Genomic DNA, 57,671 nt, shown 5'->3' on the forward strand with positions numbered 1-57,671 from the left:
GGGTGGCAGCGCCAGCGCGAAGGTAATAGCTGCGTGACTTGGTCAACTCCATGATGTCTTCCGGCGTCACCCTGTCCTCCCACATGGTCAGATGGCTTTCGAGACCAGCAAATTGCGGCCCGATCACGGGCCGAAATCCGGGTTTGTGAACGTCTCCGGCGTGCATGATCCGGGAAAGCCGGTGGACCCAAGGGACAGACGTGTCCAACTGGTTCCAGACCAACCCCAAGACCCCCTGCGGCCGCAAAATCCTGGCGATCTCCGCACTGGCCGCAATAGGGTCACACCAGTGCCAGGCTTGGGCAACGCTGACGACGTCGAATGTTGAGTCCGCCAGCCCTGTCGCCTCGGCGGTTCCTTCCACTGCTGTGACCGAGGGATGCGATTTCCGGAGTTGGTGGAGCATGTCAGCCGAGGGATCCACCGCGACGACGTCCAGCCCGCGTTCCAAGAGGAGCGCAGTGAACTTCCCCGTACCGGCGCCGATATCTGCCGCCGTTCCTGCCCCTTCGGGAAGCAACCACTGGAGCGCGTCCTGCGGATAGCCGGGACGAACACGATCATAATGTTCGCCGCCGTCCTGGAAGCTCAAGCCCATCTCCTGCCGGCGGGCGGCGGCGAGCTTCGGGCCGCCCGGCCCGGCAGGACCAACTGAGCCGCCGGTAGCGCCGGTGTGAAGCACGGCCACGCCTATCTCCTTCACAGGATGTAAAAGTACCCTACGAATTTACCCTAGGACGGTCCGTGCCCCGGAACCGGCTCAGTCAACGGAACCGGCTCAGTCACGGAACCGGCTCAGTCAACGCTGCAGGGTGCAGCGCCCGCGGTTCCCGGAGTGTTGGGTGCCCATTCGGGGTAGGTCCGGTGGTCGTTCGCGGGAATCCACCGGCCTTCGTCAACCACGTAGTCCCAGCCAAGGCCGTTGCGTTTGAGTTCCCTGATCCCGGCAAGGAGCCGCGCGGCATCCTCGAGCCGGGAGCCGACGCCGAAGCTTGCGCGAAGGGACCCGGAGGGCAGGCCGAGGCGCTTGAGCAGCGGGTGCGCGCAGAACCTGCCGTCGCGTAGGCCGACGCCGTGCTCGGCGGCCAAGAATGCTGCCACAAGTCCGGCGTCGAACCCTTCCACGGAGAAATTGACGACGCCGATGGTGTCCTCGGAATCACTGAAGATCCGATGCACGGTGACGCCATCGATGCCTTCCAGCCCCTCTATGAGGTATGAGCGGATTGCTGCCTCATGGGCGTGCCATGCGTCTTGGTCCAGGTCCGCTAACACCTGCGTTGCACGGGCGAGCGTGGCAGCGCCCAAGACATTGGGGGAGCCGCCTTCGTGGCGTGCCGGACCGGTGGCCCAACTGACCGAATCCAACCGGGCTTCGCGTACCGCCCCGCCACCTGCGAGGTGAGGTGTTCCGGCGTCGAGCCAATCAGGACGGCCCACCACAACGCCTGCCCCAAAAGGCGCATAAAGCTTGTGACCGGAGAACACAAGGTAGTCCACATCCGCTTGGGTGATGTTTATGCGCCGGTGCGGAGCCAGTTGGGCAGCATCAACCACAATCCTGGCGCCGTGTTCATGGGCAAGATCCGCAAGTTTCGCGACGGGAAGGATCTCGCCGGTCACGTTCGATGCGCCCGTCACGGCAAGCAGCGATACCCCTCCCTGGCTGAGCTCGTTCCGGAGCTTGTCCACGGTGGCCGCAAGCGTTGCCTCGGCAACGACACTGCGGTGCGGAACACCTTGCCATGGGAGCAAATTGGCGTGGTGTTCTATGTCGAGGTAGAGGACTTCCCCAACGAATTCACCATCCACTTGTGGAAGGCAGCCTGCCAGCAGGTTTAAGGAATCTGTGGTGTTGCGCGTGAAGATGACGGAATCGTCCGGGCGTCCGCCAACGAATTCTCGGACCACGTTCCGGGAGTTCTCGTAGACCGAAGTGCTGATCTGGGAGGCGTAGCCGGCGCCCCGGTGGACGCTGGCATAGTACGGCAGAATCTCATTGAGATAGGCCGAGACAACCGTCAAGGCCGGCGCAGAGGCGCCGTAGTCCAGGTTTGCATACCGTGCGTGGCCGCCCTGAATCAGCGGCGCCTGCAATTCTGCCCCTGTGACTGCGGCGAGGGGGCGGGCTGCGAGGACGTTGCCAGCTGGGGTGTTGGATGGGGCTGCGGGATTTAACGTGACAGTACTCATGGGACCTCACTCAAGAGGGACCCCGGTTGGGGTCGCGCTTGCCGAATCCGTTCCGGACCGGCCAGGTCGTCACCCGGGGCACCCCACCGCGAATGGAGGGTTGCCGGCCAGCAAACCGGGGTTTTGCGCTGGCACTCGTGACCTCTCTCTAGGCTAGGGCACCCCGCGCAGGGCTGACAAAGCCACCGCAATTGTTAAGCGCTTTGTTACGTTTAGGACGAAAAATGGGACGAACGGCGAATATTACGACGGCGGACGCCCGCTAAGTGGGGCGCCCGCCGTCGAATATTTGGTCAAAGCCGTGTGCTACCGCCGGAACGTACTCCGGTAATGAGCGCTCGCTAGAGGAGATCGTCCAGAGCCGGGTTCAGCGTTTTGAGGACCTCCGAATGCAGGATCGAGTTGGTGGCTAACGCGTTGCCGCCAAAGGGCCCGTCCTCACCTTCCAAGGAGGTGAAGCGACCTCCGGCCTCGGTAACGATCGGAACGAGCGCTGCCATATCGTAAAGGTTCAATTCCGGTTCGCAGGCGATATCAACGGCGCCCTCCGCTACCAGACAATAGGACCAAAAGTCGCCGTAAGCGCGGGTGCGCCAAACCTCCTCGGTCAACCCAAGGAACTCATCAAGGTTGCCTCGCTCTTTCCATCCGGACAGACTCGAGTACGACATGGAGGCGTCGGCCAGTCGTGAAACGTTGGAAACCTTCAGGCGCGTGGCAGCTGCCAGGGAGCGCCCCATGTAAGCACCCATATCTTTTGCGGCCCACCAACGCTTGCCGAGTGCCGGTGCGCTGACGACGCCAACTACCGGTTCCCCCTCATCCACCAGGGCGATCAACGTTGCCCAGACCGGCACGCCGCGGACAAAATTCTTGGTCCCGTCGATTGGATCGATGATCCAACGGCGCGATCCATGGCCGCTGCTGCCGAATTCTTCGCCCAAAACCGCATCACGCGGGCGGGAGCGCGACAGTTGGCCGCGGATAGCTTCCTCAGCGGCCTTATCGGCGTCCGTGACGGGCGTGAGATCGGGCTTGGTTTCGACTTTCAGGTCCAGGGCCTTGAAGCGGGACATTGTCTGGGAGTCGACGGAATCCGCGAGGACGTGCGCAAGGCGCAGGTCGTCGTTGTAGGTGGAGACGGGTTGGGTCATGCCACCAAACTATCCTGAAACGGGTCCTCTCGCCGGGATGCCGTGACGGACTCGGGCGGGATTAGTTGACGGTACCGAGTTCCTTGGCTTCTTTCGCTTCCAACCGGGGGTCTGCGCCCAACAGGCGGCGAAGGGAGGACAAACGGGCCGGACCCGAAGGTCCGGCATTGCCTTCGCTAACCCATGGGTCGAGGCCGCAGTTGATGGCTGTCGCATCATGCTTGCAGCCCCGCTCACAGGCCTCAGTACCCGGTTCCAGGTCCGGGAAGGAGTGCAGTATCCGGTTCGGGTCCACGTGGGCCAGCCCGAAAGAGCGGATGCCGGGGGTGTCGATGATCCAACTGCCGGAAGGAGCGTCGCTGAGCCGCAGCGCCAGGGCTGACGACGACGTGTGCCTGCCCCGGCCCGTGACTGCATTCACCCCGCCGGTGGCACGCTCAGCGCCCGTCAACGCGTTGACCATGGTGGATTTGCCTACGCCCGAGTGACCCAGCATCACCGTCACCTTGCCGTGGAGGTGGGTCCTCAGCTCGGACACGGCGTTCCTGTCCAAGCGGGCAGACAATCCGTCGTCAGACCGTGCGTCGATGCCTCCGGCAGCCGAGTCCGCCGTCTTGCTGATGATGACCGGAAAGCCAAGGCTCACGTAGTTGGCCAGAAGTTCAGTCGGGTCCTTGACGTCTGCCTTGGTGATCAGCAGCAGCGGCTCGATCCCGGCGTCGTACGCAGCTACCAGGGCGCGGTCGATAAACCCGGTACGGGGCTCTGGGTTGGCCGCGGCGACCACCACCACCAACTGGTCGGCGTTGGCCACCACTACCCGTTCGATGGGGTCGGTGTCGTCGGCGCTGCGGCGCAGTAGGGTTTTGCGCTCCTCGACGCGAACCAGCCTGGCCAGGGTGTCCGGCAGCCCGGACACGTCGCCCACCAAGGCGACAAAATCCCCTGGCACTACCGGGTTGCGGCGGAGCTCCCGCGCGCGGGCGGCGATGACGATGCGTTCCTCAGGGGTGTCTTCACCAACGATCGAGGTATACCGTCCCCGGTCCACCGTGATGATCCTGCCGATGACCGCGTCATCGTGGCTGGGACGGTCTTTCGTCCGGGGCCTTGAACCTTTTTTGTTGGGACGGATCCGGACATCGGACTCGTCCCAAGAGCGTGCATCGCGGCCCATAGTCAGTTGCTGGCCCCGTTCGAACCAGCAGACTCAAGCATCGCGGCCCACATCGTGGGGAATTCGGGCATCGTCTTGGATGTTGTGGCGATGTCCTCCACCTGGATGTCCTCGACGGCGAGCCCGAGGATGGCACCGGCGGTGGCCATACGGTGGTCCGCGTAGCTGTGGACAATTCCGCCGTGCAAAGGGGCGGGCCGGATGATGAGCCCGTCCGATGTTTCCTCTGCGTCACCGCCCACGCGGTTGATTTCAGCCACAAGGGCAGCCAACCGATCTGTTTCGTGCCCACGGAGGTGCGCGATACCCGTCAAGCGGGAGGGGGTGCTTGCAAGGGCGCAGAGCGCGGCCACCGTGGGGGCGAGCTCGCTGGTTTCGTGCAGGTCCACGCCGAGGATCCGGGGGCCGCCGGTGACGGTCAAAGTTCCGTCGTGGAGGGATACGGTCGCACCCATGGATGCGAGGATGGAACGCCATTGGTCGCCGACTTGGGTGGTACCCGCGGGCCAATTGGGAACCCGGACGGTTCCCCCTGTGGCCAACGCCGCTGCCAGGAAGGGGCCGGCATTGGAGAGGTCTTGTTCGATCCGCCGGTCAAACGCCTGGATGCTGCCCGGCGAGACGCGCCAGTGGTTGGGCACGGAATCATCCACGGTCACTCCCACACTCCGCAGGACCTCGACGGTCATCGCGACGTGGTCAAGGCTGGGCACGGGCTTTCCGACGTGCTCAAGGTGCAGGCCCTCCGTGAATCGCGCACCTACCAACAGCAATGCCGAGACGAATTGTGATGAGGCGCTGGCATCGATGACCAAGTGACCGCCGCGGACCTCACCAGTGCCTTCCACCGTAAACGGCAGTGCCGACGGCGTCCGGCCCTCCACAGGGGCTACCTGCACGCCAAGGGCAGCAAGTGCTTCGATGATGGTTTCCATGGGCCGCTTGCGGGCATGGGGATCGCCGTCGAATACGGTCTGGCCCGCGCGAAGTGCGGCCAGGGGTGGCACAAACCGCATCACGGTTCCGGCCAAACCGCAGTCGACGGCGCGTGAGGCGGCAGCCGTTGCGGGATCCATCGGCGTGACCTCGAGGTCAGGGCCGTAGTCGCCGTCGCCCGGTACTTCGGTGACTACGGCACCCAACTGCCGGAGGGCCTGGATCATGAGGGCGGAGTCCCGGGAATGCAGGGGAGAGCGTAACCTCGACGGACCATCCGCCAATGCCGCCAACACCAAGAACCGGTTGGTGAGGGACTTCGAACCCGGCACGGTCACCGTCGCATCCACAGGCCGTTTTGCAAAAGGAGCCGGCCAGAGCGGAAGTTCTGCGGAAGCTTTCGAGGTTCCGGCGTCAGCCACGCCGACGCCGGTTGCGTCCGGGTTCGTTGTATCGGATTTAGCGGATGTGGTGCCGGTCATGCTTCCTTATGCTCCAACTGCGTTGTCAACGACTCGACGGACAGCCTTGTCTGTGCGCTTGAACTGCTTGCCGGTGGCTTTCCGGGCATCGGCTGCCGCGTGCCCTGCACGCCAAGCCAAGCCTGGACGTCCCGCTGTGTCTACGGACGCCAGGAGGGCCCCGCCGGTCAAGGACACGTTGCGCAAAAGCTGTGACTTGCGGGCGCTGCGTCCTTCTTTGGTGCTGATGTCCGCCGAACGCCATTCGACGTAGGAGTTAAGCGCCGACGTCACAGCCAAAAGGGTCGCGGCAAAGCGGGAGACCTTGCCAAGTCCCAGCAGCGCTCCGGCGCCGAGCTGGGCGCCCCCGAGAACCCGTGCGAGGGTCTTCTCGTTGGCTTTGAAGGGCAGGGACTCTGATGCCCGGCGAAGAATGGGCGAGAGTTGCTTGGCGGTGTCGTCCGCGTTCTTGAGCTTGTCCAGGCCGGCGATGACGAAGCTGGACGCGAGCATAGGCCGAGCGAGAAAACGGATAACAGACATATCTTGCCTCCTGGGTGGCGTGCCACACGGTTCGATGAGTGGTGTGTTCATGGGGTGCAGTCCGCTCTAGTCTTGCACCTTTGAGGAATATTTACCCAGCCCACGCGGTTGTGATCATCAGGTGCGGTGAAGACCGGACTGCGGCGTGGTGTTGCCGCCTTGGTGAATGGAGTTGGTTTTTTGACTTTGGTTAAGGACCGCGTGGTGCTTCCGGAGCAGGTGTACATGCGTCAGCCGGTTTCTCCGCAGCTGACAGTAGACTTGGCATCGATGAGCACCATTGAACCGGCCGCAGCGGCCACCTATGAAGCAGCCGACTCGTCGTCGGAAGACAACTCTGCAGTCGAGCCTTCCCAAGAGGGCTCCGCGGCGGTCGACGTCGCCATGGAAAGCCCCGAACAACGCCGGGCGCGCTTCGAACGTGACGCCATGCAGTACGTGGATCAGTTGTATTCGGCAGCGATGAGGATGGCCCGCAACCCGTCGGACGCCGAGGACCTGGTCCAGGAGGCTTACACCAAGGCATTTTCCGCTTTCCACCAGTACAAGCCAGGGACCAACCTCAAGGCCTGGTTGTACCGCATCCTCACCAACACCTATATCAATCTTTACAGGAAGCGGCAGCGCGAGCCGCTGCAGTCCAATTCGGACACGATCGAAGATTGGCAACTGGCCAAGGCTGAATCGCACACCTCGGCAGGCTTGCGGTCAGCCGAAGTCGAAGCCTTGGATCATTTGCCGGATTCAGACGTGAAAAACGCCCTTCGGTCGATTCCGGAGGAATTCCGCCTCGCCGTCTATTTCGCCGACGTCGAAGGATATGCGTACAAGCAGATTTCAGAGATCATGAATACCCCGATCGGCACGGTGATGTCGCGCTTGCACCGCGGCAGGAAGATGCTGCGGGACATGCTGGCGGACTACGCCGCCGAACGGGGCTTCAGGGCCCAAACCGAAGATCAGGCCGCGACCGGAAGCAACAATCAGGAGAAAGAGCAATGAGCGACTGCCAGGGATTGGGCGATTGCGATGATACCCGCATGCAGCGGATCTACGAGTACCTCGACGGTGCATTGACCCGCGAGGATCTCGGGGAGATCAAGCAGCATCTGGACACATGCGCCGAGTGCGCCGAGCAGTACGACCTCGAGTGCCTCATTCGCACCATGGTCAAGCGTTCGTGCACGGAGTCGGCGCCGGAGAACTTGAAAAACTCCATTCTGGATAGGATCCACTCCATCAAATCAGTGGATGCTTAGCCCGCACTTCCCGCCTAAACGTCAAGAGCCCCGGAAACCGTATGGTTCCGGGGCTCTTGCTTTAAGCCTGAGACGCTAAGCCGTTGGCTTAGGTGTTGGGACGCTTGCCGTGGTTCGCGCCGCCGCGCTTACGGTCACGACGCTTACGTGCACGCTTGCTCATAGCTGGCCTCCTTCAAGGATTGATACTCAATAAAGCTGCCCTCCAGTTTCGCACACCCGGGTGCTGCGCCGCGAACCGGCGGTGGTTGGCCTGCCGCGCTTAGGCACTTACCGCAGGTCGAAAGACGCCAGCGTGCTATTCCGGTTGGGCGATATTGAGCCACTGGAACCAGCCTCGGTGCAGCACGAGCCAGGCAATCAAGCCATAGCCGGCCTGGCCTGGCGTTCCGCCGTTGGCAGCCAGATCCGTCCGCCATTGCTCATGGTTGAGTAATGGCGAGAACGTATCCACGTAATGGTGGTTGCGCCTGGTGGTGACATCGGCGAAGGCGGTGTTAAGTTCCGCGAGCCGCTTGTTCCGTGCAGGATCCAACGTGGGCGGGGGACCCACCACGAAGACTTCCACACTGCTGTGCGACGCGCCGTCGAGGATGTTTGCCAAGTTCAACCGGCTCCGGGCAGTGGACAAACCGAACTCGACATCGCGGCCGGAGAGGCCGATCACCAATCGGTTCTCGTGTCTGTCGCTGAACCGCCGTCCGGCTTCATCCTGCCATCGCGCGGCGAGGCCTTCGGTTCCTTCCATGGGGCAGGGGAGGGAAAAGCTCTCCACGACAACAGAATCCTGGGGTGTACGGGCCAGTACTCGCCCGAGCCAACCCAAGGCACGGGGATCGCCCAAGCCCGCCAGCAGTTCATCTCCTACAGCTGCGATGCGCAGCTTCCTGTCTTCCACGGTTACCTCTTCACCCTCGTTACGGTCCTTGCGCGATCCCGGGATCACCACCCAAGCCTGAGCCGGGTACCTGTCCCATTAAACAGAACTGCCCGGCCTGAGGCGCGCTCATCGCTCCTCCGGCCGGGCAGTCTCGTTTTTACTTGTGGTCGAATGCCTGCTTGATCAGGGCATCCTGTTCAGCGGCGTGCCGCTTCATGGACCCCGCAGCAGTGGACGCCGACGCCGGACGCGACACCAAGCGAAGCTTGCGATCGAGCTCGGGAGCCAAGTTCAAGCCCATGAACGGCCAAGGGCCCTGGTTGGCAGGCTCGTCCTGTGCCCACACGATGTCCGCGTTCGGGTACTTGGCCAGCTCGGCGTCGATCTCGGCCTTTGGCAGCGGGTACAGCTGCTCCACCCGGATGATCGCGGTGGACGTGTCGCCGGACTTCTGTCGGTTGGACAAGAGGTCGTAGTACAAGCGGCCCGATACCAGGATGACCCGCTCCACGTTCGCGGGCTGCACCTCGGGATCGGCAATGACCGGCCTGAATCCACCGTTGGTGAAATCTTCGACGGCGGATGCGGCACCCTTGAGGCGGAGCAGCTGCTTTGGCGTGAAGATGATCAACGGCTTGCGCGGGCGGCTGTAAGCCTGGCGGCGCAACAGGTGGAAATGCGAAGCCGCGGTGGTGGGGTTGGCCACGATCATGTTGTCTTCGGCGCACATCTGGAGGAAGCGTTCGATGCGTGCCGAGGAGTGGTCCGGACCCTGTCCTTCGTAGCCGTGGGGCAGCATGAGCACCAGTGAGGAACGCTGGCCCCACTTCTGTTCAGCCGAAGAGATGAACTCATCGATGATGGTCTGGGCACCGTTGACGAAGTCACCGAACTGCGCTTCCCACAGGACCAATGCATCCGGACGCTCTACCGAGTAGCCGTATTCGAAGCCCATGGCAGCGTATTCGGACAGCAGGGAGTCGTAGATCCACAGTTTGGCTTGGTCATCTGAGAGGTTGCCCAGGGGCAGCCATTCATTGCCGTTGGCGCGGTCATGGAACACGGCATGGCGCTGAACGAAGGTGCCGCGGCGAGAGTCCTGCCCGGCAAGGCGTACCGGGACGCCTTCCATGATGAGGGAGCCAAAGGCAGCAATTTCGCCGAAGCCCCAGTCGATGCCACCCTCACGGGACATCTGCTCACGCTTCTCCAGGAGCTGCTTGAGCTTGGAGTGCACGGTGAAACCTTCCGGAATCTCCAAGTGGGCTTTGCCGATGCGCGCGAGCGTCTCGGCGGAAATGGCCGTGGAAGAAGGCGAGTTGGTGCCAAAATCGGCCTGCTGGGCGATGGGGCGCTCAATATCCGAGACAGCCGCCGAGTCTCCCGTGATGATCGGAATCGGCGAGGTCTGGGCTGCGTGTGTCTCGGCAAAGACCCGCTCCAAGCGTTCCTGGTAATCGCGGAGCAGCTGCTCGGCTTCTTCTTCCGTGATGTCTCCACGGCCGATCAGTGACTCTGTGTACAGCTTGCGGACCGAACGCTTCGCTTCGATCAGGTTGTACATCAGCGGCTGGGTCATCGAGGGGTCGTCGCCCTCGTTGTGGCCACGACGACGGTAGCAAACCATGTCGATAACGACGTCCTTGTGGAAACGCTGACGGAACTCGTAGGCGAGCTGTGCAACGCGGACTACCGCCTCGGGGTCATCGCCATTCACGTGGAAGACCGGTGCCTGGATCATCTTGGCGACGTCCGTGGAGTAGGTGGATGAACGGGAGGACGACGGCGCCGTGGTGAAGCCAACCTGGTTGTTGACGATGACGTGGATGGTGCCGCCGGTGCGGTAGCCACGAAGCTGTGAGAGGTTCAGGGTCTCAGCGACAACGCCCTGACCGGCGAACGCAGCGTCTCCGTGAACCATGATGGGAAGCACCGGGAAGGACTCGCCCTGGTCCAGGCGGTCCTGCTTGGCACGGACGATGCCTTCAAGGACGGAGTCCACTGCTTCAAGGTGGGAGGGGTTCGCGGCCAGGTAGACCTTGGTCTGGTTTCCGTTGTCCGAGGTGAAGGTGCCCTCGGTGCCCAAGTGGTACTTGACGTCGCCCGAGCCCTGAACCGAACGCGGGTCCTGGGTGCCTTCGAATTCACGGAACACCTGTGCATACGTCTTGCCGGCGATGTTGGTCAGCACGTTAAGGCGGCCACGGTGTGCCATGCCGATGGCAACTTCATCCAGCCCGTCGTCCGCGGCGTCAGAGATGACGGCGTCGAGCAGCGGGATCAGGGATTCGCCGCCCTCGAGCGAGAAGCGCTTCTGGCCCACGAACTTGGTCTGCAGGAAGGTCTCGAAGGCCTCCGCTGCGTTGAGCTTGGAGACGATGCGGAGTTGCTCTTCGCGGCTTGGCTTGGAGTACGGGTGTTCGAGCTGGTCCTGGAACCACTTGCGTTCTGCAGGCTCCTGGATGTGCATGTACTCAATGCCCGTGGTCCTGCAGTAGGCATCACGCAGTACGCCGAGGATGTCACGGAACTTCAGCATCGGCTTGCCGCCGAAGCCACCGGTGGGCCATTCGCGGTCGAGGTCCCACAGGGTCAGGCCGTAGGTCAGGACGTCGAGGTCGGGGTGCTTGCGCTGGACGTACTCCAAGGGGTCGGTGTCAGCCATCAAGTGGCCGCGTACCCGGTAGGAGTGGATCAGCTGCTGGATCCGGGCTACCTTGTTGATCTCGTCAGCGGGGTCCACCTGCAGATCGGGGCTCCAGCGGACGGGCTCGTAAGGAATGCGGAGGGCTTCGAAGATCTCGTCGTAGAAGTTCTGCGCACCCAGCAACAACTGGTGGACGAGCTTGAGGAACTCGCCACTGCCTGCCCCCTGAATCACGCGGTGATCATAAGTGGAGGTCAGTGTGAGGATCTTGCTGATGGCGTTCTGGGCGATGATTTTCTCACTGGCACCCTGGAACTCTGCCGGGTAGTCAAGGGCGCCGACGCCGATGATGGCCGCCTGCCCCTTGGACAGGCGGGGCACTGAGTGAACCGTGCCGATCCCGCCGGGGTTGGTCAGGGAGACGGTAGTGCCGGCGTGGTCGTCCGCGGTCAGCTTGCCATTGCGGGCGCGCTTGATGAGGTCCTCGTAGGTGTGCCAGAACTCGGCGAAGTCCATGGTCTCGGCCTTCTTGATGTTCGGAACCATCAGGAGGCGGGTGCCATCGGGCTTCGGCATGTCAATGGCGATACCGAAGTTGACGTGAGCCGGCTGGACAGCGCTGGGCTTGCCGTCGATTTCGTCGTAATAGACATTCATCGAGGGGAACTGGGAGAGCGCGCGAATGACGGCGTAGCCGATCAGGTGCGTGAAGGAAACCTTGCCGCCGCGGGCGCGGGCGAGGTTTGAGTTGATGACCACGCGGTTATCAATGAGCAGCTTCGCCGGAATTGCCCGGACGCTTGTGGCGGTGGGAACCTCGAGGCTGGTCACCATGTTGGTGGCGATGGCTTTCGCAGGACCCCGGAGGACGGAAACAACATCTTCCTCGGGCGCGGTGGGCGCTTTGGTGTTTTTGGGAAGCTGCGCCGGGATCGGGGCCGGAGCCGGGGCGTTGGCGCTTGCGGGTTGGCGTGCTCCGTCCTTGGCGGCGGTGGCGGGTGCCTTCTTCTCCGACGCCGGCGCGGCGGCTGGTTGGCTGGGAGCAGCGGCCGGTGTGGCAGCGGCAGCCGACGGTGCTGCGGCCGGTTGGCTGGGAGCGGCCGGGGGAGCTGCAGCCGGAGTTACCACGGGAAGCACTTGGGTGGTCGGGTTGGCAGCTGCTGGAGCTGCGGAGGTTCCGTTGGAGGAAGGGCCGTCTGCGGCAGCGAAGGATTCGAAGAGCGGCCACCATTTGCTATCGACCGATTTCTTGTCCTGCTGGTACCGCTCGTACAGTTCGTCAACGAGCCACTCGTTTCCGCCAAATTCCTCGGGTAGACGGTGGCTTGGCTGCTCTGGCACTTGAAATACGCCTCTTCCATGAGTGTTATTTTCCCGCTGGCCAAAATTGCTCTTCCACAACCGTGCGCCAGGGTCCGGGTCCCGCGAACTCAGACCCATGACAGTCTAGTTACGATCTTTGGTTATCTGCCAATAGTGGTGATCTAAATCATGCGTCTATCCAAATTTGGGGCTCGTATTGGTAGCGAGCCACCGGATGCTGGCCTACTTCGTGGGTGCCGGAGCGCCCGGACTGTAGACTGAAATCCTTATGGACAGTAAATCTAGGTGCCGGCCTGGGTACTGTCGGGGGAGCCTTCGGGGCACCTCCGCGCAGCGTGCCCCCCGTGCCGGCAACACCCGTTCACATGCCCATCACAACGCGCCGCCCTTCGCCGCGGCGCAGACAATATCCCTGCCGATGACCGCCCAAGAATCCGGTGGGGTGCGCTAAGTGGAGTGGTTCCTCCTTCTGGCCGGCTTTGCCTTGATTATTGGCACCGGATTCTTTGTGGCCGTCGAATTCTCCCTGGTCGCACTTGACCAAGCGAGCGTACAGCGTGCGGTAGACAACGGTGACGAGGCTGCGGCTCCCCTGCTCAGGTGCCTTAAATCCCTCTCCACCCAGCTTTCCAGCTGCCAGCTCGGCATTACCTTGACCACCCTGTTGACCGGTTTCGTCATGGAGCCTTCCGTGGGCCAACTGCTGACGGGCCCCCTTGCGCTGCTGGGCCTCACTCCCGAGGCGGCACGTTCCATTGCCCTCGTGGTCGCCATGGCCATTGCCACACTGCTGTCCATGCTCTTGGGTGAGTTGGTCCCCAAGAACATGGCGATTGCCCTTGCGTTCCCTTTGGGCAAGCGCTTGGCGCGTCCGCAGCTCGTGTTCACTGCCGTCTTCAAGCCTGCCATCGTGGTCCTGAACGGATTCTCGAACAGGGTTTTGAACCTCTTCGGCCTGGAGGCCAAGGAAGAGATTTCGGGTGCACGGACGCCTGCGGAGCTTGCCTCACTCGTGCGGCGTTCGGCAGAAATGGGAACGCTCGACGCCGGGACGGCAACGTTCGTCGCCCGCACCCTTAACTTCTCCGGGCGTTCAGCTGCTGACGTCATGACGCCCCGCATCCGGATGGAAACGATCGACGCCGACGAGCCGGTTGCGGAGATCCTGAACGCCGCACGACGTACCGGCTATTCCCGTTTCCCGGTCATCGGCGATTCCGCGGATGACATCCGTGGCGTGGTCCACATCAAAAAGGCCGTCGCAGTTCCGGCCGAACGTCGAGGAAAGCTCGAAGCCGGGGCCATCATGACCGAGGTACTCCGGGTTCCGGAGACGATTCACCTCGATGCGCTGTTGTCTGAACTTCGCGAAGGTAACTTGCAACTCGCCGTCGTGCTTGATGAATACGGCGGAACCGCAGGTATCGCCACGTTGGAGGACTTGGTGGAGGAGATCGTCGGCGAGGTGGCAGACGAGCACGACAAGGTCCGCCCGGGTGTGCTCCAGAGCGCGTCGGGGGACTGGTATTTTCCCGGGCTTCTGCGGCCGGATGAGGTGTCCGAACAGATACCCAATCTCACCGTTCCGGACGACTCCGCTTATGAGACCGTTGGCGGTTACGTCATGAGCCGGCTGGGGCGTATCGCCAAGGTCGGGGACGTCGTGGAGGTCGACGGCGGCACACTCGCGGTCACGCGGATGGACGGCCGGCGTATCGACCGTATTTGCTTCCACCACATCGAGCAGGAAGATCCGCCGCCTTCAGAAGGCCGCGACGCCGATCCACAAGAAGGTGCGGCATGAACGACTGGGCCGGAATTTTTTGGCTGGTAGTCCTGTTGCTCGGCAACGCCTTTTTCGTGAGTGCTGAATTTGCGGTGATGTCGGCACGCCGGAGCCAGATTGAGCCGTTGGCCTTGGCTGGTTCCAAGAGGGCGCAAACCACTCTTGTGGCCATGGAAAACGTTTCCTTGATGCTGGCCTGTGCCCAGTTGGGCATCACGGTTTGTTCCCTGCTCATCCTCCAAGTGGCTGAACCTGCTATCCACCATCTGCTGGCGGCACCGTTGGAGCTTGTGGGCGTCCCTGTCGAGCTGGCCGACGTCATTGCTTTTGCGATCGCGCTGCTCTTTGTCACGTTCATGCACGTGACGTTCGGCGAGATGGTGCCCAAGAACATCTCAGTGTCCTTGGCGGACAAGGCCGCGTTGATGTTGGCGCCCCCTCTGATGTGGATCGGCCGCTTCGTTAAACCCGTCATTTGGTCGTTGAACTGGCTGGCAAACCACATCCTGCGGTTGATGAAAATCGAACCCAAGGATGAGGTTGCGTCCTCGTTCACCCTGGAAGAAGTGCAGTCCATCGTCCAGGAGTCCACGCGCCACGGCTTGGTGGATGACGACGCAGGGCTGCTTAGCGGCGCCTTGGAGTTCTCCGAACACACGGCGGCCCACATCATGGTGCCGCTGCAGGACCTGGTGGTCCTGAGGACGGCCTCGACTCCCATCGATGTGGAGAAGGCCGTCAGCCGGACCGGCTTCTCGCGTTTCCCTATGGTGGACGACGACGGCGAACTCGCCGGTTACCTGCACGTCAAGGACATCCTGTCCATCCCTGAGGAGGGCAGGAGGCACCCCATTGCCGAGGGCCGCATCCGGTCCCTGGCCAATCTTTCTCCGGAGGATGAAATCGAGCGGGCGATGTCAGTCATGCAACGCACCGGCTCCCACCTGGCCCGCGTTGTGGGCCCGGGCGGGGCAACGCAAGGAGTGCTGTTCCTCGAAGATGTCATCGAGCAACTCGTCGGAGAGATCCGGGATGCCACCCAGGCGACCGGGATCAGGCGCTACGGCGTTCCCGAGGCTTAGCCCGTCTGGCCCTAAATAGGAATCATTCCCATTTAGGGCTAGACTCGGAACGTCAGTAAACGTGTTTGATTCTCATTGTGAGTAGATCCGAGGTTCTGTGCGACGCCCAGCCGCCCACCTGTCCATCGTTGCCGCTGCCGGCCTGGCAGCCCTCATGCTCAGTTCCTGTTCGGGGAATGCCAGTGGAGCGGCCCAGTCCAGCCCGGGAATGGTGGACGTCGTGACCTCCACCAACGTCTACGGCGACATCGTCCAGGCGATCGGAGGCGACAGGGTCAACGTGAAGGCCCTCATCACCAAGACCAGCCAGGATCCGCACTCTTATGAGGCCAGCGCGCAGGATAAGCTGGCCCTCTCCAAGGCTGGCCTCGTGGTGGAGAACGGCGGCGGATACGACGACTTCGTCCAGAAGATTGCGGACGAGACCAAGATCAGTTCCGATCACGTGGTCAAGGCCGTCGACGTCTCCGGCCTGGAGACGACGACGCCGTCCGCGGCCGCATCTGCAGACGATGGCCACGGGCACACCAACGGATTCAATGAGCACGTTTGGTACAACATCGGTTCCATGAGCAAGCTCGCCGATGCCGTAGCTGCCAAGCTGGGGAAGCTTGACCCAGCATCGGCATCGGCATTTACAGCCAACTCGGCTGCGTTCAAAGCCAAACTGGCAGGACTCTCGGGAAAACTCTCGGTCCTGGAAAAGCGCTACAACCACGCGCCCGTGGCGATCACCGAACCGGTTCCGCTGTATCTCTTGGAAGCCGCAGGTTTGGAGAACAAAACCCCCGCAGCATTCAGTGCCGCGGTGGAAGAGGGCACGGACGTCCCAGCCTCCGTGATGAAGGAAACCACTGGCCTCATGGCGAACAAAGGTGTCCGGTTGTTGGCTTACAACGACCAGACCGAGGGCCCGCAAACCCAAGCGGTCAAGCAGGCTGCGGAGGCTGCCGGGATACCTGTTGTGAACTTTTCCGAAACGCTTCCCGACGGCAAGGGCTATGTTCAGTGGATGACTGAGAACGTGGAATCCCTGACGGCCGCACTTGGAAAGTAGCCCTGCCATGACCGGACAACTTTCGACGCCGGCCGTGAGCCTGCGCGGAGCCTGCCTGCAGTTCGGAAAGAGGACCTTGTGGCGGGACCTTGACCTTGACATCAACCCCGGCGAGTTCCTGGCAGTTCTCGGCCCTAATGGGAGCGGCAAGACGAGCTTCCTGAAAGTCCTGCTGGGCCTTCAGGAACTCCATGCGGGCACGGTTTCACTGGCTGGCCATCCGGTGGAGCGGGGAAGCAGGAGCATCGGCTACATCCCGCAGCAGAAATCCTTCGCCCCGGACACTCCCTTGCGGGCCAGGGACTTGGTGGGCCTCGGCCTCGACGGGCACCGTTGGGGCCTGCGGGTGGCAGCCGGAAAGACCAATCGCCGCATCGATGAACTGCTTGAGCTCGTGGGAGCGAGCGACTACGCCAAGGTGCCGGTAGGGCAGCTCTCAGGTGGGGAGCAGCAAAGGCTGAGGGTGGCCCAGGCACTGGCGTCCGAGCCGCAAGTGCTGCTCTGTGACGAACCGCTCCTGTCTTTGGACTTGCACCACCAACAAGCCGTCAGTTCCTTGATCAACAGGGAATGTCACGAACGCAACAGTGCAGTAGTTTTCGTGACGCACGAGATCAACCCGATCATGGATTATGTGGACAGGGTCCTCTATTTGGCAGGCGGCCGGTTCAGGGTGGGGCCGCCCCATGAAGTCATGACCACCGAGGTTTTGTCCGATCTCTACGGCAGCCACGTGGAGGTCATCCACGCAAACGGAAGGATCGTCGTCGTCGGGCTTCCGGACGCCACCACGCACTTCCATGACGACGCGCACGCGGCGGAAGGGCTCTAGATGGATTTCAACAGCATCCTGCACACGGTGTTCAACTTCGAGGACTACGGGGAGCTGCTGGGCCTGGTCCAGAACTCCCTATGGGCCGGAGCGGTCCTGGGGCTTCTTGGGGGCCTGATGGGGACCTTCGTGATGAAACGCGACCTGGCTTTCGCCGTCCACGGCATTTCGGAACTTTCCTTCGCCGGTGCCGCCTTCGCCCTGTTGATCGGTGCTGACATCATCCTGGGTTCCCTGATCGGCTCCGTGGCCGCAGCAGTCCTCCTCGGATTCATGGGCGTGCGCGCGAGGGACAAAAACTCGATCATCGGCGTCATCATGCCCTTTGGGCTGGGCTTGGGCATCCTGTTCCTGGCCTTGTACGAGGGGCGGGCAGCTAACAAATTCGGCCTGCTGACCGGGCAGATCGTGTCCGTTGACACCGTTCAACTGCAAGCGCTCGTGGTCACCGCCCTGATCGTGATGATCGCGCTCACGGCCATTTGGCGGCCGTTGAACTTTGCCAGCGTGGACCCGGAGATGGCGGAGGCCCGGGGTGTCCCTGTGCGGGCCCTCGCCATCGGATTCATGGTCCTGCTGGGGATCAGCGTTGCGTTGTCCATCCAGATTGTGGGAGCCCTGCTGGTGTTGGCCTTGCTGATCACCCCTGCCGCAGCGGCACTGAGGGTGACCACCTCACCGAAACTGGTGGTACTGCTCAGCGTGGTCTTCGCCACGACGGCGACCGTGGGCGGCATCTTGCTGGCACTGGGCAGCAGGATACCCATCAGTCCTTACGTGACAACGTTGTCTTTCCTTACCTACGTGGTGTGCCGAGTGATCGGGAAGGCGCGGGCGAACCGGGGACTTAACGGCCGGGTTTCCCGGGACTTGCCCACAGCAGCGGCCTAAAGTTCCCCAGCCGCCTTTTTCGCCGAGCACTCCGGGCAGAGCCCAAAGATCTCAACCGTGTGCGCAACTTCAGTGAAGCCATGTTCGGCCGCCGTCCGGGCCGCCCACGTTTCGACGGCGGGCGCTTCTACTTCCACGGCCTTCCCACAGTTGCGACAGAGCAGGTGATGGTGGTGGCCGGTGACCGCGCAGCGCCGGTATACGGCTTCGCCTTCGCTGTTCCTGAGAACGTCGATGAGACCGTCGTCGGCCAATGATTGAAGGATGCGGTAGGACGTAGCCAGCGACACCGAAATGCCTTTGTTCTGCAGCAACCTGTAGAGCTCCTGGGTGCTGACGAAGTCATCCAGCTCGTCCAATGCGGCGCTGACGGCCAGGCGTTGCTTGGTGACGCGCTGCTCCTTGGCAGCTGCGGCCACCGGCACTGTGGGCCCGCCCGTGGCGGAATGGGTGCCGTGTGGCATTGGAGGACTCACTTCCCGAAAACCGGCAAACGCCGAACTGGCAAACGCCGAATACTGTGAACCCCGATTTTACCAGCAGGAGCGGTCTGGAAACTGTCAGGAAGCGTCCCTAGGCTGTGCACATGAAGCTCACCAAATACACCCACGCCTGTGTCCGCCTGGAGAAGGAAGGACATGTCCTGGTCATTGACCCAGGGACATTTTCCGAGTCGAAGGAGGCCCTGGCAGGGGCACACGCGGTACTGGTTACGCACGAGCACAACGACCATATAGACCGCCCCGCAGTGATTGCCGCCTTGCGCGAGAACACAACGCTGGAGGTCCATGCTCCCGCTGGCGTAGCGGCTTCATTGCGCGAAGACGCTGGTTCGGATGAGGCTGTCGCTGCCCGTGTCCACACCGCAGAGCCCGGTACGGAGTTTGATGCCGGCGGCTTCAACGTGCGCACCTACGGGGGCCAGCATGCCCTGATCCATGCCCAGATTCCTGTGGTGGCCAACGTTGGATACCTCGTGGACAGCAACGTGTTCCACCCCGGCGATTCTTTCGTGGTGCCCGATGGAATCCAGGTCAAGACGCTGCTGGTACCCATTCACGCGCCATGGTCCAAAGTGTCCGAGGTAGTGGACTTTGTGGTCTCCGTCAGGGCACCTCGAGCCTTCCCCGTCCATGATGGGCTGCTCAACGAGTTGGGTAGGGGAGCCGTCGAGGCACACGTGGCGCGCATCGGCTCCCGCTATGGCACGAGCTACGAGTCGATTGCTCCCGGCGGAAGCGTGGACGTCTAAACAGGCCACACACCGGTGTCGTGGAACTGGTCCAGGACTGCCTCGTAGGGCACGGGGTCCAGTCCATGCGCGGCGAGCCAACCGGCGTCGTTATAGCTTCCTGCGTAACGGACGCCGGCGTCGCAAATGAGCGAAACGATGCTGCCCCTCCGCCCCTCGGCCACCATTTGGGCCACCAGTTGCCAGACGCCCCAGAGGTTGGTGCCGGTGGAGGGGCCGGCGTGGATGCCGGTGAATTTCCGCAGGTGGCGCATTGCAGCTATCGACGCCGCGTCCGGTACCTGGATCATGTGGTCGATGACCGCCGGCACGAAGCTTGGTTCGGACCGCGGCCGTCCGATGCCTTCAATACGCGACGGTAAGCCGCTGACTGCGGCAGCATTGCCGTCACGCCATGCCGGATAGAAGGCTGAGTTTTCCGGATCCACAACAGCGAGCCTGGTGCTATGGCGGTTGTACCGCAGGTACCGGCCAATGGTCGCGCTGGTACCGCCGGTGCCGGCGCCCACGACGATCCACTCCGGGACAGGGTGTTCTTCCATGGCGAGTTGTTCGAAGATTGATTCGGCGATGTTGTTGTTCCCGCGCCAGTCCGTGGCGCGTTCGGCGTAGGTGAACTGGTCCATGTAGTGCCCGCCAGCCGTCCGGGCTGTTTCCTCAGCAACTGCGTACACCTCTGAGGCGTGGTCCACGAACAAGCAGGAACCGCCGAAGTCCTCGATCAGCGCGATCTTCTCCGGGCTGGTGGTCTTGGTCATGACGGCGATATACGGCAGACCAAGGAGCCGGGCAAAGTATGCCTCGGAGACCGCGGTACTTCCGCTGGAGGCCTCCACGATGGTGGTCCCTTCCGTGATCCAGCCGTTGACGATGCCGTACAGGAACAACGAACGCGCCAAGCGATGCTTGAGGCTACCGGAGCGGTGCGTCGACTCGTCCTTCAGGTACAGTTGCACGCCCCAATGCTCGGGCAACGGGACGGCGTAGAGGTGTGTGTCCGCAGAGCGGTTGTTTTCAGCTTCGATCTTGCCGATCGCCTTGTTGGCCCACGCTCTGTCCTGAATACACGATTTGCTCACCGGATAAGCCTAGGCTGGAAATCGGCGGCCCGAACACAGTTTCCTGACCGGGGACGCTGACTATTAACCGCCGAAGTGGAGGAGACCCATGACCACCCTGATGGACGCCGCTGAAGTCCACCGCCGCCTCGCAGCAGGGGAGCGGACCGTACTCTTGGACGTCCGCTGGGTCTTGGGCCGCGCCGACGGCCATGACGAATACCTCGCAGGCCACCTTCCAGGGGCCGTTTACGTTGACCTGCCCACCGAGCTGGCCGATCCCGCGCAGCCTGGCCTCGGACGGCACCCCTTGCCGTCGCAGGAACGCTTCCAAGCGTCCGCGCGCCGCTGGGGCATCAACGCCGGCGACACCGTGGTGGCGTACGACAACAGCGGCAGCATGGCTGCTGCCCGTGCTTGGTGGATGTTGCGGAATGCGGGTATGGAGTCGGTCTACCTGCTCGACGGCGGCCTTCCCGCCTGGCGCGCGGCGGGCTTCCGTGTTGAAACCGGTGACCGGGACGTGGTCCCAGGGAGCGTCAATCTCGCGGGCGCCGGAATGCCGGTCATCACCGAGGAAGAGGCATCGCGGTGGCACAGCAAGGGCGTGCTGCTCGATGCCCGTGCCGGTGAGCGCTACCGGGGCGAAGTGGAACCTATAGATCCCAAGGCCGGCCACATCCCCGGGGCAGTAAGCGCGCCCACCACCCTCAATCTCGACGCGGACGGCCGGTTCCTCCCTGCACCGGCGTTGCGGACGGCCTTCGCGGATTTGGGGATCGATGGTTCCTGCGACGTTGCCGTCTATTGCGGTTCCGGAGTAACGGCCGCCCACCAGATTGCCGCCCTTGAAATCGCCGGATTCCAAGCAGCGCTCTTTCCGGGGTCCTTCTCGCAGTGGTCCCAGCATGCTGCGAACCCTGTGGTTGTTGGAAGCTGGCCCTTTGGCGCACCCGGCGTAGTGGACGAGGTTCCGCTGAGCAGCGGTTCAACTGGCACTGGTGCATCAACCGGGAGTAGCGTCGAAGCATGACCCCCGGACGCCCTGTACCCCCGCCCCTTGCCAAACCCATCACTGTTGACACCAGCGAGTCCGCCCCCGGCACACAAGCGCTCGCTGCGGCCTACGGAGGAACGTCTCCAGATAGTGGACTCGTTCCGCTGACGGTGGCCCGGCGCGCCCCGAAAGAAGACGACGTCGAGATCGCCATCGAATTCTGCGGACTTTGCCACTCCGACGTGCACGCGGTCCGCGCCGAATGGCGTATGCCTACGTACCCCCTTGTTCCGGGGCACGAGATTGTCGGACGTGTGACGCGTGTCGGTGCCGCCGTCGAGGACTTCGCTCCCGGAGACCGCGTGGGCGTCGGTTGCATGGTGGACTCCTGCCGTGAATGTGAGAGCTGCCTGGACGGACTGGAACAGTATTGTGAACGCGGCAACACCGGTACGTACGGTGCTGCCGACCCCCGGAACGGAGGCGCCGTCACCCAAGGCGGCTATTCGACGTCGGTAGTAGTGGACCGTCGCTTTGTGCTTCGCATCCCCGAAGCGCTCGACCCCGCTGCCGCAGCGCCACTGCTGTGCGCCGGAATTACCACCTTTTCGCCGTTGCGGTATTTCGAAGTGGAAGAGGGTGACTCGGTAGGCGTTGTTGGGCTCGGCGGGTTGGGCCACATGGCCGTTAAGATCGCCAAGGCCATGGGCGCAGAGGTCACTGTCTTCACCACCTCGGAGTCAAAAATCGAGGCTGCCCGTGAGCTGGGAGCTGATCGGGTGGTCCTGTCCAAGGATGCCGACGCCATGGCTGCAGCGAACCGCAGCATCGACGTCATCATCGACACTGTGGCCGCGCCCCACGACCTCAATCCCTACTTCCTCACGCTTCGCTTGGACGGCGCGCTCTTCCAGCTCGGGCTGCCCGCCGGGGACATGCCCCCAGTAAGCCCGGGCCTGCTCATCAGGCGCAGGCTCGCCTATGCAGGTTCCCTCATAGGTGGCATCGCCGAAACCCAGGAGATGTTGGATTTCTGTGCCGATCATGGGGTGGCCAGCGAGACTGAAATCGTTGCTGCCGACCAGTTGAACGAGGCGTATGACCGGATGGTTGCCGGCGACGTCAAGTACCGTTTCGTGCTCGACGCCTCAACCCTGCACCAACCATCGGAGAAGGCGGACGTATGAGCACGCTGTTCACCAAGATCATCAATGGGGAGATCCCTGGCCGCTTTGTTTGGAAGGATAACGACGTAGTGGCCTTCCTGACCATCGCCCCGCTCACCCAAGGCCACACGCTGGTGGTGCCCCGGGAAGAAGTCGACTCCTGGACGCATGCGAGCCCGGAGCTTCTGGGGAAGGTCATGGATGTGGCCCAGAGCATTGGAAAAGTCCAGGAAGAGTTGTTTTCCGCAAAGCGTGTAGGCGTCCTGATGGAGGGCTTCGAGGTGGACCACCTGCACGTGCATGTGTGGCCGGCCTATTCCACAGCGGACTTCGAGGTGCATAACGCGGACCACAATCCGGACCCGGCGGTCATGGACGCCACGGCCGTCAAGCTGCGGGCTGCCCTGCGTGCGGCAGGCCACCACGAGGCTGTCCCGGCAGACTGAGCCGTGCATGTGAAATATCCCGGCTGAGATATCCCGGCGGTGCTGATCCAGCACCGCCGGGATTTTTCGTTGTCCCTCAGGCTCCGTTGTCCCTCAGGCTCCGTTGTCCCTCAGGCGGGGTTTCCCGTCAGGCGGGGGCCAGCGCGTGGTTCAGTGCGGTCCTGATGCGCTTCTCGGAGACGGAGTACGCCGTGCCGAGCTCCACTGCGAAGAGGCTCACACGCAGCTCTTCGATCATCCAGCGCACCCGGGTTAACTCGGGGTCTGTCCGGCGCCCGGGCAGCAGGGCCGACACCGCGTCGTCGTAGTCGTCCTCCAAAGCTTGGACGACGGCCATGTTGAGGCTGTCACGTTGGACGTTCCCCGGAAGCTTCTCCAGCCGCTTCTCGACGGCCTGCAGGTATCGCGGCAGCTGGCTCAACTGGGCGTAGCCCGTCTGTGCCACAAAACCAGGGAAGACCAATTGCTCCAGCTGGCTTTTCATGTCATTGAGGGCGCTGATGAGTGGCAGGCTTGAACTGGCCTTAAGCTGCTTCTGGATTCTTCGCGTACTGGCCAAAACACGCTCGACGACGGCGGTTACCGTGAACACGGTATCGATCAGTTCCGCACGGACAGCTTCGTACAGGTCATCGAACGCCTGTTTGTCCCAAGGGAGCGCCTGTGGGGTGAGCTTGTCGATGGCGGCCAGTGCGCAATCCGCGATCAACGCACTCACGGAGCCGTGCGGGTTCTGGCTGAAGGTGAGCTTTTCCATATTGCTCAGGTGCTCCAGCACGTACCGGTCCGGTGAAGGAATACGAAGGGCCAGGAGACGGATCACGCCGCCACGCATCGCAGCCTCCTGTTCCTGCCTGGTCTGGAAAACCCGGAGGGCCACGGACTTGCCTTCATCCACGATCGCGGGGAAACCGGTGACGTCGTGTCCTTTCACTGTCCGGGTGACCTGGCGGTCCACTGTGCCGAAGTCCCATGCGGTGATGCCTGTGCGCTCGGAGACCACACCGTCAGTGCTGGGCCCGGTGCTGGCCGTGGCAGTCGTCGGGGGTTGGGAGCTCGAAGCACCGCTTCCCCGGCTGGCCTTGGCCCGCGTCGTCGTCGCGGGGGTGGCGCCGAGGGATTCAGCAATGGCACGGCGCGTAGCGGGGGCCAGCCTTTCCTGCAGGGCTGATAGGTCTTTGCCCTCGTCCAGAACCTTGCCCTTGCTGTCCACCACCTTAAAGCTCACGCGCAGGTGTGGGGGCACGGCCTCCCAGTTCCAGGAGCCGGGTGGAATAACGTGGCCGCGGAGCCGCCGCAGGACAAGCTCCAAGGATGGTTCCAGCTCGTCTGTGGCCGGGTCGAAATCCGTCTCCAAGGCCGCCGTCGCCTGCCGTGCAACGTCCGGGGCCGGCACGAAGTTCTTACGGATCTGCTTGGGCAACGATTTGATGAGCGCCGTCACCAGTTCTGTTCGCTGCCCGGGGATCTGCCAGCGGAACGGCGCGTCGTCGAGTTGGTTCAAGAAAAGCACCGGAACTTCCGCCGTGACGCCGTCGGACGGATTGGGCGCCGAGCCCGGTGCCACGGGTCGGAATTCGTAACTGAGGGGGAGTTCAAAGCCCTTGTGCAACCAGGTCTTGGGATACGACGACTCGTCCAAGGACTCGGCGTCTTCGCTCATCAGGAACGATTGGTCGAAGTCCAACAACGCGGGATCTGCTTGGCGGGCGTCCTTCCACCATTTGTCGAAGTGCCTTTCTGACACAACGTCCTTGCCAACCCTGGCATCGTAGAACTCGAAGAGCGTTTGGTCGTCAACGAGGATATCGCGGCGCCGCATCCGGGTTTCGAGTTCCTCGATCTCCTGCAGCAGGGCCCTGTTCCGGTGGAAGAACTTGTGGTGGGTCTTCCACTCGCCCTCCACCAACGCATGGCGGATAAACAGTTCCCGGGAGAGCTCCGGGTCGATCCGCCCGTAGTTGATCCTGCGGCTGGGAATGACCGGAACGCCATACAAGGTGACTTTTTCGTGGGCCATGACCGCGCCCTGGCGGGAGGACCAGTGGGGCTCACTATACGAACGCTTCACCAAATCCGGAGCCACCTGCTCAACCCACAGCGGATCGAACTTCGCGGCAACCCTCGCCCACAGCCGGCTGGTTTCCACCAGTTCGGCGGCCATGACGAATGCGGGGGACTTCTTGAACAAGGCCGAGCCTGGGAAGATCGCGAACCGGGTGCCCCGTGCACCGGCATATTCGCGCTTTCGTTCATCCAAGAGACCGATGTGGCTCAGCAGCCCCGACAACAGGCTGATGTGGATGCTTTCGTGATGGCCCACTGGATCGGCTTCGCGCTTGGGGTCGAGCGTAATGCCCAACGGCTTGGCCAGTTGCCGAAGCTGGGTGAAAAGGTCCTGCCACTCACGGACACGCAAGTAATTGATGAACTCGTTGCGGCACAGTTTCCGGAATTGGGTGGAGGACAACTCACGTTGCTTCTCCTGGACGTAGTTCCACAGGTTAAGGAACCCCGTAAAGTCCGAGTTTTCGTCCCGGAAACGGGCGTGTTTCTCGGCGGCGAGCTGCTGCTTGTCCGTCGGCCTCTCACGCGGGTCCTGGATGGTGAGCGCGGCGGCGAGGATCATAACCTCGCGGACACAGCCCCGTTTGCCAGCCTCAACAATCATGCGGCCCAACCGCGGGTCCACTGGAAGCTGCGCGAGTTGATGTCCGACGGCGGTCAGGCCGCTGCCGCTGCCTGGCCGACCGTTAGGGCCTCGGCCGCTCTTGCCGTCCTCGGGTCGATCCAGGCTTGTGGGGGTGACGCCGGTGGTTTTCGGCGTGGTCAGTGCGCCCAATTCGCGCAGGAGCGTCACGCCGTCGTTGATGGCGCGGGAGTCCGGTGGCTCGACGAACGGGAAGTTCTCCACATCCTTCGGGCCTCGTGCTACGCCCATGGCGGTCATCTGGAGGATAACGGCGGCCAGGTTGGTCCGCAGGATTTCGGGGTCGGTGAATTGGGGGCGGGATTCGTAGTCCTCCTCCGAGTAGAGGCGGATGGCGATGCCCTCCGACACGCGCCCACAGCGGCCGGAACGCTGGTTTGCGGAGGCCTGGGACACGCGCTCGATGGGCAGGCGCTGGACTTTGGTCCGGTGCGAGTACCTGGAGATCCGGGCGGTGCCTGTGTCGATCACGTATTTGATCCCGGGCACGGTCAGCGACGTCTCGGCTACGTTCGTGGCAAGGATGATGCGGCGCTTGCCGTTGGGGTTGAAGACCCGGTGCTGTTCTTGGAGGCTGAGCCGGGCGAAGAGGGGGAAGACCTCGGTCCCCGCCAGCCGCCTGTTGCTTTGGATGCGGCCATTGATTGCTTCAGCCGCGTCCCTGATTTCGCGTTCGCCCGAGAAGAAAATAAGGATGTCCCCGGGGGCTTCCTTGGCGAGCTCGTCCACGGCGTCGCACACGGCATCCAGCGGGTCCCGGTCCTCTTCCAGCTCATCGTCCGAGCCGGCGTCGTCCGCTCCGGCTTCGTCCGTGCGTGCGGGCTGGGACAGCGGACGGTAGCGGATTTCCACCGGGTAGGTGCGGCCGGAGACCTCGATGATCGGAGCGGGCTGATCGTCGCTGCCGAAATGTTTGGCAAATCGTTCCGGGTCGATCGTGGCCGAAGTGATGATGACCTTGAGGTCGGGCCGCTGGGGCAGGACGCGCTTGAGGTAGCCCAGGATGAAGTCGATGTTAAGGCTGCGTTCGTGGGCCTCATCGATGATGATGGTGCTGTACTTGCGCAGTAGCTTGTCGCGCTGGATCTCGGCGAGGAGGATGCCATCGGTCATCAACTTGATCTTGGTTGCCGCGCTGACCTCGCCAGTGAACCGGACCTGGAATCCGACCTCCTGGCCCATTTCGACGCCGAGCTCCGAGGCTATGCGTTCGGCAACGGTGCGTGCCGCGAGCCGGCGGGGTTGGGTGTGCCCAATGAGGCCCTTCTCTCCCAGCCCAAGTTCCAAGCACATTTTAGGTATCTGCGTGGTCTTACCTGAACCGGTCTCCCCGGCGATGATAGTTACTTGGTTGGCGGCGATGGCCGCCATCAGATCCTCGCGGCGCTCTGATACGGGCAGCTCGGCAGGGTAGGAAATTTGAAGTGTCATGGCTGCTGTCAGTCTACTGCTGCGGCCGCATGGGTGCCCCACTCGGGGTCGCTACCCGGTGTCGCTACGTCAGCGCCTTCGCCAACGCCCTCGCCGGAATCACCCTGTACCCCAGCCTAAAGTCGGCCACCGATCTGGCCGCGCGACTCTGAGCCCTCGGCCTGGGCGCATTCAATGAGCTGCTGCCATGGCCCCGTGACTTCGTGCTCGGGAAGGGTGGCCCGGCGTTGCCCTGCCCGGATGGAGTAGGTGAAACGGTCCGGCTGTCCGGGTTCTCCCCGTGGTTGCCGCTGGCTCACAACTTCATCCCAAGGACACGCTTCGACAATCGGCAGCCAGCGCTGCTTGTCGTCAGGTGAAACGGCCTCCACACTCCAGAGAAGCGTCATGGCGGCGAAGCCCCCACTGCGTTGAACGGTGATCTTCATGACCCGACTACTTCTTGTTGATTACCTGGCGCCAGTTGGGCCGCGGGGTAGTGAAGCCTCGCAGCGCAGCGACGACTAAACCTTGACCTTCACAGTCTCCCACGCCTTCATGACGGCGTCATGCTCCTTGGAACCCTCGCCAAAGATTTCCGTAGCCGTCGCAGCAGTGACCTTGGCAAACTTGCCGAACGTGCTCGTTGCAGGCAAGGATCCGCCGGTCAGGGACTGGTACCAGATCTGCCCGGGCGACTCCCATGCGTTTCCGCCCAATTCCGAGGCCACCAGGTAAAAAGCCCTGTTGGGAATGCCCGAGTTAATGTGCACGCCGCCGTTATCGGCACTGGTTTTCACATACGCATCCATGGAGTCCGGCTGCGGATCCTTCCCGAGCACGTCGTCGTCGTAGGCAGTTCCTGGGGCTTTCATGGACCGCAAGGCTGCTCCTTGGACCTGATCGGTGAACAAACCCTCACCGATCAGCCAGCTTGCCTCTTGGGTTGATTGCTTTTTTGCGTACTGCTCCACGAGGACGCCAAAGACGTCGGACATGGACTCGTTGAGCGCCCCCGCTTGGTTACGGTAGGCGAGGTTTGCCGAGTATTGGGTAACGCCGTGGGTGAGCTCATGGCCGATAACGCTCACGGATTTGGTGAAGCGTTGGAAGATCTCTCCGTCACCATCGCCAAACACCATTTGGCTTCCATCCCAAAAGGCGTTGTCGTAAAGCCTTCCGTAATGGACGGAAGCATCCAACGCAAGGCCGGCATCGTCGATGGAGTCCCTGCCGTAGATGTCCGCGTAAAGGCGGTGGGTGTCACCGAGGGCGTCGTAAGCTTCGTCCGCAGCGACATCGGCGACCGCCGGCTCACCCTCCTTCCGCAGGAGGCGCCCCGGCAGGGTTTGCCCGGATTCGGCGTCGTAAATGGTCCGATTCGGTGGCCCGGGCTTCGATTGCCGTGCGCTCGGAGGCGCTGGGGGGAGAGGCGCCGAGCGGACTGCTTGCAGGTTCTTCAGGTGCAGCAGTGATTCCTTTGCAGCCTGCGCCACCGCCTGCAGCCGCGGTTCGTTTTGCACAGCAAGCTTGCGCAGCATGTATGGCGGGACAATTGAACACATCACGGCGGACCCCTATGGCTATCGAAAACGACCAAGTGCCAACAGCCTAGGAGCGGTCACCGACAATTTGCCGCTCTTGACCCGGCAAGCCCGGAATTCGTTGCGGCGCAGAAACGCAAATACCCCGCCAGCAGGACTGGCGGGGTATTTTCGGTGCCCTCGATAGGATTCGAACCTACGGCCTTCTGCTCCGGAGGCAGACGCTCTATCCCCTGAGCTACGAGGGCATTCAGGGTTTCCCTCCGTTGCCGGTGGGACGTCCTAGAGCTTAGCAGCCGCCGCGCCGCACAGGAAATTCCACGGCATGGAAGCCGGGCTCCAAGGCACCGGCGGATCGCTCTCTGTGTGGTCAGTATCCTGCGAAGGAGTCAACGTGGACCTGTGCGGCGCCGGCCGTTCGGGCTGTTGCCCGCAAGGCGACAACATTAGCCGGAGATCCCGAGACGTATACCGCCCGGTCCCGGATGTCCGGTACCAGCTCAGCCAGGCGCGTGGAGTCTATCCGTGCGGTCCCGGCGTCGAGCATGAACTCCGGCGGGGTGGAGCCGTCCGCCAAGCGGGCAATGACTTTCGCTCCGGACGCCCGCAATTGCTCAACGCCGGCCAGTTCCTCCCGGCCGGGAGCCAAGTACAGGAGCACGATGTCACGGCCGGAGTGGTTGGAGGCCAGGTGCGAGAGGAAAGGCGTAATGCCGATTCCCGCAGCGATCAGCAGTACCGGCTTGGCGGCGTCACGTGGCAGGAGGAAATCTCCGCCCACTGCGGTAGCCGAGATGGAGTCACCAGGACGAAGGGCAGACAAAGCCCGCTTCGCCGGTGAAAGAGGCTCGGTGGTTCCCACACCAAACGTTATTTCGGGGGCACCAGGGGCACTGCTGATGCTGAAGACACGTCGCCGTCCTTTCCCGTCGAATCCGGAATGAGGCAAGTTCAGCTCCATGAATTGTCCGGGCGAGAACCGCACAGGACGGGCCGGCTCGAACGTGAACTCCGTGGTGGCCGGCGTTAAGGCGCGCGAGCCCCTGAAAATCAGTTGCACACGCCCACGCTGCCCCATCAGGAAAGCAAGAAGGTTACCGAACAGCAGCGCCAGTTCGGGGGAGTTCGCCACGACTCCCAGGTTGTAGGGGACAGCAAAAACGATTCCGACGACGGCGGCAAGCCCCAGTTGTTGCCACCGGCGCGGAGGCAGTGTGAGGGGTTCCACGAGCATGAACCCGGCGAAAAACAGCAGTGGACGCTGCGCCAAAGGCTGCCATAGCCCTTGGCCAAGAGTCATGCCCCTGCTCACAAGTTCCGTGGAGATGATGCTGGTGGCGACGACAAGGAAGACAAGCGCCATCAGCTTTTTGCGGGTCCGATGAAGGACCAGGGCCACCCCGGGAAGCAGGAGCCACAGCATGGCTGGAGTCGCAGCCCACCATGTTGCGATATTGAGCCCAGTGAGCCCCGTGATGAAAGCTCCGGCTGCTGCGGGATTGAAAATGTGCCGCCCCCGGAACGCCAGCGCGTATTTGGAGACGCTGGCCATCACACAGGCGAGCGCCACACCCGCCATATCCGTAGTGGCAAGGCTGGGCCAGAACAGGAAGTAGAGGAGCAACCCGGTGATGAGCGAGGACTCCGAGTGGGGACGTAGACCGAAAACCAGCCCCAGCAGGCGGTTGGATACATAGGTCACGCCGAGGCAGAGGAGTAGATGGACCGCCATTTCAGGAAGGCCGAACGTCAACCATCCCAACGCGTTCAGCACCATACTGTAGACCACCAAAACCAAGAGGACCCAGAAAATGAGCCGGTACATGGTGAAGCGGCCTAACCAGGTATCCAGCCGTGACGTCAAGGCATTCATGTGAACAGTCTCCCCTCAAATGCGCTGGAAAAGGTGGCAGCTCCGCCGGAAGATACCCGCAGCCAGGAGAACGCGAAATGTTCTTCCAGGACGGTCGGTTCAACCATGAAGAGCGCTGTGGCCAAGGCATCGGCTTCCATGGTGCTCGCGGCCATCGTCCACGTTGCCACGGTGGTCTGGATGGGCTGGCCGGTGGTTCCATCCAGGACGTGATGGAGTCCGACTCCCCAGGCACGCCGATTATTTGCTGATGCGCACAGTGCGGAGTTGTGCAATACCACGGTCCCGATCGCCTGCTTCGGGTTGTATGGATGTTCCAACGCGATGGTCACAGGATGGCGCCCGGAGTGGAGCATGTCCCCGCTGGCATCGACGAGGAAGTCGGAGAAGCCCGCCGAGACCAGGAGCCCGCCCAGGAGGTCCACCAGCTGCCCTTTTCCGGCAGCTCCTATATCGAGGACCAGGGGCTCCTTGGCTGTGAGGGACGTGCCATCCCAGGCCAGGACGTCTTCCCATGGAGGCGGGGGCAAGGGACCGCCTGTGGGCCTCAGGCTGTATTCGGAATCGTAGCCGAGCCGCTCCAAACTCGCGCCAATGAGGGGAGTCATGGCTCCGCCGGTGACCCAATAGAGCCTCGAGTAGAGGTTCCGGAGGCCCACGGCGTGCTCCGGCAGTGTGATGGTTCCCGGGCGTTGCGAAAGGGAAGCAACCAAGGAATCAGCCCGGAATCGGGAGTACGTCTTGTCGTACTTGTCTACCTCAGCACGGAGCTGTTCCCTGATGTCGGCACCCAGGACCTGCGGGGTGGAAATTTCCCAGTGTGTTCCAATTCCTTCGAAACTGAAAGCACTCCAGCCCGGGTGCGGCATGGTGGCTACTTGGCCTCGGACTTGATCTTTTGGACCGCGTCATTGAAACCGCCTGAGGTCAACGAGGAACCGGCGACTTTCGAGACGTTGAGCGAATCGATGTCCTTGCCCACCACCTGCGCGGCGATGCCGCTGGCGAACTCACCTTGGAACTTCTTGGTGTTGGGATTGGACGGGTGGGTGGTGATGTTCACCGCGGAGACCTTGCCGCCTGTGAGGGTGAGCTGGACCCCTACCGTCTCCTGGCCGTTGGGCGATGTGTAGTTTCCGTCCGCACTGTAGGTTCCGTCTTTGTATGTGGACCCCGATGTTGACCCCGAGCCGGAATGTGACGTGGCTGCCGAGCCGGCCGGTGTCGGCTGGGTCGGCTGGGAGGGTGCTGCCGACGACGGCGCGCACCCTGCCGCCGACCCCACGATGGACAGGCCGGCAATACCGACGTAAAAACTCTTGCGGAGTGGCGTAGTCATGGATCTGCTCGTTTCAGCTGGACAAGAATCGGTAACTTGTAGGGTTCGGAACTGGATGGCGCTCGCAGCCAACTCTTACGTCATTCATAACGTCGAATCATGTGTAATGGTTCAGCCCCTGATCAATTTTTCCACATAAACGAGCATCAATTCCGCGTCTCTGTGGGCCCCCGGTAGGCTAGATGCGTGACTCCCGAAGAACTCTCTGCTGCCATATCCGCCTGCCTAAAGGACGCCATCACCGCCGGCGACATCGCCTTGACGGAAACTGCCGTGCCGGATGCCGTGCGCGTCGAGCGACCCAAGAACAGGGAGCACGGGGACTGGGCCACCAACATTGCATTGCAACTGGCCAAGCAGGCCGGAATGAGCCCCCGGGAGTTCGCAGGCATCCTTAGCAACCACCTGCAAGCCATTCCCGGTGTTACACGCGTTGACATCGCAGGTCCGGGATTCCTGAACATCACCGTTGACGCGGCCGCCGCGGGCGCCCTCGCCAAGGCCATTGTTGAAGCGGGAGCGAGCTACGGCACCAACCAGGCGCTCGCAGGCCGCGTGGTCAACATGGAGTTCGTTTCGGCCAACCCCACCGGTCCGCTGCACATTGGACACACGCGCTGGGCCGCCTTGGGCGATGCCATTGCCCGTGTCCTGCGCGCATCGGGGGCTGACGTCACTGCCGAGTACTACATCAACGACGCCGGCTCGCAGATGAACGTATTCGCCAACTCGGTGCTGTCCCGCCTTCACGGGCGTGGGGTTCCGGAAGGCGGCTATCCCGGCGAATACATTCGCGAACTCGGAGACGAGGTCCTCAAGGCCCACCCCGGTATTCGGGAGTTGACGGACGAGGCCGCGTTGCCGGTTATCCGCGCCGCAGCCTACGAGGCACAGATGGCGGACATCAAGACCACGCTTGCGGAGTTTGGCGTTGAGTTCGACGTCTTCTTTTCGGAAAAAGAACTGCACGACGCCGGTGCGATCGAATCTGCCGTCTCGCGCCTTCGCGAACAAGGCCATGTGTTCGATGACGGTGGGGCCGTATGGCTGCGGACCACCGACTTTGGCGACGACAAGGATCGCGTCATGATCCGGGCCAACGGAGAGCCCACGTACTTCGCTGCGGACGCTGCGTATTACCTGTCCAAAAAGGACCGTGGCTTCACCGAGAAGATCTATCTGCTCGGAGCGGACCACCATGGGTACATTAACCGCCTCAAGGCCATCGCGGCCTGTGCCGGCGATGACCCAGAGGTCAACATCGAGGTCCTGATCGGCCAGCTGGTATCCGTCAATGGCGCCAAGCTCTCCAAGCGCGCCGGCAACATCATCGAACTCAAGGACCTCATTTCCTGGCTTGGCAAGGATGCGGTGCGCTACTCCTTGGCCCGCTTCCCGGCCGATTCGCCGTTGACCCTTGACCCGGAACTGTTGAAAAAGAACAGCAACGAGAACCCGGTGTTTTACGTCCAGTACGCCCATGCCCGTTCACGGGGCACAGCGCGGAATGCCGCCGAGGCGGGAGTGCACCGGACAGTTGACGGAACCGATGTCTTCGATGCTTCCTTGCTGGACCACCCCACGGAGAATGAGTTGCTGTCCTATCTCGGTAGCTACCCCTCCATCATCGCCAAGGCGGCCGAGTTGCGGGAACCCCATCGCGTGGCCCGCCACCTGGAAGTCATCGCCGGTGCGTATCACCGCTGGTACGATGCCTGCCGGGTTTCACCACTGGGCGACGAGCCAGTCCAGGACGTGAACCGTACGCGTTTGTGGTTGAACGATGCCACCAGCCAAGTGCTTGCCAACGGACTCGAACTGCTGGGCGTTTCGGCGCCGGAACGGATGTAGGCCATGAACACAGACGCTGCGCAGCCTTCTCCGCTCGCGCCCGAATGGCTTGCCGTCCCCGAAGATCTCAATGCACTTCAGTCGCCCCTGTGGGCTGAGGGCGTGGGCAGGAACGACGACGGTGAACTAACGGTCCACGGAATCGCCGTGAAGGATCTCAAGGAACAATTCGGCACTCCGCTCTTCGTCATGAGCGAAACGGATTTCCGGTCGCGTGCCAAGGCGTTCAAGGAAGCCTTTGATGCCGCCTTTTCGGACATCTGCGGGGGAGTGGACGTCTATTACGCCGGTAAATCCTTCCTCTGTACGGCAGTTGCCAGCTGGGTGCGGGAGGAAGGGCTTCGCCTGGACACCTGCTCCGGCGGGGAACTGGCCGTTGCTGCGCGCGCGGGGATCGACGGGCCCAACCTCGGCCTGCACGGCAACAACAAGTCTGACGCTGAGATCAACCGCGCTCTGGACATGAAGCTTGGCCGGATCGTTGTGGACAGCCTCGACGAACTCGAACGCGTGGCCAAAATCGCTTCCGGCCGCGGAGAAACGGCCAAGGTCATGTTGCGCCTGACACCGGGCGTCCATGCGCACACCCATGAGTTCATCGCCACGGCCCATGAGGACCAGAAGTTTGGCCTTTCCATGGCAGGGGACTCCACGGATCAAGCAGGCTTGTCGGCAGCCGAGGAAGCCGTGGCCGCTGCCACCTCCTATGCGAGCGTGGAGCTCTTGGGACTGCATTGCCACATTGGTTCACAGATCTTCGAGCCTGATGGCTTCGCCCTTGCAGCGGAAAAGCTCTTAGGTTTCCTTGCCGCAATGCAGGCGAAGTATTCCATCACGCTTCCCGAACTCGATCTCGGCGGGGGATACGGCATTGCCTATACACCCGTGGACACGCCCCGGCCTGCCGCCGAAATCGCTCAGGCGATGGCCGCCGTCGTCCGTTCGACGTGTGCCGGACTTGGCATCACGGCGCCCCGTATTTCCATCGAACCGGGCCGGGCAATCGTTGGCAGCTCCACCTTCACGCTGTACGAAGTGGGGACGCTCAAAACGGTCCGCGTGGATGCTCCCCGGTCGGGCGCCGGTCCGGACAACGTTACGTATCCCCGCCGCTATGTGTCGGTGGACGGCGGCATGAGCGATAACGCCCGTCCGGTGCTTTACGACGCGGATTATTCGGCCATTCTGGCTTCACGCACCTCGACTGCAGCTCCCCACTTGTCCCGAGTAGTGGGCAAACATTGCGAGAGCGGCGACATAGTTGTTAGAGATGTATATCTGCCCGCGGATGTGACAGCCGGTGATTTGCTCGCAGTACCGGGTACCGGCGCCTACTGCTGGGCCCTCTCCAGCAATTACAACTACCTGGCCCGGCCTGGCGTTGTCGCTGTACGCGACGGAGCCGCCCGGTTGATTGTCCGCGGGGAAACCGAAGAAGATCTCTTGAACCGCGACATGGGAGTGGCGAATGTCTGAAGTGCGAACCTTGAAGGTGGCCCTGCTGGGCTGTGGCAACGTTGGGGCCCAGGTCGCACGGATTCTGATTGACGACGCCGAGGCCCTGGCTGCCCGTAGCGGCGCGCGCCTGGAACTGACCGGCATCGCCGTCCGCACTGTGGATGCGCCGCGGGATGTCGAACTGCCGCGTGAACTGTTCACCACCGACGCCGACACCTTGGTCAAGGACGCAGATCTGGTCATCGAGTTGATGGGCGGCATTGAGCCCGCGCGTTCGCTGATCCTGACGGCCATCCAAAACGGCGCATGCGTGGTCACCGGCAACAAGGCCCTCCTTGCCCAAGACGGGCCCACCCTCTACGAAGAGGCGGACAAAGCAGGGGTCCAGCTGTCCTACGAAGCCGCGGTCGCCGGGGCCATTCCGATCCTGCGCCCGATCCGCGACAGCCTCTCCGGGGACCGCATCACCCGCGTCTTGGGCATCGTCAACGGCACCACCAACTTCATCCTTGATCAGATGGACACCACTGGCGCCCAGTTCGCTGACGCCCTCGCCGAGGCGCAGCGCCTGGGTTACGCCGAAGCCGACCCCACCGCAGACATTGAGGGTCACGACGCCGCCGCAAAGGCCGCGATTCTGGCGGCACTTTCCTTCCACACCCGGTTCTCGCTGGATGACGTGTACTGCGAGGGCATCACCAAGGTCAGCGCCGAGGACATCGCCGCTGCCAAGGACGCAGGGTTCGTCATTAAGCTGCTGGCCATCGCCGAAAAGATCAGCAGTGCCGGAGACGCCAACGGGATCTCGGTGCGGGTGCACCCCACGCTGCTTCCACGCGAGCACCCGCTCGCCGCCGTCCGCGGTGCCTTCAATGCTGTCTTCATCGAAGCGGAAAACGCGGGCGAGTTGATGTTCTACGGCCAGGGCGCAGGAGGCACTCCCACTGCATCGGCAGTGCTGGGAGACCTCGTCTCCGCTGCGCGCCGCTTGGTTCTGGGTGGCCCGGGCCGCACGGAAACGACCACCGGCCATGTTCCGGCGCTCCCGATCGATGCTTCCACCACCAGCTACTACATCGGCCTGGACGTTGCTGACCAGGCAGGTGTGCTGGCACGGATCACCCAAATATTTGCGGAGCACGGTGTCTCCATCGAAATCATGCGCCAAACGATCCACCGCGACACCAACTCGAAAGTGGAGTCGGCTGAGCTGAAAATCGTCACGCACCGAGCATCCGAAGCTGCACTCGCAGCGACCGTTGAGGCCGTGAAGGGTCTGGACGTCATCAATTCTGTAACATCCGTACTGCGGGTAGAAGGAGTCTAAGTGGCTCACCAATGGCGCGGAGTCATCCGCGAATACGCCGATCGTTTGCCCGTGACCGAAGCTACGAAGGTCATCACCCTCGGGGAGGGCGGAACACCACTGGTGCACGCCCTGAAACTCTCCGAGCTGACCGGCTCCGAGGTCTACCTCAAGGTTGAAGGCATGAATCCCACGGGTTCCTTCAAGGACCGTGGGATGACCATGGCCATGACGGCTGCTGTCGAAGCCGGCGCAAAGGCAGTTGTCTGCGCGTCAACGGGCAACACCTCAGCGTCCGCAGCTGCCTATGCCACTGCGGCAGGCCTTAAGTGCGCCGTGCTGGTTCCGGAGGGCAAGATCTCCATGGGCAAGCTCAGCCAGGCGATCGCCCACGGTGCCACGCTGCTGCAGGTCGACGGCAACTTCGACAACTGCCTGGACATCGCCCGCAAGCTCGGTGAGGCCTATCCCGTCTTCCTGGTTAACTCGGTTAACCCTGCTCGTATCCAGGGCCAGAAGACTGGCGCCTTCGAGGTTGTCGACACCTTGGGTGACGCACCGGATATCCATGTCTTGCCGGTCGGTAACGCAGGAAACATCAGCGCCTACTGGAAGGGTTACAAAGAGTACGCGGCTCCCTTCGAGACTCCCAACGGAACACTTCCCGCCGTCGCCACCAAGACTCCGATCATGTGGGGCTTCCAGGCTGCAGGTGCCGCTCCCTTCGTAGCGGGCCACCCCATCACGGATCCGGACACCATTGCCACAGCAATCCGGATCGGTAACCCTGCGTCGTGGGACACAGCCGTTGCCGCACGTGATGAGTCCGGTGGGTTGATCGAAGCCGTCACCGATGAGGAGATTCTTGACGCCCACAGGTGGCTGTCCGCCAAGGAGGGCGTGTTCGTGGAGCCCGGTTCCGCCGCGGGCGTGGCCGGATTGATTAAGAAGCACGCTGCCGGTGATGTTCCGTCCGGTAAAACCATCGTCATCACTGTCACGGGCCACGGACTTAAGGACCCCCAGTGGGCACTCCGGACCGAAGACGGCAGTGACGTCCAGCCGGTGAAGGTACCCAACGACGTCGTCACCGTTGCAGCGGAACTGGGACTGGAAGAAAACTAAGAGTGGAATCAACGCAGCCCACCGCGACTGGTCGTGCACTCGTCGCGCCAGGCCAGCGGCTGACCGTCACGGTCCCCGGTACGAGTGCCAACCTGGGCCCCGGCTACGACAGCCTCGGCTTGGCCTTGTCCATTTACGACACCCTGACCGTGGAAACACTCAGCACCGGAGAACTCGAGTTCGAACTCTCCGGTGAGGGTGCCGATACGCTCCCACGCGACGCCAGCCATTTGGTGGTTCGTGCCATTGATCTCGCGCTCGATCGGCTGGGCTTTCGGCAGGACGGCCTCCGCATTACCGCCGACAACGTGACGCCCCACGGTCGCGGCCTGGGTTCCTCGGCGTCCGCTGTTGTAGCGGCGGTTACTGTGGCTAATGCTTTGGTACCCGTGGAGGCGCAGCGGGACCGGGACTGGATCTTGCAACTGACCAGCGAAATCGAGGGCCATCCGGACAACGTCGCACCGGCCATTTTCGGCGGACTGGCGCTGTCGTGGCAGGACAGCGAGCAGTACAGCAGCACACGGGCGGACGTCGTTTCCTCAATTGTGCCGGTGGTTGCAGTCCCTGACTACGAACTGTCTACCGAAACAGCCCGGGGACTCCTGCCGGCATCGGTCGGACACCATGCTGCCGCCATGAACTCAGGCAGGGCCGCGCTGTTGATCCATGCCTTGACCGCCAGGCCGGAGCTACTGCTGCCTGGTACGGAGGACTACTTGCACCAAAGCTACCGGGCGGAGGCGATGCGCCCCAGCGCCGAGCTCATCGGAGCCCTTCGTTCCGCCGGTTACGCTGCAGTGGTCTCCGGTGCAGGACCGACCGTTTTGGTCCTGGCTAATGGCGGGAACGAAGCATCCGGGGTGGTTGAGTTCATTGAAGCGTTCACGGCGGGCGACACTCCCGGAGTTACTTGGCGCGTGATGACGCTGGCAGTAGACATTGAAGGTGCTAGAGTGGGAGTGCACCGGCGGTAAAGCCGCGGGCAGTTCCCTGATTTTGGATCTCGGCGGATTCGCCGTACCTTTCGTCTACTGTGCCAACGTCTGGCGGTGCCGTCTCTTTCCGGCCTGTCTCAGGTGCCGCAGAAATCTCTCTGTTTCCTGAAGTTCAGTCGGCTGTCCGGGTCACCGGAGCCAGTGAAGACGATCATTATCCGGCCCTGTTGGCCAAAATCCTTCAGGCACGGCCACATCACCGGTTGCAGATCTGAACTGCAGCCCAGAACAAATCATCGCGTCCGGCTCTCGTTCTGGACGCCGTCGAGGGGGAAGGATCCTTCGTGACAGAAACCACTGAGCTGGCTTCAGCTGTGGACACAACATCTTCTGTTGCTGAATCGTCTTCAGCAGCAGCCACCAAGAGCAGCGGGCTTGCGGGCCTTAAACTCGCCCAACTCCAGGCTCTCGCCAGCCAACTGGGCATCTCCGGGGGCTCGCGGATGCGCAAGGGAGACCTGGTGACGGCGATTTCGGCCCATCGCGCAGGTACCCCGAGCGCTAAGGCGCCAGCCAAGGCAGCCAAGGCCTCAAGCGTTGCCAAGGAAGCTCCCGCCGTGGATGCTAAGAAGGCCGACGACACCATTGGCTCCGCGCAGGTTGCCACATCCGCGGATCTTGCCAAGGACGGCGCAACGGCCGAGGCACCTCGTAGCCGTGGCCGTGGCCGCAGCCGTCGCGCTACAAGCGATGGCGTGGTAGCTGCCGCCGAAGCCGCTGCTGCAGCCGCACCTGCTGCTGCGGAGACTCCTGCTGTTGACGCCCCTGCTGTTGCAGAGGCAAGCGAGGCTGCTACGGAGCGTCGTCAGCCGCGAACCCGCAACCGCCGGCGTGGCGAGGTCGCTACGGCTCCTGCTGAGAGTGCGGAAGCACCGGTCGCGGAGCAGCGCGCAGACCGAACCGAGCAGCGCGCAGACCGTACCGAGCAGCGTGAGCAGCGTGCGGACCGTAGCGAGCAGCGCGAACAGCGTGCAGACCGTACCGAGCAGCGTGAACAGACCGAATCCGGTGAGCAGCAGCGTGACCGCCGGGATAACTCCCGTGGACGCCGCGAAGACACTGCCGAGGTTGAAGAAACCGGCAACCGTCGCAACCGGAGGAATCGCCGGGACCGTAACGACCAGAATGACCGGAGCGACCGTCGTGGCGGTCAGGACAACCGTGACGGAAACACTCGAAGTGACCGTTTCCGCGACCGCAACGAGCGTCGTCGCGGCCGCGCACAGGGACCGGACGTCGACGACGTCGAGGTCACCGATGACGACGTCCTGCTCCCCGTAGCGGGCATTCTGGACGTCTTGGAAAACTACGCGTTTATCCGCACTTCCGGCTACCTCCCGGGCGCCAACGACGTCTACGTTTCCTTGGCTCAGGTCAAGAAGTACAACCTCCGCAAGGGTGACGCCGTCGTCGGAGCCATCCGTGCTCCGCGTGATGGTGAGGACCGCAGCCAGCAGTCCGCACGCCAGAAGTTCAACGCCCTCGTCCGGGTCACCTCGGTCAACGGCAAGACGCCGGAAGAGCTCAAGGATCGTGTTGAGTTCGCGAAGCTCGTCCCGCTGTACCCGTCCGAGCGCCTGCGCCTCGAAACGGACCCCAAGAAGATCGGCCCGCGTGTCATCGACCTCGTGGCACCGATCGGCAAGGGCCAGCGTGGCCTGATCGTCTCCCCGCCGAAGGCTGGCAAGACGCTCATCCTGCAGTCCATCGCGAACGCAATCACCACCAACAACCCTGAGGTCCACCTCATGATGGTGCTGGTTGACGAACGCCCCGAAGAAGTCACGGACATGCAGCGCACCGTCAAGGGTGAGGTCATTGCCTCCACCTTCGACCGCCCTGCTGACGACCACACCACGGTTGCCGAGCTTTCCATCGAACGCGCCAAGCGACTCGTGGAAATGGGCATGGATGTTGTTGTCCTCCTGGACTCCATGACCCGCTTGGGTCGTGCCTACAACCTGGCAGCACCGGCCTCGGGCCGCATCCTGTCAGGCGGTGTGGATTCCGCAGCGCTGTACCCGCCCAAGCGCTTCTTCGGTGCAGCCCGCAACATCGAAAACGGTGGGTCGCTCACTATCCTTGCAACTGCTCTCGTTGAGACCGGCTCCAAGATGGATGAGGTCATCTTCGAAGAGTTCAAGGGCACCGGCAACATGGAGCTTCGCCTGTCCCGCCAGCTGGCAGACAAGCGCATCTTCCCTGCCGTGGACGTCAACGCGTCCGGTACCCGGCGCGAAGAGAACCTGCTCTCGCCTGAAGAGGTCAAGATCATGTGGAAGCTTCGCCGCGTCCTTTCGGGCCTGGAGCAGCAGCAGAGCCTTGAGCTGCTGACCAACAAGATCCGGGAGACCCAGAGCAACGTGGAGTTCCTCATGCAGGTTCAGAAGACGACGCTCGGAGCGAAGTCGGACAACGACAAATAGCTGTGCTCTAACCGCTCAAAATATGCCGGACCCGCCCCCTACGGCGGGCCGGCATATTTTGAGCGGTCTTTGTTTAACGGAATCCTTGACCCGACACCACGTGAGGTCATACCGCGCACGTAGGCCCCGCCGGATGGGCTGCACGTGAGCCCACGATGCAGTTATTAGACTTGTAGAAGTCGAAAGAGGTTTGAAAATGTTTGAGTCCGTACAGGGATTGCTTGATGAGCACGCTGCCATTCAGGCGCAGTTGAGTGATCCTGCTGTTTATGCCGATCAGTCCGCGGCCCGTAAGTTGGGGCGTCGGTCTGCCCAGCTTCAGGGGATCGTGGAAGCGTATAACAAATGGCGCGGGCTCAATGACGATCTTGAAGCTGCAAGGGAAATGGCTGACGAGGATGCCGAGTTCGCCGCTGAGGTGGCGCAACTCGAGGAACTGATTCCCAAAGCCCAGGAGAAGCTCCGTCGCCTGCTGATTCCGCGTGACCCGGACGATGCCCGCAACGTGATCCTTGAAGTAAAGGGTGGCGAAGGTGGAGATGAGGCCGCTTTGTTCGCCGGCGATCTCCTCCGCATGTACATGCGCTACGCGGAATCGCGCGGCTGGAAGACCGAACTGATCTCGGCCACCGAGTCCGACCTTGGTGGCTACAAAGACGTCGCTGTTGCCATCAAGGGCAACTCGAACGATCCCGCCCAGGGCGTTTTCGCCAGGTTGAAATTTGAAGGCGGAGTGCACCGCGTTCAGCGGGTGCCCGTCACCGAGTCCCAAGGCCGCATCCATACCTCCGCTGCTGGTGTGCTGGTGCTTCCTGAAGTGGATGAACCCGAAGAACTTGAGATCAACCAGAACGACCTCAAAATTGACGTCTACCGTTCATCAGGGCCTGGCGGTCAGTCCGTGAACACCACTGACTCCGCCGTCCGCATCACGCACCTGCCCACGGGCATCGTGGTGGCCATGCAGAACGAAAAATCGCAGCTGCAGAACCGCGAAGCCGGCATGCGCGTCCTCCGCGCCCGTCTCCTTGCCCACCAGCAGGAACAAATCGATGCCGCCAACTCCGAACAGCGCAAGTCTCAGATCCGCACCATGGACCGGTCCGAGCGAATCCGGACCTACAACTTCCCGGAAAACCGGATCGCGGACCACCGTACCGGCTACAAGGCGTACAACCTTGATGCGGTGATGAACGGCGATTTGGAACCTGTCATTCAGTCGGCCATTGAGGCTGATGAGCAGGCCCGCCTGGACGCCATCGGCGAATAGCATGGCGTTCCACCAGGGACAAAGCCTCGCGGATGCCGTTCGCGATGCTACGGACATCTTGGCCGATGCCGGCGTTCCCAGCCCGCGGGTCGACGCCGAACTGTTGGCCGACCACCTGCTGGGCGTTGGCTTGGGGCGCCTCCGTGCGATGCTCCTTGGGGACTCACCCGCTCCGGAAGGATACGCGGAACTGGTTTCCGAACGCGCCGGGCGGGTCCCCTTGCAGCACATCACCGGCGTCGCATATTTCCGTCATCTTGAGCTGCGCGTGGGTCCAGGTGTCTTCGTTCCCCGGCCCGAAACCGAATCGGTGGTCCAGTTGGTGATCGACCACGTTGCGGGGATGGCCCATCCGAAAGTGGTGGACCTGGGCACAGGATCCGGTGCCATAGCCGGTTCGATCGCGCAGGAGGTACCGGGCGCTGAGGTACACGCCGTCGAATACAGCCCGTTCGCACACGCGTGGGCAATGCGGAACCTGGAACCCCTCGGAGTAACCCTTATCCAGGGCGATCTCCGGGATGCCCTCCCTGAACACAACGGAACTTTCGACGTCGTCGTATCCAACCCGCCCTACATCCCGGCAGAAGCGATACCCACAGAACCCGAAGTTGCGCTGCACGATCCACCGGAGGCACTGTACGGTGGGGGAGCGGATGGCATGGAACTTCCGACGGCGGCCGCCGCTTCAGCGGCAAGGTTACTGAAATCCGGTGGTTACTTCGTCATGGAACACGCTGAAGTCCAAGCGGCGTGGATCGCCACGATGCTCAAACGCACCGGACGTTGGTCCAACGTCACCACGCACCTCGACCTGAACGGCAAGGAACGCGCAACCAGCGCGCTGCTGGCCGGGACTGTTCCGGATGAATGAAAGAATAGCGCTGTGACAATTACTTACAACTGCACTTCCGATGACCAGCGCGCTGAGGGGCTCCAACACGCCAAGCGCGCCATCAGTGAAAAGAAGTGCATCGTGATCCCTACGGACACCGTGTACGGCATTGCCGCTGACGCCTTCTCGCCGACGGCCGTGACATTGTTGCTGGCCTCCAAGGGCAGGAGCCGCCAAATGCCCCCTCCGGTGCTGATACCGCGCATCAACGCACTTGATGGCCTGGCCACCGAAGTGCCGGCCGATGCCAGGGCGCTTGCGCAGGCGTTGTGGCCCGGGGGCCTGACCCTGATCCTCCACGCACAGCCCTCGTTGGACTGGGATTTGGGCGAAACCAAGGGCACCGTCGCCCTGCGGATGCCTGATGACCCTATCGCCCTGGACCTTCTCGGGATGACCGGCCCCTTGGCCGTCTCCTCCGCCAATCGCACCGGCCAGGAACCGGCACAAACCGCCGCGGAGGCGCGCCTTCAACTCGCCGAGTCCGTGGAGGTTTATCTCGAGGGCGGCTTCCGGCCGATCGAAGGGACGGCCGCAGTGCCGTCGACCATCGTCGACGCTACGTCCACCCCTTTCAGGGTTGTCCGCCAGGGCGCCATCGAATTGGAACGGCTCCGCGAGATCGTCCCTTCGATTCTCGGTTTCGGTGAGGCAGTGGGCCAAGAGGCACCAGTCGGTGAGGCGCCAACCCAGGAACCGCCAGTCGAGGAACTACCCGGCCAGGACGTCGCGGGACCCGACGTCGAAGGTCCGGTTCATGGTTCGGATCCTGTGGCCGCCAATGACGAAGTAAAGCCGGATGATTCCTGAGCGACAAAGCGTCCCCGTCCTCGACGTCGACGTCACTCCAGTGCGCGTCAATGAATTGATGAACGCATTGGGTGGCTTGATAGCCGGGGGGACCACAGCGACCGTGCTCGGCCACAATCTTCATAGCATTACGCTGTTCCACTCCCGGGATGACGTGCGCGCGCTGTACCGCGAAGCGTCGATCATCCTTCCGGATGGGGCGCCTGTGGCCATACTGTGGGGGCTTTCCCATCGCCCCCAACGGATCGGCGCCGAGGCCATGGCTTACAGGTTGGGCTCCATGGACTGGATTCCGGAGCTTGGAAGGGTACCGGGACTTCAACGTGTGGCAATAGTGGGCGCCGGTCGCCAAGCCAATACAACGGCAGTAGCCCGGTTGCGCTCGATCATCCCCGCAGCGGCGGTGGAGGGAATGCCCGGTGAAGGCTGGGATGCGTCCTTGGAGGAGGCTGTGGTCCAGTGGCTGATAGCTTTCCGGCCACAGTTGGTCCTGCTGGGTCTGGGCATGCCGTTGCAGGAAAACGTCTTGCACCGAAGGCTTAACGACCTGCCCCCAAGCGTTTACTGCACGGTCGGCGGCGCCGTCGAGCAGGTAGCCGGGGTCCAGAAACTTGCCCCGCGATGGCTCGGACGCCTTGGCCTTGAATGGGCATGGCGGCTTGCGCTCCACCCGGGCCGAGTCGCCTATCGAGTTTTCGTTGAACCCTGGAAGTTGGCCGCCTTGCTCCTCCGCCGCCATCTCCGACCGTCCCTGACTGAAGGCAAATAGATGACGTCCAAACCCGTGGTGGTTGCTGTTGTGGTGACCTATAACCGGCGAGAACTCCTCGAAACCACGCTGAACGGGATTGCCGCCGGAACCGCGGTGCCCGAGGTCGTCATCGTTGTCGACAACGCCTCAACGGACGGGACGGCGGACTTCCTCCGGACCTACCAGGGACCCCTCGTGATGGATGTGGTCACGTTGACCGCAAACGTGGGGGGTGCCGGAGGCTTTGTGGTGGGGATGGAACGGGCCGTCCTGGACCACGGGGCGGACCACGTGTGGATCATGGACGATGACACCGAGCCCCAACCCGCCGCGCTGAGTGAAGCCCTGGAAGTTTCGCTTGCCTACGAGCAGGAAACCTTCGAGGCTCCGGCCTTCATTGCCAGCCGCGTGGTCTGGACCGACGGCCGCGACCACCCCATGAACCGGATGCGGCCACGCATGGGCGCCCGCGAGGATGCCCGGAGCGCAGCCGCGCGGCTCGGGGCCACCCAAATCCGCAGCGCGTCGTTTGTGTCGGTGCTCATCCGGGCCGGGGAGATTCGGCGGCATGGGCTACCGATCGCCGATTACTTTATCTGGAATGACGATCTCGAGTACACGGCCAGGATTTCCCGGAGAGGATCCGCGCTGACCACCGCGGCGTCCATCGCCAACCATCACACCAAGGTTTTTGGCGACGCAGGAGCGGACCCGGGTTCCCGCTTCTACTATGAAGTCCGGAACAAGCTGTGGGTCTACACTCGCTCGCAAGCATTGGCACCCTGGGAAAAGGTACTTTTCACCGGCGCCTCCTTAAGGAACTGGGCAAGGACCATCGCCGCGTCGCCCAACAAAAAGCTGTTGCTGGACGGACTGTTCAAGGGCTTGCGACACAGCCTGAAGGCCCCCCGCAGCAATGCCCAGGTGTTGCAAGGAATTTACGCCTTGCGGGATGTCCAAGAGGCATCACGCTAGCTACCTGCTGCAAACGACCCCCGGCAAGGTGGGTCCGAGGACAAGAAAACAGACTCCGCCACCCGGCTGCGTCACGGGTCGGTAACGGCGGTTGGCATTAGTATCGTGACTAGAGACCACAGTAATCCCGCAACATTCGGCACAGCCGGTGCAGGCATGGCGACGGAGTAGTTCCATTTATCGACAGACAGAATTCCCCACCTTGAGCTGCCCGCATCGAGAAGGCAACCACGCATCACGCCGATACCAACGGCACCTCCAGGTTTCTGGTTTGGTCAACGGGCAGTTCTTGGGAGCCGCCACATGATCATGTACCTGCTGATGGCCTTGACAGCTGCCTTGGTTGCCTATGCAGGGACGTGGGGGGCTCGCGTGCTGGGAAACAAACTCCGGCTTTACCGGCCTATCCGCAGCCGGGACATGCACTCGGTCCTTATCTCCAAGCTCGGCGGCCTCGGTATCTTCGCCGGCTTCTTCGTGGCCCTGGTGGTTGCCAGCAATTCGTTCTTCGTGAAAGACATCTTCCGTCACAATGGCGGCCCCTGGGGGATACTCATCGGGGCGCTCGTGATCGTTGCAGTGGGTGTGGCCGATGACATCCTGGACATCCGTTGGTGGATCAAGCTGATGGGCCAGGCCGCCGCAGCGCTGATTGTGGCTATCTGGGGCGTCCGGATGTCCGTAGTGCCGTTCATCCCGGAACCCATAGTCCTGAACTCCGACGTCGTGGAGATCGTCCTTACGGCCGGATTGATTGTTACCACCATGAACGCCGTGAACTTCATTGATGGCCTTGATGGGTTAGCGGCGGGGGTGGCCACCATCGGCGGAGGTGCCTTCTTCCTGACGGCCTACTGGGTGCACCGGAACAATCCATCCACGGACAATTCAGATCTGGCCACCCTCCTCATGGCCATTCTGGTGGGTAGCTGCCTCGGGTTCCTTCCCCACAATTGGTATCCGGCCAAAATCTTCATGGGGGACTCCGGGGCCATGCTGATCGGATTGCTCATGGCCTCAGCCGGCGTAGTGGCAACGGGCCAAATCGGCTCTGGACTTTACGATCGAGCCAACGGCATACCCACGGTTGTCCCCATCCTGCTGCCCTTCGCCGTTTTGTCACTTCCCCTGCTGGACTTGGGCATGGCGGTCATCCGAAGGACGGCGCGCGGACAATCTCCGTGGTCGGCGGACCGGGGGCACCTCCATCACAAGCTGGTTGACCTCGGCTACTCGCACCGCACCGCCGTCGTCATGCTTTATGTCTGGACCTGCATCCTGGCATTCGGTGGGGTCGCCTTCGCGGTCTTCCCTTGGCAAATCGTCATCACCATGGTCGCCGCGGCAACCTTGGTCATGGCCGCCGTCACCGCATGGCCGTACTTCACCCGGAATTCCAAATGGCCGGGAAGTAGTTAAAGGTCCGTTTTCAGCACAGTTCTATCTCATGTAGAATTTGGGGAGCGGACAGTCACTCGCCCGTATCCCCTTTGAGAACTTGTCATATGCGCCTGCACATGTGTCACGACGATTGGTATCCCCATGACATCCAACGCCGGAACCGGACGCCCGTCCGGAAGACGTCGTCTTGGACCCGTTGGGGAGACGTCCTCGTTGTGGCTCCGTCTCTTGGTACTCAGCGCCGGAGCGGCCTTGGTGGCCACCGCCATCACCTGCGTGATCGCAGGGTTCATCAATGGCGGGCTGGGAGCCCTTTCGGTTGCTTTTGGTGCTGCCCTGGTCATGGCGTTCTTCGCCATCAGCCTGTTGATCGGGCACTTCGTCGGCCGAAGCAATCCTTCCGGTGCCGTCGGCTTATTTGTTGCAACCTACTTCGTGAAGGTCATCGGATTCGCCGTGGTCCTCTTCGCCATCGGAGCACCCTCTTGGCTGCATGGCCGATGGTTCCTCATCGGAGCCGTGGTTTCGGTGGTTTTCTGGCAAGCGGCGGAAATCTACGGTTTCAGCAAAGCCCGGCTGCAGATATTCAATGATCCTCCAAGCCCGAAGGGCGGTCGCGATGACACCGCGTAAGCCTGGTTCCGGCGCCTCTGGCGATTCCTCCGGCGGGATCAACCCGCACGAGGTCTTTGAGGACAGAAACGACGGCGGATACAACGCCGGCATCGCCGTCTTCAGCTACATCGTTGGCGGGATCATTGTCTGGAGTTTGATAGGCTGGGGTTTGGATAATCTGTGGGGGACCCGCTGGATTGTGCTCCTCGGCGCTCTGCTGGGAGCCGCAGGAGGGTTCTATCTTTCCCATATGCACGGCCTCACCAGTCATAGATCCCCAACTGGCGAGAGCAACGCAGACGGCGGTCCGCCTACGGACGGGGACAGTAATGCCAAATAATTTAACACGGAGTTTGGATGCGTTGAACGCGACCGGATTTCAACCAATGCCCAATGATGGACACAGCAGAGAGGAAACGCGTTGATCGCGCTTGCGCTCCCCGCCCAGGATTCGGGGTCATTCACCCCACCCGGAATCGACGAACTGCACCTGCCGGCAATCCTGCCTTGGGGTGCGCACGACGGTTTCTCCAAGCAGATGCTGCTGGTGATTCTTTCGGTCGTCATTATCGCTACATTCTTCATCCTCGCCGCTCGTAAGCGGCAGCTGGTTCCCGGCAAGCTGCAGTTCGCAGGCGAAATGGCTTATGGCTTCGTCCGCAACAGCATCGCCAAGGACATTATTGGCGGTAAGGACTTCATCAAGTACGTCCCGCTGCTGTTCAGCTTGTTCTTCTTCATCTTGGTGAACAACATCTACGGCGCAATCCCGGTGCTCCAGCTCCCCAGCTTCTCGCACGTTGGCGGCGCCTACGTCCTTGCCGGCATCGTCTTCATCACGTGGATCGCCATCGGTGTCAGGAAGAACGGCTTGAGGTACTTCAAGCTCGCAACGGTTCCCTCGGGTATCCCGTGGTACATCCTGCTGATCGTCGTACCGATCGAAATCATCTCCAACTTCCTGGTCCGCCCGGTCACCCACAGCCTTCGTCTGTTCGCCACCATGCTGGCCGGCCACCTTATCGTCATGCTCGCCGGATCCGGCATCGAATTCCTGGTGATGCAGGAGAACGTCCTTCTCAAGGGCGCCTCGGTCCTGGTCTTGGTGGGCGCAATTGCCATGTACATGCTCGAGGCGTTGATCATGGCCCTGCAGGCATACGTGTTCACCTTGTTGACCGCGATCTACATCGAAGGCGCCCTGCACGCCGATAGCCACTAGGCTCCGAAAACTTCCCCTTGCGGGGATGAAGCAACCCAAACAACCTGCCGCACGGGCGGCATCTTGAAAGGAAGAAAAAATGGAAGGCTCCATCAACGGCTCCCTCAACCTCATCGGCTACGGTCTCTCGGCCATCGGCGGTGGTATCGGTGTGGGTCTCGTGTTCGCCGCGTACATCAACGGTGTTGCACGTCAGCCGGAAGCCCAGCGCGTGCTCCAGCCGATCGCGTTCCTCGGCCTTGCACTGACTGAAGCCCTCGCCATCCTCGGCCTGGTCTTCGCTTTCGTTCTCAAGTAAACCGAAGAACCAAGCGAATTCCACACACGAGTAGATAGGACGGGTGAAATATGAAGCAGCAAATCATCTCAGCCGCCACCACCGACACCGCGGCGACTAACCCGCTCGTTCCCAACGTCTGGGAAATGGGCGTCGTCCTCGTCGGCTTTGCAGTCCTTCTGTACATCGTGGTCAAGTTTGTTGTCCCGATGTTCGAAAAGACCTACGCAGAGCGCGCCGAAGCGATCGAAGGTGGCATTGCCAAGGCTGAGCAGGCACAGGCCGAAGCATCGGCAGCTCTCGAAGAGTACAAGCAGCAGCTCACCGATGCCCGCGCCGAAGCCAACCGCATCCGCGAAGAAGCACGCGCCGAAGGTGCGCAGATCCTCGCGGACCTGAAGGCGAAGGCCGCTGCAGAGTCTGCCCGCATCACGGAGCAGGCGCACGCCGCCATCGAATCGGAGCGCCAGGCAGCTGTTGTCTCGCTCCGCTCCGAAGTCGGCACGCTTGCCACCACGTTGGCTGGCAGGATCGTCGGCGAAGCACTTACCGATGACGAGCGGGCTGCACGGGTTGTTGACCGTTTCCTGGCAGATCTGGAGACCCAGAACGCAGGTGCAGCTAAGTAATGGCAGGTATATCGAGCGGATCGCTGACCACAGCCCTGGCGCAGTTGGAAGCGAAGCTTCCTTTTGCCTCGCTGCAGTTGGCTAAGGACCTCTTCGGCATCCTGGGTACGGTGGACAGCTCGGCTGGCTTGCGCCGCGCTTTGACTGACCCCTCCCGTAGCGGAGACGAGAAGTCGGCGCTGGTCAAGCAGCTCGTTGGCGGGAAAGTCTCCGCTGATGCTGCTGAAATTGCAGGCGGATTGGCCAGCTCACGCTGGGCATCGGCCCGTGATATCGGCGATGCACTCGAGACTCTTGCCGCCACGGTTGTCATCGCGGTAGCTGAAAACAAGTCGGCTGTTTCTGCCTCCGGTATCACGGGGCTGGAAGAGCTGGAAAACGATCTGTTTGCCTTCAACCAGATTGTCGCCTCCAGCCACGAAGTACAACGTGCTCTGTCTGAGCCGCAAGCATCGGCCGCAGCCAAGGTTGCGCTGGTGGAGAACCTCGTCCCCGGCATCAGCGAGGAAGCTAAGGTTCTCATTGAACAGGCCGTAACCCAGCCGCGAGGTGTCAAGCCGAGCAAGCTGGTCGAGTCTTTTGCCAAGCTTGCAGCCAAGCGTCGGCAGCGCTGGATCGCAACCGTCAGCGTCACCCGTCCGTTGACGGATGCGCAGGCCAGCCGCCTGCATGCCGGGCTGAACGCACTTTACGGCCGTGAGCTCAAGGTCAACGTCAATGTTGACCCTGCCCTGATTGGTGGAGTACGTGTCCAGGTGGGTGACGAAGTACTTGATGCTTCGGTTGTTGCCCGTCTGGGTGAACTCCGCCGTCAGCTCGCTGGCTAGTCAAGGCAAGCACAACTTAACTGATATAAAACCCGGTCATCGTGAGCAACGATGATCACGAAAACAGGAGAGCAGGGACTGCAGATGGCCGAATTGACCATCAACGCCGACGACGTCCGTAATGCGTTGAACGAGTTCGCGGCGTCCTACGAACCCGGAAACGCTGAGCGCGTAGAGGTTGGTCGTGTGACCGCCGCAAGTGATGGCATCGCCCGTGTTGAGGGACTTCCCTCGGTCATGGCGAACGAGCTCCTTCGCTTCGAAGATGGCACGCTGGGCCTCGCCCAGAACCTTGACGTCCGCGAGATCGGTGTCATTATCCTCGGTGACTTCACCGGGATTGAAGAAGGCCAGGAAGTTCACCGCACCGGTGAGATCCTGTCCGTGCCGGTAGGCGATGCCTTCCTCGGTCGTGTCGTTGACCCCTTGGGCCAGCCGATCGATGACCTTGGCGAGATCAAAGCCGAAGGCACGCGTGCCCTCGAACTACAGGCTCCCGGCGTCACTGAGCGCAAGTCTGTTCACGAGCCGATGCAGACCGGACTGAAGGCCATCGACGCCATGATCCCGATCGGCCGCGGCCAGCGTCAGTTGATCATCGGTGACCGCCAGACGGGTAAGACCGCCATTGCCGTGGACACGATCATCAACCAGAAGGCCAACTGGGCTTCGGGAGATGTGACCAAGCAGGTTCGCTGCGTCTACGTTGGTGTTGGCCAGAAGGCTTCCACCATCGCGGCCGTCCGCCAGACCCTTGAGGACCACGGCGCGCTGGAATACACCACGATCGTGGCATCACCGGCATCTGACCCCGCGGGCTTCAAGTACTTGGCACCGTACGCAGGTTCGGCCATTGGCCAGCACTGGATGTACGGCGGCAAGCACGTTTTGGTGATCTTCGATGACCTGTCCAAGCAGGCCGAGGCTTACCGCGCCGTGTCGCTCTTGCTGCGCCGTCCGCCGGGACGCGAAGCATACCCGGGTGACGTCTTCTACTTGCACTCCCGCCTTCTTGAGCGTTGTGCAAAGCTCTCCGACGAGCTTGGCGCAGGTTCGATGACCGGTCTTCCGATTGTCGAAACCAAGGCAAACGACGTTTCCGCCTACATTCCGACCAACGTGATCTCCATCACCGATGGCCAGATCTTCCTGCAGTCGGACCTCTTCAACGCCAACCAGCGCCCTGCTGTTGACGTTGGTGTCTCGGTATCCCGCGTTGGTGGCGCTGCACAGGTCAAGTCCATGAAGAAGGTCTCCGGTACCTTGAAGCTGGACCTGGCACAGTACCGCGACATGCAGGCATTCGCGATGTTCGCCTCGGACCTCGATGCTGCTTCCCGTCAGCAGCTCACCCGCGGTGCGCGTCTGATGGAACTGCTCAAGCAGGGCCAGTACTCGCCGTTCCCTGTCGAGAACCAGGTTGTTTCCATCTGGGCCGGCACGAACGGTTACTTGGATGACATTCCGGTTGAAGACATCAACCGCTTTGAGTCCGAGTTCCTCGAGCACCTGAAGCACCAGTCCTCCATCCTGACCACGCTGGCACAGACCAACGTCCTGGATGACGACACCGCTGCAGCTTTGAAGCAGGCAATTGTTGCCTTCAAGAAGGGCTTCTTCGGGCAGGGTGACGACCACTTGGTTGGCGCCGGCCATGAAGAGCACGCAGCGATCTCCGGCGGCGACGTCGACCAGGAAAAGATCGTCAAGCAGAAGCGCTAGTTTCGATTGGCTGCCCCGCCGGAGTCCGAGAGGGCTTCGGCGGGGCGGCATATCGGGAACTTAGGAAAGGAAAAGTATGGGAGCCCAGATTCGGGTCTACCGTCAGAAGATCAGCTCGACGACGTCGATGCGCAAGATCTTCAAGGCGATGGAACTGATCGCTACCTCGCGCATTGGTAAGGCCCGCGCCCGCGTAGCAGCTTCACTGCCCTACGCGAACGCGATTACCCGCGCCGTTTCTGCTGTCGCAACTCAGAGCGAAGTCGACCACCCCCTGACCACCGAGCCGGAGCAGATCCGCCGGGCCGCAGTCCTGATCATCACATCGGACCGTGGCCTTGCAGGATCCTACTCGGCAAGTGTGCTCAAGCAGGCCGAGGGTTTGACGGAGCTACTTCACGCAGAAGGCAAGGAAGTCAAGGCATACCTGGTTGGCCGCAAGGCCCAGGCGTACTTCGATTTCCGTGGCCGGTCCTACACACGTGTGTGGACCGGTGGCACGGACGCGCCGGAATTCGCCACAGCCAGGGAAGTCGGAGCCGCTCTTCTGGAAGACTTCTCCACTGACTTTGAAGAGGGCGGCGTGGACGAGATCCACGTCGTATATACCCGCTTCAAGTCCATGGTGACGCAGGAGCCGACGGTTATTCGTCTTCTTCCGCTCGAGGTCGTTGAAGAGGAAGCACCCTCGGAGACCGATTTGCTGCCGTTGTACGAATTTGAACCGGAAACGGAGCAGGTTCTAGATGCCCTGCTTCCGCGTTACATCGAATCCCGCATCTTCGCAGCAATGCTGCAGGCGGCGGCTTCCGAGCTCGCAGCCCGCCAGCGTGCTATGAAGTCGGCCGGTGACAACGCTACCGATTTGATCAAGAAGTACACGCGTCTTCGCAACACGGCCCGACAAGCCGAGATTACGCAGGAGCTTTCCGAAATCGTTGCCGGCGCCGACGCCCTAGCGTCCTAGCCAGCCGCGGATTCGGTTCGAAGCCGCACCTGCACCAAACAGATAAACTTAACCCCACGCCATCTACTGAGTGAAGTGAGAGAGATGACTGCCACTGCTACCGAACACGTAGCAACGGCCGGTGCCACCGGCCGCATTGCCCGTGTTATTGGTCCGGTTGTCGACGTCGAATTCCCGGCTGACGCAATCCCCTCGATTTATAACGCTCTGACCACCGAGATCACCCTCAACGGCCAGACCAAGACCATCACGTTCGAGACCTCCCAGCACCTGGGTGACAACCTTGTTCGCGCTATCTCCCTGCAGGCCACCGACGGACTCGTCCGCGGGACCACCGTGCAGGACACCGGTGCTCCGATCTCCGTGCCCGTTGGCGACGGCGTCAAGGGCCACATCTTCAACGTTCTCGGCAAGCCGCTGGACGTCGAAGAGTCCGAGATCAAGGCTGACGCCTACTGGCCGATCCACCGCAAGGCTCCGGCTTTTGCCTCCCTCGAGGGCTCCACGGAGATGCTCGAGACCGGCATCAAGGTCATCGACCTTCTCACCCCCTACATCAAGGGTGGCAAGATCGGTCTGTTCGGTGGCGCCGGCGTTGGCAAGACCGTTCTGATCCAGGAAATGATCACCCGTGTTGCCCGTAACTTCGGTGGTACTTCGGTATTCGCCGGTGTTGGCGAGCGTACCCGTGAAGGCAACGACCTCTGGGTTGAAATGGAAGAGGCAGGTGTTCTCAAGGACACCGCGCTTGTCTTCGGCCAGATGGATGAGCCGCCGGGAACGCGCCTTCGCGTTGCGCTTTCGGCGCTGACCATGGCGGAGTACTTCCGCGATGTGCAGAACCAGGACGTACTGCTCTTCATCGACAACATCTTCCGCTTCACGCAGGCCGGTTCGGAAGTTTCCACTCTGCTCGGCCGTATGCCGTCCGCAGTGGGCTACCAGCCGAACCTTGCGGATGAGATGGGTCTTCTCCAGGAGCGCATCACGTCCACCAAGGGCCACTCCATCACGTCAATGCAGGCCATTTACGTGCCCGCAGATGACTACACGGACCCGGCACCGGCCACGACCTTCGCACACCTGGACGCGACCACGGAACTTTCCCGTGAAATCGCTTCCCGTGGTTTGTACCCGGCCGTTGACCCGCTGACGTCCACCTCGCGTATCTTGGACCCCCAGTACATCGGTAAGGATCACTACAACACGGCCGTCCGTGTGAAGCAGATCCTGCAGAAGAACAAGGAACTCCAGGACATCATCGCCATCCTCGGTGTCGATGAACTGTCTGAAGAGGACAAGATCGTCGTATCCCGCGCTCGTCGCATCCAGCAGTTCCTGTCCCAGAACACCTACACCGCCAAGCAGTTCACCGGCGTCGAGGGCTCCACGGTATCCATCAAGGACACCGTCGAAGGCTTCACGGCAATCTGCGACGGCGAACTCGACCACATCGCAGAGCAGGCGTTCTTCAACGTCGGTGGCCTGGATGATGTTGAGCGTAACTGGGCCAAGATCCAGGAACAGACCAAGTAGTATGGCCGAGCTCGAGGTTGAGATTGTTGCAGCAGACCACTTCGTGTGGTCTGGCGCGGCCAAGATGGTAAAGGCCCGCACCAGCGATGGTGAAATCGGAATCCTGCCGGGCCACTCGCCGCTCTTGGCCATCATGGCCGCTGGCGAGCTGGCAATCCAGCCGGTTTCCGGTGACCGAATTGCGGTAGTCGTGGACGGTGGATTCTTCTCCGTTGACAACAACCGTGTGGTCATTGTCGCTGACAACGCCCAACTGGGCGAAGCGGCTACAGCGGGGATCCGATAGCAAGACCTTGATGGACGATTCCCTCATTCCGTTCATCGCCTTGGCGACGGCGTTTACGTTGCTGATTTTTACACTGTGCCTTTTCGGGGTGCGCCGCTTCAATTTGCGGCGTGCCCTGGGCACGGTCGATGCCTCCATTTGCACAGCTGGTAACAGTTGGCAGATGGGGGTTTGTCGTTATCAGGACAGTGAACTTGAGTGGTTCCGCCTGATGTCGCTGAGCGTGATTCCGAAGCACAGGTTCAAACGCAGTTCACTTGAACTCCTTGGCCGCCGTAAACCAACGGAAGACGAACTCGTCAAAGTCCAGCCCGACGTCGTGATCGTGGAGCTTCAGTACGAAGGCAACAAGTTCATGTTGGCCATGAATTTTGATGCTTACGCCGGACTGTCCTCGTGGTTGGAAGCCGGACCCGTCATCGGGGTTGGAACCTGGCGCTAGCATTGTTTTCGAGCGGGGCTCCGGCCAGGGATTGGAAATACCATGTGCTTGGAGAAGAGAATCGCACCCTTTAGCATCCACCTTCCGCATGCTGTCCCGAGGTGGATTTCGTCGTCTCACGCTCCATCTGACGTGGGGTCGGGACGGTGAGCTTGGCTTTCAGGAGCCTCATCCGGCCGGCATGGTTCCGGATGGGCCGCCATCTGCGGAAATCGCCTTTCACCTTGCTCGTGCTGGTGGTGTTCGTATCAGTGTCCCTGGCAGCGGGCACCTTCTTTGCAGGTCCCCCTGAGTCATGGTTGCCGTTCGCCGGCGCAACGCTGGAGGGCCTGAAGGCCGGGCAGTGGTGGGCCATTTGGACGTCGTTGTTTTTCACGACGAATCCCTTGGCCTATGTCACGTCGATCTTGATGATCCTGTTCCTGCTAAGTCTCGCTGAACGCCGTTTCGGTGCGTTGAAGACCGCGGCCATCTTCTTAGGTAGCCAATTCGCCTGCGTATCCGCTTTCCTGATGATCACCCAGGTGGCGGTTTACGCCGATGATGGTTGGCTGTCGCGAATGGCCGACACAGCGCTTATCGGGCCTTATGGGGCTATCCTCGCGACCACTCTTGCTGCCAGTGGCCTCTTCTCGACCCTGTGGCAACGCCGCTTGCGTACCGCGGTCCTGGCCCTGTCCATTCTCTTGGTCCTCTATGTTGGCCATGCGGAGACGGTCATGGGTCTTATTGGCGCCCTTATAGGCCTAATTGCCGGGCTATGGACCCAGAGCAGCCGGGGGAGTCTTCAGTTGCGGCGTTCCACTGGCCGGGAGGTCCGGAATCTGCTCTCTCTCGTCACGGCGATTTTCGCCGTCGGTCCCTTGGTGGCTGCGGCGGCGAGCAGTCCATCCGGGCCGTTGGCCCTCCTGCGGGATGTGATTCTCAACCCGCTGCCCACCTTGAGCCAAGTGGAGGGCAATTGCGGCGGCACGATCGATGTAGCCTGCCTCGAAATAGCACGGCAAGGCCACCCCGGTCCTTTCGGCCTCGCCCTGGCAGTGGTACCGGTAGTACTGCTTCTTATCTGTGCTGACGGCATGCGTCGCGGCCGGCGGATGGCGCTGGGCATCGCGATCGGCGTGCAACTGTTGGTGGTGGCACTATCTGCGACGTACCTCGGTCTGTTTGCAGGCATAGCCCTGTCCCAAGGACGTCCTCGCGTGGGCGCGATGGACACCGCCATCGTGCACCTGATGCCGGTGGTTCTTGTTCCGTTGGTACTCGCCTCCTTGCTGTTTGCCTATCGTGGCCATTTCAGGGTGGAGTCTTCCTCCCGCTTACGACGCCGGGTCTTCTGGCTGGTTGGCATGACAGGCGGCATCCTCATCTTGGCTTATGCCGATGTTTGGCTTGCCTCCGGGGGAATGGCGCGCGACGGCGGTCTGTTGGGTTTAGCGGCTGAACTCGCCAGGCAGTACCTGCCGGTCCCGTTGCCGGCAGCGTATCGAAAGGTATTCGCGGACCGTGATGCCTTTGAAGTCTTCCTTTTCTCCTATTCGGGGACAGTTTTCTGGCTGGTGGCCTTGATAGGGGTCTGGGTGCTCCTGGTTCGGCGTCATCCCGTGGGAGCTATGGATCACCACGGCAGGGAGCGTGCGCGCGCCTTGGTCAAGGTTGGCGGCGATTCGCTCTCCTGGATGGCGCTTTGGGCTCCGAATAAATATTGGTTCAACCCCGAAGGTACCGGGGGAGTGGCGTATCAGCAGCACGGCCATGTGGCTCTTACCTTGGCTGGACCGTTTGGATCGCGTGAACAGCAGCAGGCTACCGTGGACGGATTCATGGAGGATTGCACGCGTCGGGCGCTGATACCGTGCCTGTACT

General features: G+C 62.0%; 52 protein-coding genes, 1 tRNA gene and 1 riboswitch (2 of these 54 running past the window's edge). Of the genes, 35 read left to right on the forward strand and 18 right to left on the reverse strand.

Annotation, left to right across the window (positions count from 1 at the left end):
• From SB659_RS01850 to SB659_RS01875, 6 genes are all read right to left on the reverse strand, one after another.
• Positions 1–598, reverse strand: the 5' portion of a protein-coding gene (locus SB659_RS01850; protein ID WP_410549406.1) for a class I SAM-dependent methyltransferase. 134 nt of this gene lie to the left of the window's left edge; 598 of the gene's 732 nt are visible here — the first part of the coding sequence; the start codon lies at positions 596–598; the stop codon falls past the left edge of the window.
• A 197-nt stretch (positions 599–795) separates the two neighbouring features.
• Positions 796–2,193 carry an aminotransferase class V-fold PLP-dependent enzyme gene (locus SB659_RS01855; protein ID WP_410549299.1) on the reverse strand — a complete coding sequence of 466 codons (1,398 nt, stop codon included), beginning with the start codon at positions 2,191–2,193 and terminating at the stop codon, positions 796–798.
• 29 nt (positions 2,194–2,222) lie between these two features.
• A riboswitch (SAM riboswitch) is annotated at positions 2,223–2,336 on the reverse strand.
• A 198-nt stretch (positions 2,337–2,534) separates the two neighbouring features.
• Positions 2,535–3,347 carry a histidinol-phosphatase gene (gene hisN / locus SB659_RS01860; protein ID WP_284975314.1) on the reverse strand — a complete coding sequence of 271 codons (813 nt, stop codon included), beginning with the start codon at positions 3,345–3,347 and terminating at the stop codon, positions 2,535–2,537.
• A 61-nt stretch (positions 3,348–3,408) separates the two neighbouring features.
• The gene (locus SB659_RS01865; RefSeq protein WP_284979713.1) at positions 3,409–4,524 is read right to left on the reverse strand and encodes a ribosome small subunit-dependent GTPase A; all 1,116 of its coding nucleotides are present in this window, start codon (positions 4,522–4,524) and stop codon (positions 3,409–3,411) included.
• A 2-nt stretch (positions 4,525–4,526) separates the two neighbouring features.
• Positions 4,527–5,942, reverse strand: a complete 1,416-nt coding sequence (gene aroA / locus SB659_RS01870; RefSeq protein ID WP_410549300.1) for a 3-phosphoshikimate 1-carboxyvinyltransferase — start codon at positions 5,940–5,942, stop codon at positions 4,527–4,529.
• Between the two features lie 6 nt (positions 5,943–5,948).
• Positions 5,949–6,464, reverse strand: coding sequence for a DoxX family membrane protein (locus SB659_RS01875; RefSeq protein ID WP_284975317.1), 516 nt, complete (start codon positions 6,462–6,464; stop codon positions 5,949–5,951).
• Positions 6,465–6,644: 180 nt separating this feature from the next.
• Between SB659_RS01875 and SB659_RS01880 the strand changes: the two genes are divergently transcribed.
• Together SB659_RS01880 and rsrA are read left to right on the forward strand one after the other, a co-directional pair.
• The gene (locus SB659_RS01880) at positions 6,645–7,466 is read left to right on the forward strand and encodes a sigma-70 family RNA polymerase sigma factor (RefSeq protein WP_410549301.1); all 822 of its coding nucleotides are present in this window, start codon (positions 6,645–6,647) and stop codon (positions 7,464–7,466) included.
• Positions 7,463–7,723 carry a mycothiol system anti-sigma-R factor gene (gene rsrA / locus SB659_RS01885; RefSeq protein ID WP_284975319.1) on the forward strand — a complete coding sequence of 87 codons (261 nt, stop codon included), beginning with the start codon at positions 7,463–7,465 and terminating at the stop codon, positions 7,721–7,723. Before SB659_RS01880 ends, rsrA begins: the two co-directional genes overlap by 4 nt.
• Before the next feature lie 88 nt (positions 7,724–7,811).
• Here the strand turns inward: rsrA and SB659_RS01890 are convergent, their stop codons facing one another.
• From SB659_RS01890 to SB659_RS01900, 3 genes are all read right to left on the reverse strand, one after another.
• Positions 7,812–7,886, reverse strand: a complete 75-nt coding sequence (locus SB659_RS01890; RefSeq protein ID WP_369299106.1) for a 50S ribosomal protein bL37 — start codon at positions 7,884–7,886, stop codon at positions 7,812–7,814.
• Positions 7,887–8,021: 135 nt separating this feature from the next.
• Positions 8,022–8,621, reverse strand: a complete 600-nt coding sequence (locus SB659_RS01895; RefSeq protein ID WP_284975409.1) for a GDSL-type esterase/lipase family protein — start codon at positions 8,619–8,621, stop codon at positions 8,022–8,024.
• 139 nt (positions 8,622–8,760) lie between these two features.
• Positions 8,761–12,591, reverse strand: a complete 3,831-nt coding sequence (locus SB659_RS01900) for a multifunctional oxoglutarate decarboxylase/oxoglutarate dehydrogenase thiamine pyrophosphate-binding subunit/dihydrolipoyllysine-residue succinyltransferase subunit (RefSeq protein WP_410549302.1) — start codon at positions 12,589–12,591, stop codon at positions 8,761–8,763.
• 433 nt (positions 12,592–13,024) lie between these two features.
• On the opposite strand from SB659_RS01900, the gene SB659_RS01905 reads away from it, so the two are divergent.
• The 5 genes from SB659_RS01905 to SB659_RS01925 all read left to right on the forward strand — a co-directional run bounded on the left by SB659_RS01905 (position 13,025) and on the right by SB659_RS01925 (position 18,221).
• Positions 13,025–14,377 carry a hemolysin family protein gene (locus tag SB659_RS01905; protein ID WP_284979709.1) on the forward strand — a complete coding sequence of 451 codons (1,353 nt, stop codon included), beginning with the start codon at positions 13,025–13,027 and terminating at the stop codon, positions 14,375–14,377.
• Positions 14,374–15,441 (forward strand): hemolysin family protein, encoded by a 1,068-nt coding sequence (locus tag SB659_RS01910; protein ID WP_410549303.1) that lies wholly within the window; start codon positions 14,374–14,376, stop codon positions 15,439–15,441. The genes SB659_RS01905 and SB659_RS01910 overlap by 4 nt, the downstream gene beginning before the upstream one ends.
• 97 nt (positions 15,442–15,538) lie before the next feature.
• Positions 15,539–16,498, forward strand: a complete 960-nt coding sequence (locus SB659_RS01915; RefSeq protein WP_410549304.1) for a metal ABC transporter solute-binding protein, Zn/Mn family — start codon at positions 15,539–15,541, stop codon at positions 16,496–16,498.
• Between the two features lie 7 nt (positions 16,499–16,505).
• Positions 16,506–17,330, forward strand: coding sequence for a metal ABC transporter ATP-binding protein (locus SB659_RS01920; RefSeq protein ID WP_410549305.1), 825 nt, complete (start codon positions 16,506–16,508; stop codon positions 17,328–17,330).
• Positions 17,331–18,221, forward strand: coding sequence for a metal ABC transporter permease (locus SB659_RS01925; RefSeq protein WP_410549306.1), 891 nt, complete (start codon positions 17,331–17,333; stop codon positions 18,219–18,221).
• Here the strand turns inward: SB659_RS01925 and SB659_RS01930 are convergent.
• Positions 18,218–18,685: a Fur family transcriptional regulator gene (locus tag SB659_RS01930; RefSeq protein WP_284975326.1), complete on the reverse strand. Its 468-nt coding sequence runs from the start codon at positions 18,683–18,685 to the stop codon at positions 18,218–18,220. The genes SB659_RS01925 and SB659_RS01930 overlap by 4 nt on opposite strands.
• 122 nt (positions 18,686–18,807) lie before the next feature.
• On the opposite strand from SB659_RS01930, the gene SB659_RS01935 reads away from it, so the two are divergent.
• Complete coding sequence (locus SB659_RS01935) at positions 18,808–19,473, forward strand: MBL fold metallo-hydrolase (RefSeq protein WP_410549307.1); 666 nt, start codon at positions 18,808–18,810, stop codon at positions 19,471–19,473.
• Here SB659_RS01935 and SB659_RS01940 read toward each other — a convergent pair.
• On the reverse strand, positions 19,470–20,552 hold the full coding sequence (locus SB659_RS01940; RefSeq protein WP_410549308.1) for a PLP-dependent cysteine synthase family protein: 1,083 nt from the start codon (positions 20,550–20,552) through the stop codon (positions 19,470–19,472). The genes SB659_RS01935 and SB659_RS01940 overlap by 4 nt on opposite strands.
• A gap of 88 nt (positions 20,553–20,640) precedes the next feature.
• Here SB659_RS01940 and SB659_RS01945 point away from each other — a divergent pair, with 88 nt between their 5' ends.
• Genes SB659_RS01945 through SB659_RS01955 form a run of 3 tightly spaced genes read left to right on the forward strand, consistent with a single transcriptional unit; the run spans position 20,641 to position 23,140 of the window.
• Positions 20,641–21,564, forward strand: a complete 924-nt coding sequence (locus tag SB659_RS01945) for a sulfurtransferase (protein ID WP_410549309.1) — start codon at positions 20,641–20,643, stop codon at positions 21,562–21,564.
• Entirely contained in the window at positions 21,561–22,715 is a 1,155-nt protein-coding gene (locus SB659_RS01950; RefSeq protein ID WP_410549310.1) for an NAD(P)-dependent alcohol dehydrogenase, read from the forward strand. Before SB659_RS01945 ends, SB659_RS01950 begins: the two co-directional genes overlap by 4 nt.
• A complete protein-coding gene (locus SB659_RS01955) occupies positions 22,712–23,140 on the forward strand; it encodes an HIT family protein (RefSeq protein WP_410549311.1) in 429 nt (142 codons plus the stop codon). The genes SB659_RS01950 and SB659_RS01955 overlap by 4 nt, the downstream gene beginning before the upstream one ends.
• Before the next feature lie 127 nt (positions 23,141–23,267).
• On the opposite strand, the gene hrpA is transcribed toward SB659_RS01955, so the two are convergent.
• The 7 genes from hrpA to SB659_RS01990 all read right to left on the reverse strand — a co-directional run bounded on the left by hrpA (position 23,268) and on the right by SB659_RS01990 (position 32,016).
• Entirely contained in the window at positions 23,268–27,281 is a 4,014-nt protein-coding gene (gene hrpA / locus SB659_RS01960; RefSeq protein WP_410549312.1) for an ATP-dependent RNA helicase HrpA, read from the reverse strand.
• A gap of 116 nt (positions 27,282–27,397) precedes the next feature.
• Positions 27,398–27,709: a protealysin inhibitor emfourin gene (locus SB659_RS01965; protein WP_410549313.1), complete on the reverse strand. Its 312-nt coding sequence runs from the start codon at positions 27,707–27,709 to the stop codon at positions 27,398–27,400.
• A gap of 75 nt (positions 27,710–27,784) precedes the next feature.
• Complete coding sequence (locus SB659_RS01970) at positions 27,785–28,825, reverse strand: M4 family metallopeptidase (protein WP_410549407.1); 1,041 nt, start codon at positions 28,823–28,825, stop codon at positions 27,785–27,787.
• A gap of 154 nt (positions 28,826–28,979) precedes the next feature.
• Positions 28,980–29,052: transfer RNA gene (locus SB659_RS01975), tRNA-Arg, on the reverse strand.
• Positions 29,053–29,174: 122 nt separating this feature from the next.
• Positions 29,175–30,677 carry an oxidoreductase gene (locus tag SB659_RS01980; RefSeq protein ID WP_410549314.1) on the reverse strand — a complete coding sequence of 501 codons (1,503 nt, stop codon included), beginning with the start codon at positions 30,675–30,677 and terminating at the stop codon, positions 29,175–29,177.
• Positions 30,674–31,546 carry an FAD:protein FMN transferase gene (locus SB659_RS01985; protein ID WP_410549315.1) on the reverse strand — a complete coding sequence of 291 codons (873 nt, stop codon included), beginning with the start codon at positions 31,544–31,546 and terminating at the stop codon, positions 30,674–30,676. Before SB659_RS01985 ends, SB659_RS01980 begins: the two co-directional genes overlap by 4 nt.
• 5 nt (positions 31,547–31,551) lie before the next feature.
• Positions 31,552–32,016 carry a hypothetical protein gene (locus tag SB659_RS01990; protein ID WP_410549316.1) on the reverse strand — a complete coding sequence of 155 codons (465 nt, stop codon included), beginning with the start codon at positions 32,014–32,016 and terminating at the stop codon, positions 31,552–31,554.
• Between the two features lie 186 nt (positions 32,017–32,202).
• On the opposite strand from SB659_RS01990, the gene argS reads away from it, so the two are divergent.
• The 24 genes from argS to SB659_RS02110 all read left to right on the forward strand — a co-directional run.
• Positions 32,203–33,867, forward strand: coding sequence for an arginine--tRNA ligase (gene argS / locus SB659_RS01995; protein WP_410549317.1), 1,665 nt, complete (start codon positions 32,203–32,205; stop codon positions 33,865–33,867).
• Positions 33,868–33,870: 3 nt separating this feature from the next.
• Entirely contained in the window at positions 33,871–35,343 is a 1,473-nt protein-coding gene (lysA, locus tag SB659_RS02000; RefSeq protein ID WP_410549318.1) for a diaminopimelate decarboxylase, read from the forward strand.
• Positions 35,336–36,652 carry a homoserine dehydrogenase gene (locus SB659_RS02005; RefSeq protein WP_284979691.1) on the forward strand — a complete coding sequence of 439 codons (1,317 nt, stop codon included), beginning with the start codon at positions 35,336–35,338 and terminating at the stop codon, positions 36,650–36,652. Before lysA ends, SB659_RS02005 begins: the two co-directional genes overlap by 8 nt.
• Positions 36,653–37,756, forward strand: a complete 1,104-nt coding sequence (gene thrC, locus SB659_RS02010; RefSeq protein WP_410549319.1) for a threonine synthase — start codon at positions 36,653–36,655, stop codon at positions 37,754–37,756. It abuts the gene before it with no gap.
• A 2-nt stretch (positions 37,757–37,758) separates the two neighbouring features.
• Positions 37,759–38,733 carry a homoserine kinase gene (gene thrB / locus SB659_RS02015; RefSeq protein ID WP_284979689.1) on the forward strand — a complete coding sequence of 325 codons (975 nt, stop codon included), beginning with the start codon at positions 37,759–37,761 and terminating at the stop codon, positions 38,731–38,733.
• Positions 38,734–39,038: 305 nt separating this feature from the next.
• A complete protein-coding gene (gene rho, locus SB659_RS02020; RefSeq protein ID WP_410549320.1) occupies positions 39,039–41,180 on the forward strand; it encodes a transcription termination factor Rho in 2,142 nt (713 codons plus the stop codon).
• A 196-nt stretch (positions 41,181–41,376) separates the two neighbouring features.
• Positions 41,377–42,450 carry a peptide chain release factor 1 gene (prfA, locus tag SB659_RS02025; protein ID WP_284979687.1) on the forward strand — a complete coding sequence of 358 codons (1,074 nt, stop codon included), beginning with the start codon at positions 41,377–41,379 and terminating at the stop codon, positions 42,448–42,450.
• A 1-nt stretch (position 42,451) separates the two neighbouring features.
• Positions 42,452–43,324 carry a peptide chain release factor N(5)-glutamine methyltransferase gene (gene prmC / locus SB659_RS02030; RefSeq protein WP_410549321.1) on the forward strand — a complete coding sequence of 291 codons (873 nt, stop codon included), beginning with the start codon at positions 42,452–42,454 and terminating at the stop codon, positions 43,322–43,324.
• A gap of 12 nt (positions 43,325–43,336) precedes the next feature.
• Entirely contained in the window at positions 43,337–44,155 is an 819-nt protein-coding gene (locus SB659_RS02035) for an L-threonylcarbamoyladenylate synthase (protein WP_410549322.1), read from the forward strand.
• The gene (locus SB659_RS02040) at positions 44,145–44,924 is read left to right on the forward strand and encodes a WecB/TagA/CpsF family glycosyltransferase (protein WP_410549323.1); all 780 of its coding nucleotides are present in this window, start codon (positions 44,145–44,147) and stop codon (positions 44,922–44,924) included. The genes SB659_RS02035 and SB659_RS02040 overlap by 11 nt, the downstream gene beginning before the upstream one ends.
• On the forward strand, positions 44,925–45,881 hold the full coding sequence (locus SB659_RS02045) for a glycosyltransferase (protein ID WP_410549324.1): 957 nt from the start codon (positions 44,925–44,927) through the stop codon (positions 45,879–45,881).
• A 303-nt stretch (positions 45,882–46,184) separates the two neighbouring features.
• Positions 46,185–47,300, forward strand: coding sequence for an MraY family glycosyltransferase (locus SB659_RS02050; RefSeq protein ID WP_284979682.1), 1,116 nt, complete (start codon positions 46,185–46,187; stop codon positions 47,298–47,300).
• Positions 47,301–47,423: 123 nt separating this feature from the next.
• Positions 47,424–47,915 carry a hypothetical protein gene (locus SB659_RS02055; RefSeq protein ID WP_284979681.1) on the forward strand — a complete coding sequence of 164 codons (492 nt, stop codon included), beginning with the start codon at positions 47,424–47,426 and terminating at the stop codon, positions 47,913–47,915.
• On the forward strand, positions 47,902–48,237 hold the full coding sequence (locus SB659_RS02060; RefSeq protein WP_410549325.1) for a hypothetical protein: 336 nt from the start codon (positions 47,902–47,904) through the stop codon (positions 48,235–48,237). The genes SB659_RS02055 and SB659_RS02060 overlap by 14 nt, the downstream gene beginning before the upstream one ends.
• 81 nt (positions 48,238–48,318) lie before the next feature.
• Complete coding sequence (gene atpB, locus SB659_RS02065; protein ID WP_284979679.1) at positions 48,319–49,119, forward strand: F0F1 ATP synthase subunit A; 801 nt, start codon at positions 48,319–48,321, stop codon at positions 49,117–49,119.
• 79 nt (positions 49,120–49,198) lie between these two features.
• On the forward strand, positions 49,199–49,417 hold the full coding sequence (gene atpE, locus SB659_RS02070; protein WP_003804776.1) for an ATP synthase F0 subunit C: 219 nt from the start codon (positions 49,199–49,201) through the stop codon (positions 49,415–49,417).
• A gap of 50 nt (positions 49,418–49,467) precedes the next feature.
• A complete protein-coding gene (locus SB659_RS02075; protein ID WP_284975352.1) occupies positions 49,468–50,025 on the forward strand; it encodes a F0F1 ATP synthase subunit B in 558 nt (185 codons plus the stop codon).
• Positions 50,025–50,852 carry a F0F1 ATP synthase subunit delta gene (locus SB659_RS02080; RefSeq protein WP_410549326.1) on the forward strand — a complete coding sequence of 276 codons (828 nt, stop codon included), beginning with the start codon at positions 50,025–50,027 and terminating at the stop codon, positions 50,850–50,852. The genes SB659_RS02075 and SB659_RS02080 overlap by 1 nt, the downstream gene beginning before the upstream one ends.
• Before the next feature lie 84 nt (positions 50,853–50,936).
• The gene (gene atpA / locus SB659_RS02085) at positions 50,937–52,574 is read left to right on the forward strand and encodes a F0F1 ATP synthase subunit alpha (RefSeq protein WP_284975411.1); all 1,638 of its coding nucleotides are present in this window, start codon (positions 50,937–50,939) and stop codon (positions 52,572–52,574) included.
• A gap of 76 nt (positions 52,575–52,650) precedes the next feature.
• Positions 52,651–53,541, forward strand: a complete 891-nt coding sequence (locus SB659_RS02090; protein WP_284975354.1) for a F0F1 ATP synthase subunit gamma — start codon at positions 52,651–52,653, stop codon at positions 53,539–53,541.
• A gap of 84 nt (positions 53,542–53,625) precedes the next feature.
• The gene (atpD, locus tag SB659_RS02095) at positions 53,626–55,077 is read left to right on the forward strand and encodes a F0F1 ATP synthase subunit beta (RefSeq protein WP_284975355.1); all 1,452 of its coding nucleotides are present in this window, start codon (positions 53,626–53,628) and stop codon (positions 55,075–55,077) included.
• Position 55,078: 1 nt separating this feature from the next.
• On the forward strand, positions 55,079–55,363 hold the full coding sequence (locus SB659_RS02100) for a F0F1 ATP synthase subunit epsilon (RefSeq protein ID WP_284979677.1): 285 nt from the start codon (positions 55,079–55,081) through the stop codon (positions 55,361–55,363).
• Between the two features lie 10 nt (positions 55,364–55,373).
• Entirely contained in the window at positions 55,374–55,805 is a 432-nt protein-coding gene (locus SB659_RS02105) for a DUF2550 domain-containing protein (RefSeq protein WP_284975357.1), read from the forward strand.
• Between the two features lie 191 nt (positions 55,806–55,996).
• A protein-coding gene (locus SB659_RS02110) for a bifunctional lysylphosphatidylglycerol flippase/synthetase MprF (protein WP_410549408.1) crosses the window boundary here: on the forward strand, positions 55,997–57,671 show its 5' portion. Its footprint extends 779 nt past the window's final position; 1,675 of the gene's 2,454 nt are visible here — the first part of the coding sequence; the start codon lies at positions 55,997–55,999; the stop codon falls past the right edge of the window.

Origin of the sequence: Arthrobacter sp. SIMBA_036 (genome assembly GCF_046535135.1) — a bacterium.
GTDB lineage: Bacteria > Actinomycetota > Actinomycetes > Actinomycetales > Micrococcaceae > Arthrobacter.

Bases quoted from the DNA above. Each gene is read 5' to 3' on its own strand.
- SB659_RS01965 (WP_410549313.1), bottom strand. From the start codon at position 27,709: ATGAAGATCACCGTTCAACGCAGTGGGGGCTTCGCCGCCATGACGCTT.
- SB659_RS02005 (WP_284979691.1), top strand. From the start codon at position 35,336: ATGTCTGAAGTGCGAACCTTGAAGGTGGCCCTGCTGGGCTGTGGCAAC.
- SB659_RS01970 (WP_410549407.1), bottom strand. From the start codon at position 28,825: ATGTGTTCAATTGTCCCGCCATACATGCTGCGCAAGCTTGCTGTGCAA.
- SB659_RS02050 (WP_284979682.1), top strand. From the start codon at position 46,185: ATGATCATGTACCTGCTGATGGCCTTGACAGCTGCCTTGGTTGCCTAT.
- SB659_RS01855 (WP_410549299.1), bottom strand. From the start codon at position 2,193: ATGAGTACTGTCACGTTAAATCCCGCAGCCCCATCCAACACCCCAGCT.
- SB659_RS02060 (WP_410549325.1), top strand. From the start codon at position 47,902: ATGACACCGCGTAAGCCTGGTTCCGGCGCCTCTGGCGATTCCTCCGGC.
- SB659_RS02090 (WP_284975354.1), top strand. From the start codon at position 52,651: ATGGGAGCCCAGATTCGGGTCTACCGTCAGAAGATCAGCTCGACGACG.
- SB659_RS02040 (WP_410549323.1), top strand. From the start codon at position 44,145: ATGATTCCTGAGCGACAAAGCGTCCCCGTCCTCGACGTCGACGTCACT.
- atpD (WP_284975355.1), top strand. From the start codon at position 53,626: ATGACTGCCACTGCTACCGAACACGTAGCAACGGCCGGTGCCACCGGC.
- SB659_RS02045 (WP_410549324.1), top strand. From the start codon at position 44,925: ATGACGTCCAAACCCGTGGTGGTTGCTGTTGTGGTGACCTATAACCGG.
- SB659_RS02075 (WP_284975352.1), top strand. From the start codon at position 49,468: ATGAAGCAGCAAATCATCTCAGCCGCCACCACCGACACCGCGGCGACT.
- SB659_RS01865 (WP_284979713.1), bottom strand. From the start codon at position 4,524: ATGGGCCGCGATGCACGCTCTTGGGACGAGTCCGATGTCCGGATCCGT.
- atpA (WP_284975411.1), top strand. From the start codon at position 50,937: ATGGCCGAATTGACCATCAACGCCGACGACGTCCGTAATGCGTTGAAC.
- SB659_RS01955 (WP_410549311.1), top strand. From the start codon at position 22,712: ATGAGCACGCTGTTCACCAAGATCATCAATGGGGAGATCCCTGGCCGC.
- SB659_RS01910 (WP_410549303.1), top strand. From the start codon at position 14,374: ATGAACGACTGGGCCGGAATTTTTTGGCTGGTAGTCCTGTTGCTCGGC.
- SB659_RS01920 (WP_410549305.1), top strand. From the start codon at position 16,506: ATGACCGGACAACTTTCGACGCCGGCCGTGAGCCTGCGCGGAGCCTGC.
- SB659_RS02055 (WP_284979681.1), top strand. From the start codon at position 47,424: ATGACATCCAACGCCGGAACCGGACGCCCGTCCGGAAGACGTCGTCTT.
- SB659_RS01945 (WP_410549309.1), top strand. From the start codon at position 20,641: ATGACCACCCTGATGGACGCCGCTGAAGTCCACCGCCGCCTCGCAGCA.
- hisN (WP_284975314.1), bottom strand. From the start codon at position 3,347: ATGACCCAACCCGTCTCCACCTACAACGACGACCTGCGCCTTGCGCAC.
- SB659_RS01875 (WP_284975317.1), bottom strand. From the start codon at position 6,464: ATGTCTGTTATCCGTTTTCTCGCTCGGCCTATGCTCGCGTCCAGCTTC.
- SB659_RS01935 (WP_410549307.1), top strand. From the start codon at position 18,808: ATGAAGCTCACCAAATACACCCACGCCTGTGTCCGCCTGGAGAAGGAA.
- SB659_RS01980 (WP_410549314.1), bottom strand. From the start codon at position 30,677: ATGAATGCCTTGACGTCACGGCTGGATACCTGGTTAGGCCGCTTCACC.
- rsrA (WP_284975319.1), top strand. From the start codon at position 7,463: ATGAGCGACTGCCAGGGATTGGGCGATTGCGATGATACCCGCATGCAG.
- SB659_RS01925 (WP_410549306.1), top strand. From the start codon at position 17,331: ATGGATTTCAACAGCATCCTGCACACGGTGTTCAACTTCGAGGACTAC.
- hrpA (WP_410549312.1), bottom strand. From the start codon at position 27,281: ATGACACTTCAAATTTCCTACCCTGCCGAGCTGCCCGTATCAGAGCGC.
- SB659_RS01985 (WP_410549315.1), bottom strand. From the start codon at position 31,546: ATGCCGCACCCGGGCTGGAGTGCTTTCAGTTTCGAAGGAATTGGAACA.
- SB659_RS02105 (WP_284975357.1), top strand. From the start codon at position 55,374: ATGGACGATTCCCTCATTCCGTTCATCGCCTTGGCGACGGCGTTTACG.
- SB659_RS02100 (WP_284979677.1), top strand. From the start codon at position 55,079: ATGGCCGAGCTCGAGGTTGAGATTGTTGCAGCAGACCACTTCGTGTGG.
- SB659_RS01930 (WP_284975326.1), bottom strand. From the start codon at position 18,685: ATGCCACACGGCACCCATTCCGCCACGGGCGGGCCCACAGTGCCGGTG.
- SB659_RS02080 (WP_410549326.1), top strand. From the start codon at position 50,025: ATGGCAGGTATATCGAGCGGATCGCTGACCACAGCCCTGGCGCAGTTG.
- prmC (WP_410549321.1), top strand. From the start codon at position 42,452: ATGGCGTTCCACCAGGGACAAAGCCTCGCGGATGCCGTTCGCGATGCT.
- SB659_RS01990 (WP_410549316.1), bottom strand. From the start codon at position 32,016: ATGACTACGCCACTCCGCAAGAGTTTTTACGTCGGTATTGCCGGCCTG.
- lysA (WP_410549318.1), top strand. From the start codon at position 33,871: ATGAACACAGACGCTGCGCAGCCTTCTCCGCTCGCGCCCGAATGGCTT.
- atpE (WP_003804776.1), top strand. From the start codon at position 49,199: ATGGAAGGCTCCATCAACGGCTCCCTCAACCTCATCGGCTACGGTCTC.
- aroA (WP_410549300.1), bottom strand. From the start codon at position 5,942: ATGACCGGCACCACATCCGCTAAATCCGATACAACGAACCCGGACGCA.
- prfA (WP_284979687.1), top strand. From the start codon at position 41,377: ATGTTTGAGTCCGTACAGGGATTGCTTGATGAGCACGCTGCCATTCAG.
- SB659_RS01950 (WP_410549310.1), top strand. From the start codon at position 21,561: ATGACCCCCGGACGCCCTGTACCCCCGCCCCTTGCCAAACCCATCACT.